52 protein-coding genes (1 of these 52 running past the window's edge) are annotated in these 55,957 nt (G+C 60.1%); 31 read left to right on the top strand and 21 right to left on the bottom strand.

The features are described from left to right. Together ACYQ47_RS11310 and ACYQ47_RS11305 are read left to right on the top strand one after the other, a co-directional pair. On the top strand, positions 1 to 657 hold the 3' portion of the coding sequence (locus tag ACYQ47_RS11310) for a DUF4118 domain-containing protein (protein ID WP_459905427.1). It extends 84 nt beyond the left edge of the window; 657 of the gene's 741 nt are visible here — the last part of the coding sequence; its start codon lies beyond the left edge, outside the window; its stop codon occupies positions 655 to 657. Further along, entirely contained in the window at positions 654 to 1,580 is a 927-nt protein-coding gene (locus ACYQ47_RS11305) for an alpha/beta hydrolase (RefSeq protein WP_459905426.1), read from the top strand. The genes ACYQ47_RS11310 and ACYQ47_RS11305 overlap by 4 nt, the downstream gene beginning before the upstream one ends. 30 nt (positions 1,581 to 1,610) lie before the next feature. Here ACYQ47_RS11305 and ACYQ47_RS11300 read toward each other — a convergent pair whose 3' ends face one another. Further along, entirely contained in the window at positions 1,611 to 2,735 is a 1,125-nt protein-coding gene (locus ACYQ47_RS11300; RefSeq protein WP_250494692.1) for a VIT1/CCC1 transporter family protein, read from the bottom strand. Positions 2,736 to 3,140: 405 nt separating this feature from the next. Between ACYQ47_RS11300 and ACYQ47_RS11295 the strand changes: the two genes are divergently transcribed. From ACYQ47_RS11295 to ACYQ47_RS11270, 6 genes are all read left to right on the top strand, one after another. Then, a complete protein-coding gene (locus ACYQ47_RS11295) occupies positions 3,141 to 4,625 on the top strand; it encodes a sensor histidine kinase (RefSeq protein ID WP_459905492.1) in 1,485 nt (494 codons plus the stop codon). After that, on the top strand, positions 4,610 to 5,989 hold the full coding sequence (locus ACYQ47_RS11290) for a sigma-54-dependent transcriptional regulator (RefSeq protein WP_459905425.1): 1,380 nt from the start codon (positions 4,610 to 4,612) through the stop codon (positions 5,987 to 5,989). The genes ACYQ47_RS11295 and ACYQ47_RS11290 overlap by 16 nt, the downstream gene beginning before the upstream one ends. 150 nt (positions 5,990 to 6,139) lie before the next feature. Continuing rightward, positions 6,140 to 6,943, top strand: a complete 804-nt coding sequence (locus ACYQ47_RS11285) for a hypothetical protein (RefSeq protein ID WP_459905424.1) — start codon at positions 6,140 to 6,142, stop codon at positions 6,941 to 6,943. 52 nt (positions 6,944 to 6,995) lie between these two features. Beyond that, on the top strand, positions 6,996 to 7,544 hold the full coding sequence (locus ACYQ47_RS11280) for a hypothetical protein (protein WP_250494695.1): 549 nt from the start codon (positions 6,996 to 6,998) through the stop codon (positions 7,542 to 7,544). Between the two features lie 112 nt (positions 7,545 to 7,656). Next, positions 7,657 to 8,895, top strand: coding sequence for an MFS transporter (locus ACYQ47_RS11275; protein ID WP_459905423.1), 1,239 nt, complete (start codon positions 7,657 to 7,659; stop codon positions 8,893 to 8,895). Then, a complete protein-coding gene (locus ACYQ47_RS11270; RefSeq protein WP_459905422.1) occupies positions 8,892 to 10,145 on the top strand; it encodes an arsenic transporter in 1,254 nt (417 codons plus the stop codon). The genes ACYQ47_RS11275 and ACYQ47_RS11270 overlap by 4 nt, the downstream gene beginning before the upstream one ends. Positions 10,146 to 10,254: 109 nt before the next feature. Here the strand turns inward: ACYQ47_RS11270 and ACYQ47_RS11265 are convergent, their stop codons facing one another. Beyond that, positions 10,255 to 11,148, bottom strand: a complete 894-nt coding sequence (locus tag ACYQ47_RS11265) for a LysR family transcriptional regulator (RefSeq protein WP_309845405.1) — start codon at positions 11,146 to 11,148, stop codon at positions 10,255 to 10,257. A 106-nt stretch (positions 11,149 to 11,254) separates the two neighbouring features. On the opposite strand from ACYQ47_RS11265, the gene ACYQ47_RS11260 reads away from it, so the two are divergent. Both ACYQ47_RS11260 and ACYQ47_RS11255 read left to right on the top strand, forming a co-directional pair. Beyond that, positions 11,255 to 11,680: a (R)-mandelonitrile lyase gene (locus tag ACYQ47_RS11260; RefSeq protein ID WP_244830502.1), complete on the top strand. Its 426-nt coding sequence runs from the start codon at positions 11,255 to 11,257 to the stop codon at positions 11,678 to 11,680. After that, positions 11,680 to 12,663, top strand: a complete 984-nt coding sequence (locus ACYQ47_RS11255) for an aldo/keto reductase (RefSeq protein ID WP_459905491.1) — start codon at positions 11,680 to 11,682, stop codon at positions 12,661 to 12,663. The genes ACYQ47_RS11260 and ACYQ47_RS11255 overlap by 1 nt, the downstream gene beginning before the upstream one ends. Positions 12,664 to 12,675: 12 nt before the next feature. On the opposite strand, the gene ACYQ47_RS11250 is transcribed toward ACYQ47_RS11255, so the two are convergent. After that, positions 12,676 to 13,380, bottom strand: a complete 705-nt coding sequence (locus tag ACYQ47_RS11250) for a hypothetical protein (RefSeq protein WP_459905421.1) — start codon at positions 13,378 to 13,380, stop codon at positions 12,676 to 12,678. Next, on the bottom strand, positions 13,374 to 14,252 hold the full coding sequence (locus ACYQ47_RS11245) for a LysR family transcriptional regulator (RefSeq protein WP_459905420.1): 879 nt from the start codon (positions 14,250 to 14,252) through the stop codon (positions 13,374 to 13,376). Before ACYQ47_RS11245 ends, ACYQ47_RS11250 begins: the two co-directional genes overlap by 7 nt. Positions 14,253 to 14,352: 100 nt before the next feature. On the opposite strand from ACYQ47_RS11245, the gene ACYQ47_RS11240 reads away from it, so the two are divergent. Beyond that, positions 14,353 to 14,946 (top strand): LysE family translocator, encoded by a 594-nt coding sequence (locus tag ACYQ47_RS11240; RefSeq protein ID WP_310392361.1) that lies wholly within the window; start codon positions 14,353 to 14,355, stop codon positions 14,944 to 14,946. A gap of 36 nt (positions 14,947 to 14,982) precedes the next feature. On the opposite strand, the gene ACYQ47_RS11235 is transcribed toward ACYQ47_RS11240, so the two are convergent. After that, positions 14,983 to 16,338 (bottom strand): MFS transporter, encoded by a 1,356-nt coding sequence (locus tag ACYQ47_RS11235; protein ID WP_459905419.1) that lies wholly within the window; start codon positions 16,336 to 16,338, stop codon positions 14,983 to 14,985. 375 nt (positions 16,339 to 16,713) lie between these two features. On the opposite strand from ACYQ47_RS11235, the gene ACYQ47_RS11230 reads away from it, so the two are divergent. Together ACYQ47_RS11230 and ACYQ47_RS11225 are read left to right on the top strand one after the other, a co-directional pair. Next, positions 16,714 to 17,547, top strand: a complete 834-nt coding sequence (locus tag ACYQ47_RS11230; protein ID WP_459905418.1) for a sugar phosphate isomerase/epimerase family protein — start codon at positions 16,714 to 16,716, stop codon at positions 17,545 to 17,547. Continuing rightward, positions 17,537 to 18,406 (top strand): alpha/beta fold hydrolase, encoded by an 870-nt coding sequence (locus ACYQ47_RS11225; RefSeq protein ID WP_459905417.1) that lies wholly within the window; start codon positions 17,537 to 17,539, stop codon positions 18,404 to 18,406. The genes ACYQ47_RS11230 and ACYQ47_RS11225 overlap by 11 nt, the downstream gene beginning before the upstream one ends. A 97-nt stretch (positions 18,407 to 18,503) precedes the next feature. Here ACYQ47_RS11225 and ACYQ47_RS11220 read toward each other — a convergent pair whose 3' ends face one another. Further along, positions 18,504 to 19,412 (bottom strand): LysR family transcriptional regulator, encoded by a 909-nt coding sequence (locus tag ACYQ47_RS11220; RefSeq protein ID WP_250468233.1) that lies wholly within the window; start codon positions 19,410 to 19,412, stop codon positions 18,504 to 18,506. 94 nt (positions 19,413 to 19,506) lie between these two features. Between ACYQ47_RS11220 and ACYQ47_RS11215 the strand changes: the two genes are divergently transcribed. The 3 genes from ACYQ47_RS11215 (at position 19,507) to ACYQ47_RS11205 (ending at position 22,027) form a co-directional block, all read left to right on the top strand. Then, the gene (locus ACYQ47_RS11215) at positions 19,507 to 20,280 is read left to right on the top strand and encodes a 3-ketoacyl-ACP reductase (RefSeq protein ID WP_250468234.1); all 774 of its coding nucleotides are present in this window, start codon (positions 19,507 to 19,509) and stop codon (positions 20,278 to 20,280) included. Between the two features lie 53 nt (positions 20,281 to 20,333). Beyond that, the gene (locus ACYQ47_RS11210; protein ID WP_459905416.1) at positions 20,334 to 21,089 is read left to right on the top strand and encodes an alpha/beta fold hydrolase; all 756 of its coding nucleotides are present in this window, start codon (positions 20,334 to 20,336) and stop codon (positions 21,087 to 21,089) included. A 179-nt stretch (positions 21,090 to 21,268) separates the two neighbouring features. Beyond that, positions 21,269 to 22,027 carry an alpha/beta fold hydrolase gene (locus ACYQ47_RS11205; RefSeq protein WP_459905415.1) on the top strand — a complete coding sequence of 253 codons (759 nt, stop codon included), beginning with the start codon at positions 21,269 to 21,271 and terminating at the stop codon, positions 22,025 to 22,027. Positions 22,028 to 22,077: 50 nt separating this feature from the next. Here ACYQ47_RS11205 and ACYQ47_RS11200 read toward each other — a convergent pair whose 3' ends face one another. The 3 genes from ACYQ47_RS11200 to ACYQ47_RS11190 all read right to left on the bottom strand — a co-directional run bounded on the left by ACYQ47_RS11200 (position 22,078) and on the right by ACYQ47_RS11190 (position 26,525). Next, entirely contained in the window at positions 22,078 to 23,310 is a 1,233-nt protein-coding gene (locus tag ACYQ47_RS11200; protein ID WP_459905414.1) for a GNAT family N-acetyltransferase, read from the bottom strand. A gap of 107 nt (positions 23,311 to 23,417) precedes the next feature. Further along, the gene (locus tag ACYQ47_RS11195; RefSeq protein ID WP_459905413.1) at positions 23,418 to 24,200 is read right to left on the bottom strand and encodes a GNAT family N-acetyltransferase; all 783 of its coding nucleotides are present in this window, start codon (positions 24,198 to 24,200) and stop codon (positions 23,418 to 23,420) included. 771 nt (positions 24,201 to 24,971) lie between these two features. Continuing rightward, positions 24,972 to 26,525, bottom strand: a complete 1,554-nt coding sequence (locus ACYQ47_RS11190; RefSeq protein WP_459905412.1) for a sensor histidine kinase — start codon at positions 26,523 to 26,525, stop codon at positions 24,972 to 24,974. 525 nt (positions 26,526 to 27,050) lie between these two features. Here ACYQ47_RS11190 and ACYQ47_RS11185 point away from each other — a divergent pair. Next, positions 27,051 to 27,725, top strand: coding sequence for an HAD family hydrolase (locus tag ACYQ47_RS11185; RefSeq protein WP_250494711.1), 675 nt, complete (start codon positions 27,051 to 27,053; stop codon positions 27,723 to 27,725). Positions 27,726 to 27,802: 77 nt separating this feature from the next. Here the strand turns inward: ACYQ47_RS11185 and ACYQ47_RS11180 are convergent, their stop codons facing one another. After that, complete coding sequence (locus ACYQ47_RS11180; protein WP_244830484.1) at positions 27,803 to 28,321, bottom strand: Dps family protein; 519 nt, start codon at positions 28,319 to 28,321, stop codon at positions 27,803 to 27,805. 368 nt (positions 28,322 to 28,689) lie between these two features. On the opposite strand from ACYQ47_RS11180, the gene ACYQ47_RS11175 reads away from it, so the two are divergent. The 5 genes from ACYQ47_RS11175 (at position 28,690) to ACYQ47_RS11155 (ending at position 33,578) form a co-directional block, all read left to right on the top strand. Beyond that, positions 28,690 to 29,586 carry a LysR substrate-binding domain-containing protein gene (locus ACYQ47_RS11175; protein WP_250527779.1) on the top strand — a complete coding sequence of 299 codons (897 nt, stop codon included), beginning with the start codon at positions 28,690 to 28,692 and terminating at the stop codon, positions 29,584 to 29,586. 109 nt (positions 29,587 to 29,695) lie between these two features. Next, positions 29,696 to 30,913: a CaiB/BaiF CoA transferase family protein gene (locus tag ACYQ47_RS11170; protein ID WP_250468242.1), complete on the top strand. Its 1,218-nt coding sequence runs from the start codon at positions 29,696 to 29,698 to the stop codon at positions 30,911 to 30,913. 45 nt (positions 30,914 to 30,958) lie between these two features. Further along, positions 30,959 to 31,795 (top strand): enoyl-CoA hydratase-related protein, encoded by an 837-nt coding sequence (locus ACYQ47_RS11165; RefSeq protein WP_459905411.1) that lies wholly within the window; start codon positions 30,959 to 30,961, stop codon positions 31,793 to 31,795. A 24-nt stretch (positions 31,796 to 31,819) separates the two neighbouring features. After that, on the top strand, positions 31,820 to 33,190 hold the full coding sequence (locus tag ACYQ47_RS11160; RefSeq protein ID WP_459905410.1) for an MFS transporter: 1,371 nt from the start codon (positions 31,820 to 31,822) through the stop codon (positions 33,188 to 33,190). 214 nt (positions 33,191 to 33,404) lie between these two features. Then, positions 33,405 to 33,578: a hypothetical protein gene (locus ACYQ47_RS11155; protein ID WP_250494715.1), complete on the top strand. Its 174-nt coding sequence runs from the start codon at positions 33,405 to 33,407 to the stop codon at positions 33,576 to 33,578. Positions 33,579 to 33,618: 40 nt separating this feature from the next. On the opposite strand, the gene ACYQ47_RS11150 is transcribed toward ACYQ47_RS11155, so the two are convergent. Both ACYQ47_RS11150 and ACYQ47_RS11145 read right to left on the bottom strand, forming a co-directional pair. Next, positions 33,619 to 33,954, bottom strand: coding sequence for a type II toxin-antitoxin system RelE/ParE family toxin (locus tag ACYQ47_RS11150; RefSeq protein WP_250468245.1), 336 nt, complete (start codon positions 33,952 to 33,954; stop codon positions 33,619 to 33,621). Beyond that, the gene (locus ACYQ47_RS11145; protein WP_244830477.1) at positions 33,954 to 34,238 is read right to left on the bottom strand and encodes a type II toxin-antitoxin system Phd/YefM family antitoxin; all 285 of its coding nucleotides are present in this window, start codon (positions 34,236 to 34,238) and stop codon (positions 33,954 to 33,956) included. The genes ACYQ47_RS11150 and ACYQ47_RS11145 overlap by 1 nt, the downstream gene beginning before the upstream one ends. Positions 34,239 to 34,536: 298 nt before the next feature. On the opposite strand from ACYQ47_RS11145, the gene ACYQ47_RS11140 reads away from it, so the two are divergent. Beyond that, entirely contained in the window at positions 34,537 to 35,889 is a 1,353-nt protein-coding gene (locus ACYQ47_RS11140) for an MFS transporter (protein ID WP_250468246.1), read from the top strand. Positions 35,890 to 35,997: 108 nt separating this feature from the next. Here ACYQ47_RS11140 and ACYQ47_RS11135 read toward each other — a convergent pair whose 3' ends face one another. From ACYQ47_RS11135 to ACYQ47_RS11115, 5 genes are all read right to left on the bottom strand, one after another. After that, the gene (locus tag ACYQ47_RS11135) at positions 35,998 to 36,480 is read right to left on the bottom strand and encodes a 2OG-Fe(II) oxygenase (protein ID WP_459905409.1); all 483 of its coding nucleotides are present in this window, start codon (positions 36,478 to 36,480) and stop codon (positions 35,998 to 36,000) included. Positions 36,481 to 37,029: 549 nt separating this feature from the next. Further along, positions 37,030 to 37,914, bottom strand: a complete 885-nt coding sequence (locus ACYQ47_RS11130) for an alpha/beta fold hydrolase (protein WP_459905408.1) — start codon at positions 37,912 to 37,914, stop codon at positions 37,030 to 37,032. 282 nt (positions 37,915 to 38,196) lie between these two features. Then, positions 38,197 to 38,694, bottom strand: coding sequence for a hypothetical protein (locus ACYQ47_RS11125; protein WP_250494719.1), 498 nt, complete (start codon positions 38,692 to 38,694; stop codon positions 38,197 to 38,199). Between the two features lie 254 nt (positions 38,695 to 38,948). Further along, positions 38,949 to 40,154: a sugar transporter gene (locus ACYQ47_RS11120; RefSeq protein WP_284509434.1), complete on the bottom strand. Its 1,206-nt coding sequence runs from the start codon at positions 40,152 to 40,154 to the stop codon at positions 38,949 to 38,951. A gap of 163 nt (positions 40,155 to 40,317) precedes the next feature. After that, positions 40,318 to 41,550 (bottom strand): NAD(P)/FAD-dependent oxidoreductase, encoded by a 1,233-nt coding sequence (locus ACYQ47_RS11115; RefSeq protein ID WP_459905407.1) that lies wholly within the window; start codon positions 41,548 to 41,550, stop codon positions 40,318 to 40,320. A 353-nt stretch (positions 41,551 to 41,903) separates the two neighbouring features. On the opposite strand from ACYQ47_RS11115, the gene ACYQ47_RS11110 reads away from it, so the two are divergent. Next, positions 41,904 to 43,706, top strand: coding sequence for an ABC transporter ATP-binding protein (locus ACYQ47_RS11110; protein ID WP_459905406.1), 1,803 nt, complete (start codon positions 41,904 to 41,906; stop codon positions 43,704 to 43,706). 68 nt (positions 43,707 to 43,774) lie between these two features. On the opposite strand, the gene ACYQ47_RS11105 is transcribed toward ACYQ47_RS11110, so the two are convergent. Beyond that, complete coding sequence (locus ACYQ47_RS11105) at positions 43,775 to 44,362, bottom strand: DUF308 domain-containing protein (protein WP_309958492.1); 588 nt, start codon at positions 44,360 to 44,362, stop codon at positions 43,775 to 43,777. Between the two features lie 154 nt (positions 44,363 to 44,516). On the opposite strand from ACYQ47_RS11105, the gene ACYQ47_RS11100 reads away from it, so the two are divergent. Beyond that, complete coding sequence (locus tag ACYQ47_RS11100) at positions 44,517 to 45,998, top strand: HD domain-containing phosphohydrolase (RefSeq protein WP_459905405.1); 1,482 nt, start codon at positions 44,517 to 44,519, stop codon at positions 45,996 to 45,998. 40 nt (positions 45,999 to 46,038) lie between these two features. On the opposite strand, the gene ACYQ47_RS11095 is transcribed toward ACYQ47_RS11100, so the two are convergent. Together ACYQ47_RS11095 and ACYQ47_RS11090 are read right to left on the bottom strand one after the other, a co-directional pair. Next, positions 46,039 to 46,836: an SDR family NAD(P)-dependent oxidoreductase gene (locus ACYQ47_RS11095; RefSeq protein WP_459905404.1), complete on the bottom strand. Its 798-nt coding sequence runs from the start codon at positions 46,834 to 46,836 to the stop codon at positions 46,039 to 46,041. A gap of 47 nt (positions 46,837 to 46,883) precedes the next feature. Next, complete coding sequence (locus tag ACYQ47_RS11090) at positions 46,884 to 47,585, bottom strand: alpha/beta fold hydrolase (protein ID WP_459905490.1); 702 nt, start codon at positions 47,583 to 47,585, stop codon at positions 46,884 to 46,886. Between the two features lie 324 nt (positions 47,586 to 47,909). On the opposite strand from ACYQ47_RS11090, the gene ACYQ47_RS11085 reads away from it, so the two are divergent. Next, positions 47,910 to 48,194: a hypothetical protein gene (locus ACYQ47_RS11085; protein WP_244830459.1), complete on the top strand. Its 285-nt coding sequence runs from the start codon at positions 47,910 to 47,912 to the stop codon at positions 48,192 to 48,194. 134 nt (positions 48,195 to 48,328) lie between these two features. Here ACYQ47_RS11085 and ACYQ47_RS11080 read toward each other — a convergent pair whose 3' ends face one another. Then, positions 48,329 to 50,287 (bottom strand): PhoX family protein, encoded by a 1,959-nt coding sequence (locus ACYQ47_RS11080; protein WP_459905403.1) that lies wholly within the window; start codon positions 50,285 to 50,287, stop codon positions 48,329 to 48,331. Between the two features lie 622 nt (positions 50,288 to 50,909). Between ACYQ47_RS11080 and ACYQ47_RS11075 the strand changes: the two genes are divergently transcribed. The 5 genes from ACYQ47_RS11075 (at position 50,910) to ACYQ47_RS11055 (ending at position 55,927) form a co-directional block, all read left to right on the top strand. Next, positions 50,910 to 51,638 (top strand): Crp/Fnr family transcriptional regulator, encoded by a 729-nt coding sequence (locus ACYQ47_RS11075; protein WP_244830457.1) that lies wholly within the window; start codon positions 50,910 to 50,912, stop codon positions 51,636 to 51,638. Between the two features lie 276 nt (positions 51,639 to 51,914). Next, positions 51,915 to 52,676, top strand: a complete 762-nt coding sequence (locus tag ACYQ47_RS11070) for a 3-oxoacyl-ACP reductase (RefSeq protein WP_459905402.1) — start codon at positions 51,915 to 51,917, stop codon at positions 52,674 to 52,676. Positions 52,677 to 52,743: 67 nt separating this feature from the next. After that, positions 52,744 to 53,490 (top strand): dienelactone hydrolase family protein, encoded by a 747-nt coding sequence (locus tag ACYQ47_RS11065; RefSeq protein WP_459905401.1) that lies wholly within the window; start codon positions 52,744 to 52,746, stop codon positions 53,488 to 53,490. 276 nt (positions 53,491 to 53,766) lie between these two features. Further along, positions 53,767 to 55,413, top strand: coding sequence for a carboxylesterase family protein (locus tag ACYQ47_RS11060; protein WP_459905400.1), 1,647 nt, complete (start codon positions 53,767 to 53,769; stop codon positions 55,411 to 55,413). A gap of 121 nt (positions 55,414 to 55,534) precedes the next feature. Further along, positions 55,535 to 55,927 (top strand): EAL domain-containing protein, encoded by a 393-nt coding sequence (locus ACYQ47_RS11055; RefSeq protein ID WP_459905399.1) that lies wholly within the window; start codon positions 55,535 to 55,537, stop codon positions 55,925 to 55,927. Positions 55,928 to 55,957: the final 30 nt, after the last annotated feature.

The following is a 55,957-nucleotide window of genomic DNA, read 5'->3' as shown; positions in this document are numbered from 1 at the left end:
TTCACGGTCGCGGCGGTCCTCGTGGGGTTCTTTCTCGGTATTGGTCCTGCCATACTCGTGGTGGCCATTGGCGTGCCTATCGCGGACTATTTTTTCGTACCACCGTATGCCAACTTTGGATACTTCGACAAAGAGGACGTGATTCTTTTCGTTGCTTTCCCAACGGCTACGCTTCTTTTCCTCTGCATGATCGAGTGGCTTAGACGCACTCAACACGAAGCCAGACTTTTTGCCGAAGTCGCGCGGTCCCGACATCAAATGCTTTTACGGTCCGACAAGCGTAGAAGAAGCGCGGAGGCGTCGCATTTGATTTCAGACCGATTGCTTCGTCAGTTCACGGACGAAAGCGCCGATATCCTATACATAGGGAAGGTTGGATCGTCCTATGAGTACGTCAACGAATCGTTCGAAAAAGAACTTGCGCCGTTGGAAGGAGAATCGGCTTCATCGCGCCTAATGGCGACATTTTCCGAAAGCGACGCGTCTACGTTTGCCTCGGCCTTCGAACAATCGAGCGACGAGGTCACGAGAAGCTGGGTTGTCAGATTGCCTCGCCGTGATGTCATTGGTTCCGTTTTGACATGTCGCTTGGAGCGCTTTCCTACTTCGCACGGCGCGTATCTGATTTTGAAAGTTCCGCCCGAGTCTATTGAATGAGCGCTCAAAACCTATTGATGCAGGATATCGTCCACGCCGCAAGCAGCCGAAATCATGCTGTCTTATTGCTTCATGGCTTGAGAAGCACGCCGCAGGAAATGGGTTATGTGGCCCGGGCGCTCGTCAAACAAGGCTTTGCCGTGCATGTCCCATACCTGCCTGGGTATGGACTTGGAACCGAATGCGGCACGTCCGTCGAGTGGCGCGAGCAGGTCAGGGCGCATTATCGAAAACTCGCGGGCGCGTATGGCAGCGTGTCGGTAGGCGGTCTTTGCATTGGCGCCACATTGGCGCTTGCGCTCGCCATAGAGGAGCCTGAAATTCTTGCGCTGTCGTTACTCTCCGTCACGCTCGACTACGACGGCTGGACCATTCCCTGGTATCACTGGATGCTAGGCCTCGCCTATAAAACACCGATCCGGAACTTCTACAGCTTGCGTGAGCGCTCGCCCTTCGGTTTGAAGAACGAGGCGCTAAGGGCAAAAGTGGCAAAGAGCATGCTGCGTCGAGGGGATTCCGAAATCGGCGCCGCCACTTTATCGATGCACCATATCTTCGAAGCCAAAGCCCTGGCGAAATACGTAACCAAAAACATCGCAAAGATTAAAGCAGATTGCCTGCTGATTCACGCAATAGACGACGACATCTCCACCACCGCGAACGCCGATCTCGTGTATCGCGGTATCGGTTCGACACGTCGACGCAAGATTTTCCTCGACGACTGCTATCACATCATCACGATGGACAATGAACGCGATCTGGTTGCTCGCGAAACGCATTATTTTTTTGAAGAGGCGGCCAAGCTGAAGAACGATGGCTTGAATGCAGTCTCTGTCGCGCGAGCGCAAGGAACGCGGCGTCAGGCTACCCACTCGCTCGCGGAATCTGGCGTCTTCGCAAAGTGGTTTCGCCGCGACCTTTGACGTGACGGTAATGTCGAGCTCTTGCTTCCATCATGACACCGCCACTCCCAGTGCGTGCCCGATGCCGAACGTGAACGCGGCAGTAGCCAGTCCCACGACAACCTGGCGCATCGCCGAGAAGCTTGCGCTGCGGCCATTGAAGAGCGACGTGAACATGCCGATAGCCACCAGCGCCAGCACACTGAAGCCGATGCACTGAACAATGGCGGTTGTGCCGGACGTCCACAGAAACGGCATCGTGGGAAAAATAGCGCCGGCGGCGAACAGACAAAACGACACGGCCGCCGCGGACCAAGGGTTGCCACCGAGTTCAGCCGGGTCCAGACCCAGTTCCTCGCGCACGAGCACATCCAGCGCCTTGTCCTTGTCTTGCATGATCTGCGCGGCTACGCGCCTCGCTTCTTCCGCGCTCAGTCCTTTCGCCTTGTAGATGAGCGTCAACTCGTGTTCTTCCGATTCCGGGCTGTGCTCGAGTTCGTTCTCTTCCTTCGATACCTGCGCCTGCGCAAGCTCGCGTGCATTGGTCACCGAAAGCCATTCGCCCAGTGCCATCGAACAGGCGCCGGCAATCAATCCGGCAAGCGCGGTCAGCAGGATGGCCTTGTTGCCCGTGCCAGCGCCCGCCACACCCATGATCAGGCAGAAGTTCGAGACGAGGCCGTCGTTGGCGCCGAGCACGGCGGCGCGCAAGTCGTTGCCGGATGAAACGCCGCGATGCCACGACTCTCCTTGCGCGATGTCCGCGCCTTGCGACGCCGCGGGCATGCCCGAGTTCGCCATTGCCTGCACGACGCTCGCATGTCGTTGCTCGTCTTCCGACATGCGTGCGGTGTCCGGATTGCCCGCGTACTTGTTGCGGTCGGCAAACTCCGCAGCCGCAATCGACGGAAGCACGAAGCGCGGTCCGAGCAAATGGACGAGCGCTTGCATGAGATAAGTCTTGGCATTGAAACCGGAAGGCGCCTTTTTTCCGTTTGCCCTGAGTTTATCGGCCCACACGCGTGCATGCATTCGTTCGGATGCGGCGAGTTCGCTGAAGACTTCGCTCCGAGAGCGGTCTTGTTCCACGCGTGACAGCGTCTCGTAGATCGCGGCGCTGTGAAGTTCATCGGCGAGGTTTGCCCGAAATTTTCTGAGTTCTTGTGCGGAAGCCATGTCGTTTCCCATCGCGCGCACTTCTTGCCTTTCGCATCGCAGGCGCGCGAAAAATATTCAAGCGACTCTCATCTCAGATGAGAATAAAAACACTTCTAACTCTGCTCACGGTTTTGCGAGCCCAAATGCACAAACGGGCGACCAGCCTTTGAAGGATGGTCGCCCGAATGGGAAATCGAACTGCATGATCGATGGAACAAAGATGCGGTAAGCCTGTTACGTACAACGCTGCGTCATGCTTCGACGAAACACGTGCTGCGCTACCGTATCACGAAGTTGGGCGGGGTGCCGCGATAACGAAGGCATTCGACATCGTCATCCAATGCTTGAACAATCGCTTCCCGATCCAAGCTAGGCGAGATACTTGCTTACAAGAGCGCCAACCCATTCAGTCTCCCTATCTTGATGCCGCGACCGTCGTTCTCCGCTCAGCTCTTTGCGCTCTGGATACTCGTGGCGGTCCTCTGCGGGCTGCTCACGGCCGCCGTGTGGCTCATGCTTTCCTCGGCGCTCGGCGAGCGCGTCACCGCCGCGAAAAGCCAGGCAACCGCAGCCTGCACGGCGGTCGCATCGCGCTATGACTTGTCGATGCAACGTCCCGGCGAAACCAACCTCGATCTCATGCACGCGGTCCTCGACCTCGTGCTGATCCGCACCGATGGCATCGAAGGCGGCTTCTGGACCGCGGCTCCTGCAAAGGGCGCACCGAACGGCTTTCTTGCGTACGCCTTTCCCACGTACGAAGGCAGCGGCGTGAAGCGCGATGTCCCCGAGGCCGAAACGCCGCTCATTCTGCGAACGCTAAAAAACGCGGCGAGCGCGAGCCAGATGCAAGAGGATGTCGTGTCGAGCGGCGGCGATGCCGTGGTCGCCGTCGCGTGTCCCGTGCCGCGCCATACAGGCCTCTTTGCGTGGATGCTGACGCGCGCGCATCCACCGCTCGGGCCGTATGGAGAGCGTGCCGCGAGCATTCTCGCGGGCGTGCTTACCATCATCGTCGTGCTTGCGCTCTTTCTTGCGCTGGCCCTCAGGCGCTGGAAACGCAACCTCACGCGGCTCGAACAGGCGCTTGCGCCAGCGGGCGCGTTCGAGCAAGGCAAGCGGCTGGAACGGCTCGGCGAGCAGGACCTGGATCAGATCGTCGCGGCGCTCAATCGATACGTCGAACGCGCCGAGCGCCTGCAGCGCGAAGCGAACGCACTGAGCACACAACTCGCGCAGGCGGAGCGGTTCAGCACGCTGGGCAAGATGGCCGCGCAGATCGCGCACGAAATACGCAACCCCGCAGGCGCCATGCGTCTGAAAGCGGAAAACGCGCTTGCTGGCGACGCCACGCGCCGCGAAGCCGCGTTGAAGACGATCATCGAGCAGGTGGGCCGCATCGAATCACAGGTGACGAGCCTGCTTGCCCTGACGCAGCCCGTGACCATCGACGCGCGCGCGGTCGACCCGCACGTCTGGCTCGCGGAGATCGTGCAGTCGCATGAGTCGCGCGCGCAATGCCGGGACGTCTCCCTGCACGCGGAGGTCGAGACAGGCTCGACCCAGCCCGTCTTCGATCCCGCGCAACTGGCGCGCGCGCTCGACAACCTGGTGGTCAACGCGTTGCGGCATGCGCCGCGGGGCGGACACGTAACGGTGCGCGTGCATGGCGCACAATGTGCGCAGGGCAAACGTCTGCGAATCGAAGTCATCGACGATGGTTCCGGCGTGAACGTGGCCGAACGAGAGCGCATTTTCGAGCCGTTCGTGACGGGGCGCCCCGACGGCTCGGGGCTCGGTCTTGCCGTGGTTCGTGAGATTGCATCGGCGCATGGCGGGCGCGCCTATCTTGCGGAAGATTCCGACGTGACGCGCTTTGTGATCGATTTGCCATGGCGACCATACTGATCATCGACGATGACGACGCCTTCCGCGAAGGCCTCGCCGAAACCGTTCAGGACTTGGGTCATACGCCGCTCGAAGCGCGCTCCGGCGAGGCGGCGTTCGAGCGGCTGCGCGAGCACGACATCCCCGACTGCATCTTTCTCGACTTCCGGCTGCCCGGTGCGGACGGTCTCTCGGTTCTGGAATCGCTGCGCGAGAACGCAGACCTTCGACGCGTGCCTGTGGCAATGCTCACCGCGCACGCGACGAGCGACAACACCATCGGCGCAATGCGGCTCGGCGCGTTCGAGCATTTAACCAAGCCCGTCGGCCGCGACGAGATCGCCGCGTTGCTCGAACGCATGCTCGCCGCGCACGCCGATGCGCCCGCCGCCGCGCCGCCAGCCTTCGCCGACGAAGCGCGGTCGCGCGAGCCGCAATTGCTCGGCATCAGCGAAGCCATGCGCGACGTGCAAAAGCGTCTTGGCCGCGCGGCGGGCACGAGTTCGACCGTGCTCATCACCGGCGAAACGGGCACGGGCAAGGAAGTGGCGGCGCACGTGCTGCATCGCGCGTCGGCGCGCGCCGGGGGACCGTTCGTCGCCGTGAACTGTGCGGCGATTCCAGCGGATTTGCTCGAGAGCGAGCTCTTCGGGCATGGCAAGGGCGCGTTCACTGGCGCGCATGCACAACGGCGCGGGCGCTTCGAAGAGGCGCACGGCGGCACGCTGTTCCTCGATGAAGTGGGCGACATGCCACTTGCCATGCAGGCGAAGCTCTTGCGCGTGCTTCAGGAGCGCCAGGTCACGCCGCTCGGCGCGAATCAAACCATAGCCGTCGATGTGCGCATCGTGGCCGCGACGCATCGTGACCTTCCGGCCATGGTCGCGGCAGGAACGTTCCGTCAGGATTTGCTGTACCGGCTCGACGTGATTCCGCTGCATATGCCGCCTTTGCGTGAACGCGTCGCGGACATCTTGCCGCTCGCGGAGCACTTCCTCTCGACGCTCGCGGCATCGCCGGAAACGCGCAAGCATCTGTCATCCGATGCACAACGTCTGCTCGTCACCTTCGGCTGGCGCGGCAACGTCCGTGAACTCGCCAACGCCATGGAAAGGGCGAGCGCGCTTGCGCCCGGCGCGCTGCTCACGCGCGATGACTTCGCCTTTCTCTTCGATACCGCCGCCAGCGTCAACGACGCCATTCCCGCCAGTCTCGCCGAACTGCCGCTCAACGACGCGCTCGCGCAACTCGAACGGGCGCTGATCGTCCGCGCACTCGCACTCGCCGATGGTAATCGCGCAGAAGCCGCGCGCAGGCTCGGCATCAGCCGCCAGTCGCTCTATACGCGTCTGGCGAACGTCGACTCTTCCAATTCCGGCGACTGAGCAAACGGCGAGTGTCAAGCAACCGGACTGCGTGTGTCCGATTCCTTGACACCGTGGTCGCGTGACATGGCGTCGCCCATAGGCTGCAAGGGGTCGAGGCTCATGGCATAGGGCTTGCAAAAGACTGCGCACCTAGTGGAGGAGTGAGTCATGCAATCGACCTCGAAGTATCCCATTCAACTCAACGCTGTTCGCGTGTTCGGCGCGGCGGCTTGTGCCGCTTTGCTCGTGACCAGCACGGGCTGCGTTGCTCAGACGCAAGCCGCGGCAACACCCGTTGCGCCACCGGCAGCGGCGCCCGTCGTACCGCCGCCGATTGCCGCCGCGCCCGCACCGACTGCCATGCCCGCGCCGCCGCCTGGTCAGGCTCCGCTCGAATCAGCCGACGCCAGCACGGCAGTGGAAACACGGGCCACGGTGGCCCGCTTCCTCACCAATCCGGATGGCGACGTCGACGGCTTTCTCACCGACGACGGCGCGCTCGTGCGCTTTCCGCCGCACATGAGCGCGCAGCTCGTCTCCGCGATGCGTCCCGGCGACAGCGTGCAAATCAGCGGCTTGCGCGATGCGGGCGGCAATCTCAAGGCACAACGCATCGCGGATTCGAGAAGCGGCCAGCAACTCTTCGATACGCCGCCGCTTCCGGGCGCGCAACCCAGGCCGCGTGAATTGCGTGGCGCGGGGCTCGCGCATCTGAGCGCACAGGGGCAAGTGGCCCATGTCACGACCGCTCCGCGCGGCGAACCGGACGGCGTGATTCTCGCGGATGGCACCGTCATCAAGCTCACGCCTCCGGTCGCGCAGCAGTTTCCGAGTCTTGTCCACACGGGCGCGAAGGTATCCGCGCAAGGCTACGGCACGCGCAATCAGTACGGCACCGCGCTTCAGGCAACGGCATTCGGCGCACCGGGAAAACTCACGCGGCTTTATGACCCCGCTCCGGCCAACCCTTGAAGCTGCCGGTTACAAGCGAACTTTCATCGACATCTGAACGAGGAATCAAAACATGCATTGGATCGACCCTGACAGCCTTCCCGAAACGCGTGGCACCGTGACGCGCTTCCTTCTGAATCCGCACGGCGAACTGGATGGCTTCGTGCTCGGCGCCCGTCATGCGCGGCAGGTTCATTTTCCGCCTCATCTGTCGCGCCAGATCGCGCGGCAAATCGCCGTGGGCGATGAAGTCGGCGTGCGTGGCGTGAAGCCGCGCGGCGCGGACATGATTGCGGCGGTCGCGCTCGTGACGAAGACGGGCAAGGTCATTCTCGACGAAGGCCCGCATCACGATGGCAAGCCGCATGAGAAGCCGCACGTCGAGCGCGAGCCGATCGACGCGAGCGGTGAAGTCGTGCTCTCGCTCTTCGGTCCGAAGGGCGAGTTGCGCGGCGCATTGCTCGACGATGGCACGTCGCTGCGCATGCCGCCGCATGCCGCCGCCGAACTGGTCGCGTATCTGACTCCGGGCGCGCATGTCCAGGCGTGGGGGCATGGCGTCAAGAATCGTCATGGCTGCACGATCGAAGTGGACGAGATCGCCGAACTGATCGACGCGTAAAGCAAGCACGACGAGGAGAGCGACATGCTGAGTTGGGTGCATTTCGGGGATCTGCACGCTTCATTCGACGATGATTACCAAAGCCTGAACCACCTGAAGAGGTGATCGCCCAATGAATCCTCTCTACGCGCTGGAAGGCCTGAACTTCTTCATGGCCGATGTGCAAGCCGGCATCGGACCATTTCTCGGGGTCTTTTTGCAGGCTCAGGGCTGGCATACGGATGCTATCGGAACCGTGATGACGCTCGGCGGCATTGCGGGGATGCTCGCGACCTCGCCAGCGGGCGCACTCGTCGATGCCACGCGTTACAAGCGCGGCCTGATCGTCGTGGCAGGCGTGATGACGACGCTCGCCTCGCTCGTGCTATGGGTATCGCACGATTACTGGATGGTCGCCGCCTCGCAGATCCTCACGGCGGTGACAGGCGCGGCGCTCGGTCCGGCGGTGGCTGGCGTCACGCTCGGCATGGTGCGCGAACGCGGTTTCGACCGGCAGTTCGGGCGCAACCAGGTGGCCAATCACGCAGGCAATGTCGTGGCTGCGGCGCTTTCTGGGTGGCTCGGCTGGCGTTTCGGCTTCGGCGCGGTGTTCGTGCTCGCGGGCTTGTTCGGCGCGATGACCGTGATCTCCACGCTTCTGATCCGGCGAGATTCGATCGATCACGATAGTGCGCGCGGGCTCGGCGCTTCGTCCTCGAAGGAGCGCGAACACGAGCACGCAAGCGGCTTTCGCATGCTGCTCACGTGCAAGCCGTTGCTGCTGCTTGCCGCTTCACTCGCGATGTTCCACCTCGGCAATGCGGCGATGTTGCCGCTCTATGGCCTTGCCGTCGTCGCGGCACACAAGGGCGATCCAAGCGCCTTTACCGCGCAAACCATCGTCATCGCGCAACTCGTGATGGTGGCCGCCGCGTTTTTCGCAAGCCGGATCATCCAACGTATCGGTTACTGGGGCGTGATTTTCATCACCTTTCTTGCACTGCCGCTGCGCGGTCTGGTCGCGGCGATGTTCATCAACGCCTGGGGCGTGTGGCCCGTGCAGGCGCTGGACGGCATTGGCGCGGGGCTGCAAAGCGTGGCCGTTCCCGCGCTCGTCGTGCGCTTGCTGCAAGGCACGGGGCGCGTGAATGTCGGGCAGGGCGTGGTGATGACCGTGCAGGGAATCGGCGCGGCGCTCAGTCCGGCGCTCGGCGGCATGCTGGCGCAGCACTTCGGCTATAAGGTTGCGTTTCTCGTACTCGGAGCCGTGTCTATCGGCTCGCTCTTGTTGTGGCTATTCTTCGGCAGCGCGCTCAAGAAGGCATGCGGCATCCATCGCGATTCTGCCAACGAACCCTCTCTCGCTACATGAATCCGATTTTTCTCTCCTGGGGCATCGGGCTTGCCGCGACTGCCGGCGTCATCCTGCGTCCCTTCAAATGGCCCGAGGCGATCTGGGCGGTCACGGGCGCCGTGTTGCTCGTCGCGCTCGGGTTGCTACCGCTGAATCTCGCGTGGCAGGCGATAGGCAAGGGAAGCGACGTCTACCTGTTTCTCATCGGCATGATGCTGCTGTCGGAACTCGGCAGGCGCGAAGGCCTGTTCGACTGGATCGCGGTGCTTGCCGTAAACCATGCCAAGGGCTCGCCCCGAAAGCTCTTTTTGCTCGTGTATCTCGTCGGTGTCGTGGTGACGACGTTCCTTTCGAACGATGCCGCCGCCGTCGTGCTCACGCCCGCTGTTTTCGCGGCGGCGAGGAAGGCGCATACGAAGCCGTTGCCGCTCTTGTACGTGTGCGCGTTCATCGCCAACGCGGCGAGCTTCGTGTTGCCGATTTCGAACCCGGCGAATCTCGTGCTTTACGCGAATCACACGCCCGCGCTGGGCTCGTGGATTGCGCGATTTGCCTTGCCTTCGGTGTTGTCGATCGTTGCGACGTATTTCATGCTGCGCTGGACGCAGCGCGACGAACTCGCTGACTCGTGTGCTCGCGATCTGAACGTCGAACCGCTCAGCGCGAACGGCAAAGTGACGCTCGCGGGCATCGGCGTCACGGCGGTGGCTCTGCTCACCGTCTCCGCGTTCGACATGCAACTTGGCCTGCCCACCGCGATCCTCGGCGTCGGCACCGCTTTGGTGGTGCTCGTGAAAGAACGTCAATCTCCGGTCGAGCTGATGAGCGAGATATCGTGGAGCGTGCTGCCGCTCGTGGCTGGCCTCTTCGTGCTCGTGGAGATGCTGGCGCATACGGGCGTCGTCGCGGCGCTTTCGCAATTGCTGGCGCTCGCGTCGCAGCAGAATCAGACCGTGACGGCGGCGGTGTCGGGCGTGGTCATCGCGCTCGGCAGCAACGCCATCAACAACTTGCCAGCGGGTCTCATTGCAAGCGCGACCGTGCTGCAAGCACATAGCCCCGAACGCGTGATCGATGCGTTGCTGATCGGCGTGGACCTCGGTCCCAATCTCTCGATCACCGGTTCGCTGGCGACTATTCTCTGGCTCTCGTCCATCCGGCGCGAAGGCGAGGAAGTGAGCTTCATGCAGTTCCTGAAGGTCGGTGCGATCGTCATGCTGCCTGCGCTCTTGTTAAGCCTCGGCGCGCGGCTTTTAGCCGGAAATTGAGCTCAGGCATTCGGAGACAAACAATGAGCAGCGCGTGGCTAGTCACGCTCCGCACGAGCAGCCGCTCAACCTCGACTGACCGAGTTCGGGCACACGGGTCGCCGCGAACCTATACGCCGCGACGCAGCGCATCGGCAACGACGACGAACGCAGGAGTCGGCTGACGTCGGCTGGGATAGTAAAGATGAAAACCTGAAAACGACGGGCACCAGTCAGGCAGCACCCGCAAGAGCGCACCGCTTTCGATCTGCGATAAGACCCGCTGTTCGGGCACGAAGGCGAGGCCCACTCCCGCAAGCGCGGCTTTCACGGCCATCGTCGCGCTATTGAAGACGAGTTGTCCCTCCACGCGCACGTTCAACTCGCGTCCGCCTTTCTTGAACTCCCACGCATAAATGCCGCCGGCCGTCGGCAGCCGGATGTTGATGCAGTTATGCGCCGTCAGGTCTCGCGGCGTCTTCGGCTTCGGATGCGCGGCGAAATAGTCGCGCGTGCCGACCACGGCCATGCGCACGTCGGGACCGATGCGCACCGCAACCATGTCCTTGGCCACTTGCTCGCCGAGCCGCACGCCCGCATCGAGCCTCTGTTCGACGACATCCGTGAGTCCGTTGTCGATGAAGAGCTCGATCGTGATGTCCGGATAGTCGGGCAAAAGCCGTTCTATCACCGGCCATAGCAGCATTTCCGCCGCGTGTTCTCCAGCAGCGATGCGCACGGTGCCCGCCGGCGTATCCCGCAATGCGGTGAGCGCGCTTAGTTCGGCCTCGATCTCATCGAGCCTAGGGCCGACCGACTGGATCAGCCGTTCGCCAGCTTGAGTCGGCGATATATTGCGTGTCGTTCTGGTCAGGAGGCGAAGGCCCAGCCGTGCTTCGAGATTGCGCACCGTCTGACTCAGCGCAGACTGCGAAACGCCAAGCTTCGCGGCCGCCTTCGTGAAGCTGCCCTCGCGGGCGACAGCGAGAAACGCGGTGATATCGGACAGATCGGAACGTGCCATGATGATTTATAAGCCTGGCTTCTAACTTCATGCCGATTTTAGCTCTTTATCGCAGGAAGTCGCGTTGCTACATTGAACGTCGAGACAACTATTGCAAGGAACGCACATGCGGATCATCGAATGCGGCTCGCAGTCCTCGGCGACGGGCCCAGCTGAATATTTCACCGGAACGGTGAGGATCGACGCGCCGTTTGCGGGCGACGAACCCGCGCGCATCGGCGGCGCAACGGTGACGTTCGAACCAGGCGCGCGCACCGCGTGGCACACGCATCCGCTGGGTCAGACGCTGATCGTGATCGCGGGCCGCGGTTGGGTGCAGCGCGATGGCGGACCATTGGAGGACATCAGAGCGGGCGACATCGTCTGGATTGCGCCCGGAGAGAAGCACTGGCACGGCGCGACCGCCACCACGGCAATGACGCATATCGCCATTGCCGAGAAGCTCGACGGCAGTCCCGTCGACTGGATGGAAAAGGTCACGGACGAGCAGTATCGCGGCGGCGTGCCGGCAAACGACGAAGGAGTCGCATGATGAACCGACGTATTCTCGGGAAGAGTGGTCTCGAAGTATCGGCAATCGGCCTTGGCTGCATGGGACTGAGCTTTGCCTACGGCCCTGCAACGGAGAAGGCCGATGCGATCGAACTCATCCGCTCTGCCTTCGAGCAAGGCGTGACTTTCTTCGATACAGCCGAAGCCTATGCGCAAGGCGCGAACGAAACACTGCTAGGCGAGGCACTTGCGCCGTTCCGCGATCAAGTCGTGATTGCAACGAAGTTCGGTTTCGAGGGCGGCGACGTGCAGAAGGGCGTCAACAGCAAGCCGGACAACATTCGCGCGGTGACGGACGCGGCGCTCAAGCGGTTGCGCACGGATCGCATCGACTTGCTTTATCAGCATCGCGTCGACCCCGAGGTGCCAATGGAAGACGTCGCGGGCGCCGTGAAGGAGCTGATTCAGGAAGGCAAGGTCAGACATTTCGGCATGTCGGAAGCGGGCGTCGAGTCCATTCGCCGTGCGCACGCCGTGCAACCGGTTGCGGCTTTGCAAAGCGAATATTCGCTATGGTGGCGTGAGCCCGAGAAAGAAATCCTGCCGCTGCTCGAAGAACTCGGAATTGGCTTTGTGCCGTTCAGTCCGCTCGGCAAGGGTTTTTTGACGGGCGCAATCGACGCGAGCACTGGTTTCGATCAAACCGATTTTCGCAATGTCGTCCCGCGTTTCTCGGAAGAAAATCGCAAGGCAAATCAGGCGCTGGTCGACGTGGTCAAGCAGATCGCCACGAGTCTGAACGCGACGCCCGCGCAAGTCGCGCTCGCGTGGCTGCTCGCGCAAAAGCCGTGGATCGTGCCGATTCCCGGCACGACGAAGCTGCATCGACTGAAGGAAAACATCGGTGGCGCTTCCATTGAGTTGACGGCGGACAATCTGCGCGATATCGATACGCGGCTCGCGAATATCATCGTACAGGGTGAACGCTATCCCGCACATTTGCAGGCGCGTGTCGGCAAATGAATCGCCTGCCGATCAGCCAAGCCGATGCCATCGACCCGTCTCCGGGCACACATCGGCTGGCGCGCCTTCAAACCACACTTGCTCGTCATCCAATTGCGACGAGCTCGCGCCATCCACATCGAACTCCACTTGCAGTGCTTGTGCCACGCAGGCGTTTTCGATCGGAAGTTCCCAGCTCAGGAACACTTGAACGTAGTCCTCGTTGGGCGCGAAGTCGGACACGTTGAAGCTTTCGCTATCGCGTTGAATGACGCCATGAGGCTGGCCCGTATCGAAGATCATGGCGGTTCCACGTGTCAACGGAATGCGATGACTCGCAGCGGGGAAATGCACGTCCAGACCCTTGTCTTCGCTCAGAAAGAGATTGCAAAAGGCCGCGCCGCCATATTGCGCTCCGTCATGATGGTATCTCGCGCCACGACAGGCCATGAGCGCTATGTCGCTGGCGGCGAGCACGCCGGGTAGTCCGAGCGCGTTCGTCCAGTCGACGATAGCTCGCACGCAGTGCTTGTAGTCCGTCCAGCGCGCGCGAGTTCGCGCCAATGGCATGACCTCGACATCGCCGGGTTCGAGAACGAGCCGCGACATCGCTTCTCTCTGCCAATCGGCGATGAGACTTGCAGGCGGCTCGGGCAAGTCGAGTGTGGTCGACAAAACGATGTCGCTCACGCGTCGGCTGCGGATGGCATCGCCGCTATGAAAAAAGGAAGTCAGCATGTCTCGAACGGGAAGGCGACATCCTCGCGCATCGACTCGCGCACGCACGTTGCAAACGCCAGCGCGGCAGGCTGGATCGATTGCGGCAATTGCAGACAGATGGCGAATGGCGGAAGGGCAGGCAAGCTGGACTCATGAAGCGCAAGCCTTTCGAGGTCGCTGGGTACGGTAAAGGCGAGCCATGCGGTGATCGCAAGGCCCGCCCGCACGGTGGCTGCGGTCGCCTCGATGTTGCCGCTCTCGAACACCGTGCGCCAGGCGATGCCTTCGTCCGCCAGCGCGCGCAGCACCATCGGACGGAAGGCGCAGCGTTCGTCGACCATCGACAGCGGCAATGGGCGCTTGCGCCACGTGTCACTGCCGCGGCCCGTCACCCACACGAGCGGCTCGATGCGGATCACTTCGCCTTCGGCCTCGCTCGCAACGTATTCGACGAGCGACACATCCACCAGACCGCTGTTCAACGCGTTGCGCAGTTCGCGTGATGAGCCGCATACCAGCGAAATTTCCACGTGCGGATGAGCATCGGCGAACGATTTCATCGCGGGCGCGAGCGCGGTGACGAGGTCGTAGGGCACGCCAACGCGAAGGCTGCCGCTTAACGACTGCCCGGTCATGTCGGACCAAATATCGTCGTTGAGCCGCATCAACTGGCGCGCCTTCACGAGGAACTGTTCACCCTTGCGTGAGAGTTCGAGCTTGCGCGTCTTGCGCACGAACAATAGGCAGTCGAGCAGTTCTTCAAGCCGTTTGACTTGCTGGCTGATGGCGCCTTGCGTCATGTGCAGCCGATTCGCGGCAACCGTCATGCTGCCGCTGTCGGCCACGGTAACGAAGGTGCGGATGAGATCGAGATCGAAGTTTCGAGGCATCGACGCATTATGCATCGTAATGCGTGCCATCAAGATTTTTGGTTTTGCTGATGCGTGGACGATCAGTAGAGTGCAAGTCTCGATATCCGCACGCATGTTCATGGCCTCCCTCAACCTCCCGCTTTTTCTCTTCGCAGTCGTCGCGACCATCACGCCCGGCGGCGCCACTACACTTGCCACCGCGTCTGGCGCGCGCTTCGGCTTTATGCGCTCGATCCCGTTGATGCTCGGCATCGCCATCGGTCTTGCCGTGCTCGGCGCGTTCGCCGCACTCGGGCTTGCCGGTATCTTGCTGGCGATGCCCGCGCTGCAAACCGCCGTGAAAGCGCTTGGTTCCGCGTACTTGTTGTGGCTGGCATGGCGCGTCGCCCGAAGCGGACCGCCGAATGAGAACAGCGGTCCCGCGCGGCCGGTCACGTTGATCAACGGCATGCTGCTCTTGTGGCTCAACCCGAAAAGCTGGGCGATGACCGTCGGCGCCGCGGCGTCCTTCGCGCTAGCAGCGGACAGTCCCAACCGGCTTGCGATTCTCCTCGGCGCGGCCTTCGGCGTTGCGGCATGCGGGTCGCTCGTATTGTGGTGCGCGCTCGGTGCATTGCTTGCACGGTTGCTTAGAACGCCGCGTCATTGGCGCGTGGTCAATCTTGCGATGGGTTTGCTGCTGGCCGCATCCGTCTTGTCGATCTGGAGATGACGATGCAGCGCCTTCGGCCAGCAGCAGAGCCCATCATCAATGCATGGTGGCGTCGCGCAACACCGGCGCTGCGTTCCCCCGGCCGCGGCCTTGGACATACGCAGCGACGATGGCGATTGCAATCGGCACCGTCAAGAAGAGGAACAACTGCCCGAAGTTCCACTTGAAGCTTAGAAGCACCGCACCGACCGACGCACCGGAGATGGCACCGAAGCGGCCGATGCCCGTCATCCAGCTCGTGCCTGTCGCTCGAATCTCCGTTGGGTAGTAGCTCGCGGCCATCGCCGTCCAGCCGGTGTTCGTGGAGTTCGTGCAATAACCGAGCAGGAACACGAGCGTGATGAGACCGGCTAGCCCGACGTTCATCTGCGACACCGCCACCGTGAAGACGAGCGCCCCGAATAGTGTCGCGATCATGACCTTGCGCGAATCGAAGCGATCCATCTCCCAGCCGATGACGATGTTCCCGAGCGTGCCGCCCACTTGCATCATCGCGCCGACGAGCGCCGCGTCAGCCAGCGAGAAGTTGTTGTCCTTGACGATAATCGGCAGCCAGCTGTTCAGGAAGTAGACCGTCATCAAGTTCATGAAGAGCCCGACCCAGAGCGCGAGCGTGACCGTGGTATGCGGTTTCGACACGATGAGGCGAATCACGCCCTTGCCGGCGTGTTCGCGTTCGGGCGTCACGAAGCCGGTCGAACCGTTTACCGTGCCGGGCTGAATTTCGTTGATGATCTTCGCAAGCGCCGTGCGTCCCTCGTGCTTCAGAGCTAAAAACTTCGCGGATTCCGGCAAAACGAAGAACAGCAGAACCGCGAAGAGAAGCGGCACGATGCCGCCGACGACCAGTATGGAATGCCAGCCGTGAGTCGGCACGAGATAGCTTGAGAGGAAGCCGCCGCCCGCCGCGCCAAGCGTGAAGCCGCAATAGATGACCGTCACCATGACCGAACGATGCTTCTCCGGCGCATATTCGGAAGCAAGCGTCGCGGCGTTCGGCTGCGATGCGCCGAGGCCGAGTCCAGTCAGAAAACGCATCACCGAAAGCACTTCGATGTTCGGCGACCAGGCCGAGGCGAGACTCATCACGCCGAAGAAGATGACCGCGGCGATGATGACCTTGCGACGGCCGAAGCGGTCGGCCAGCGGACCTCCCGTCAGCGCGCCGATCGCGAGACCGAATAGTCCCATGCTCAACACTGGCCCGAGCGCGGCCCGGCTGATCTTCCAGTCGGCGATGAGCGCGGGTGCGATGAATCCCATCGCGACCACATCGAAGCCATCGAGAATCAGGACGACGAGGCCCAGCAAAAGGATCTTCCAATGAAAGCCGCTGAATGGCCTCGTATCCAGGAACTGCTGGACGTTCAATTGCTTTACCGCACTGCTCATCGCTGTCTCCTAGTGTCGTGATTGTTGCGACGCTGCCTCAAGCAGACGACGCATGTATTCGATGCAGTCGACGATGACCTTCTCATCGTCCTCATGAAACGCGAATGAGCGCATGTCGAGGCTGCGTCTTTATCGAAGCGATCTTCTCTGTTTAAAGTTTCAGCAATTGGAAGTCAACGATTTTTATCCATCAGTTCTTGTATGGAAACAAACGAGGGTTTTTCCCGAAGTGCCTGCTGTCCAATTGGTTCGCGCTTCAGGTGATTTTTTCCGGAGAAATGACGCCAAATCTCATGAGCAGAAAGCTAGACTGCTTGTTCCTTTAAGGAAACACGTTCACAACTGAGTTCATTCCAACTTCGGCTTGAGGAAGGCATGCAAAAACTCGCGCGATCCTTTGGAGGCAGCACCTTCTCATTCATGTGTGAAGAGACGGCGCTTGGCGCCATGCGAAAGATGCAGGAGATCGGCCTGAACGACTTCGATGCGTTGGTCGTACCCGGTCATCTTTGGCCGGATGAACTCTCCGCTGCCGATAGATCGAGTCTTGCCAGTACGCTGCGAAGCGAAGGCCTTCGGATCGAATCTTTGAACCTGCCTGCGCTCGATCTGAACCTGGTAAGCCGGGTCGAGCCGTTCAGGCAATACTCCGTCGATCTCTACATCGACACGATGCAACTCGCTTCGGACTTGGGCTGCGGGGCAATCGTCGTCGTGCCGGGCAGGGTGTCTTCGCTCTTTCCTCCGCCGAAAAAGGACACCGAGCTTCTGCTGCGCGATAGCCTGGAGCAGCTTCTGCGCGTGGCGGAACGTCTCGATCAGAAGCTTTACGTCGAGCTTCATCCGCAAACGCCTGTTCCCACGACCGCCGCGATGCTCGCCTTTTTCGATGCTCTGCCGCACGAGAGGCTCCTGATCGCCTATGACGTGTCCAACGCCGAGTTCGTTGGAGAAGATCAGGCCGATGCAGCCAGGCAATGCGCGGCACGCCTTGGCCAGTTGCACCTGTCCGACGGCACACGCAGTCAATGGCGCCACGACCGCGTGGGTTTGGGCTCGGTGCGCTTCGACGAGATCCTCAAGGCTCTCAACGACGTGGACTTCTCCGGTGTCCCGGTTCTGGAGATCATCTCTTCGACGCCACTGGACGATCTGCGCGCGTCCGCGCAGTGCCTGAGCGGTACGCAGGAGCCTCACCATGACCGATGACAACACGTCGCTGCGCTCCCATCGCCTGCATGATGCTCGGCTGGCTTACCGGCGTAGCGGAACGCCCGACGGCAGGCCGACGCTGCTCTTGCTGCACGGATGGCCGCAAACCTCATGGGCATGGCGGCGCGTTATGCCGCTGTTGAGCCGTGACTTCGATGTCATCGCGCCGGATCTTCCGGGCTTCGGCGATTCCTCGAAGCCCGAGTCCGGTTTCGACAAGAAGACCATCGCTCGCAGATTGCATGATCTGGTCGAAGCGCTCGGCGTGAGGCAAGTGGCTATCGTCGGGCACGATCTCGGCGGGCACGTGGCCTATGCATATGCCGCTCAGTGGCCAGATGCGGTCAGTCACTTCGTCTTCGTCGAGAGCAGTCTTCCGGCATTCGGGCAAGAAGAGGCTATGGACGTTTCGCGCGGCGGTAGCTGGCATTTTGGCTTCAACATGGCCGTGGATATTTCAGAGTCGCTCGTGAGCGGCCGCGAGTTTCTGTTCGTCGATCACTTCGTGCATCGGGAGACGGTCGGCGTGTTCGATGCCGACTCGATCAGCCGCGACGACATTGAAGTCTATGCGCGCGCATTGGCGCGACCCGGCGCTTTGCGCTGTTCCTTCAGCTATTACCGCACGCTACCGCTCGATGAAAAGGACAACGCGGTCTGGGGACGCTCGCCGCTTCAGACGCCGTGCCTCGCCATCGGCGCGCAATGGGGATACGGACCGGCATCGGCCCACACGTTGCGTCGCGTGGCATCGAACGTGACGGAGAGGCTTATCGACGATTGCGGTCATTACGTGCCGGAAGAAAGACCAGCGGAATTCGCCGATGCCGTGCGGCAGTTCGTTCTTCAAAGATAGCGCACTGTCCGTTGCGCGCCTATCGATGGATTGGATAAGGCTTATCAAGCTGGCTTTATGGACACCACTTCACTATCTGCCGATACTCGACTCAAGGTTACGATGACGTCGAGTCTTCTAAAAAGAGATCTGCCACGACGGAACGCAGCCATCGATGCCCCGCGTCGTGATGGTTACGCGAATGCCAATGTTGTTTCACCACATAAGCCGAAAGATCGAACGGCAATGCGAACGATCGAATCGATTTTTCCTTGAGCATGAGTACGGCAAGTCGTGATGGGATCATTGCGACGAGATCGGTGCGAGCCGCAATTTCAGCAACGCCGAGGTAACTGGGTACTTCGAGCATGACCCTTCGCGTGAGACGCATCTCGCGCAGGACACGGTTGAGAATAGAGTGACCCGTGCCCGATGGCGTAACCGCGATGTGTCCTTCCGCCAGGAACTCGGCGACACTCGGCCGGCTGCTGAGTCTTGGATGATCCGCGGCGATGATGCCGATATACGTTTCTTCCATCAGCCTCTGTTGATAGAAGCCTTCGTTGAGTTGAGGCATGTAGCCGATAGCAAGTTCGACTTCGCCAGTCTGCATCAAGCCAGCCGTTTCGTCGGCGATATGACTTATCGTCAGTTTGACCTCGGGCGCAATCGAACGTAGCCGGTTGAGCCAGCGAGGCAGCAACACGTTCTGTGCAACGTCGGTCAATGCCACATGAAAGTCGCGATTGGCCAGTGCGGGGTCGAATTGGGTCTGGTACTTCGAGACGACCTCGAACGACGCAAGCAGGTCGAGCACTCGTCCGTAGAGGTCGGTGGCAAATGGCGTGGGTTCCATCCCATGAGGGAAACGCACGAAGAGTGGATCGCGATAGTGCTCGCGCAGCTTTGAAAGATTGAACGAGATGGTCGGTTGCGAGAGACCGAGGTTGACTGCCGTCTGCGAGACGCTGCCCGTCTTGTAGGTCTCCGCGAAGACGGTGAGCAGCTTGACGTCGATGTCTGACATTGTCTTTATCCGATCGATAGGTTCGAAGCACCGGACGAGATTAGCATTCGAAACCGATGGTCGACGAACAACATGAACCAGCCAGGGAGATTGCATGAAGCGTAACGCGCCAGTCGCGATGGTCACAGGCGGTCGAAGAGGCATTGGCCGAGGCATTGTCTGGCATCTCGCGGATGCCGGATTCGACATCGTCATCAACGATCTGTGCGATGACGACGCCATGCGGGAAACCATCGCGGGAGTCGAAGCAAGAGGCCGCAAATGGGCGATGGCGCTCGGCGATATCGCCGAGCTGAACGAGCAGGACGACCTCGCTGAGCGCGCGTGGTCCGCGTTCGGACGCATCGACACGCTCGTCAATAATGCTGGCGTGTCCGTGCTTTCGCGCGGTGACCTGCTCGATGTCTCGGTCGAAAGCTACGATCGCAATCTCGACATCAACCTGCGCGGTCCCTTCTTTCTGACGCAGCGGATTGCGCGTCGAATGCTGAATGAGCCTGATTCGAGTTTGTATCGATCCATCGTGTGCATTTCATCGACGAGCGCGGAAACCGTCAGCATCAACCGTGGCGAATATTGCATCTCCAAAGCGGGCGTCTCGATGATGGTCAAGCTCTTCGCCACGCGTCTTGCCGAGCATGGCATCGCGGTTCACGAGATTCGTCCCGGCATCATTCGCACCGACATGACGTCGGTTTCGGCGGCCAGTTTCGACGAACGCATACGTGATGGACTTACGCCGATTCGCCGATGGGGCACGCCCGACGACATCGGACGCGCGGTCGCGACGCTCGCCATCGGAACGTTCGCCTTCTCGACGGGAAGTGCCTTCGAGCTCGACGCCGGGATGCATATGAATCGCTTGTAGACCAGCGTGCATCGACATCTCTCGCGATTAAACCCATTTCAAGGAGCGCGCAGATGAAGCAAACCATCGTGTTGATACACGGCGCATGGCATTGGGGCGGTTGTTTTCAGAAGGTGGCCACGTTGCTTGCAGCGCGCGGACACTCCGTCATCCACCCGGACTTGAAATCGCACGGATTCGATCCCGCAACCTACGATCAAGTCGAAGACATGGCCGACTACACGGCGTCCGTTGCCGCGTTGCTCGAAAGCGCGCACGAGCCTTTCGTGTTGCTAGGACATAGCATGGGGGGCGTGTCGCTCACTTACCTTGCCGAGGAATATCCGGAGAAGATCAGCAAGCTCATCTACCTTGCCGCGTTCATGACGCCGCCGGGTAAATCGGCCAACGATTACCTTTTATCTGAAGGCTATACGAACGATCCTTCGGTAAAAGCGCTCTTCGAGATTGTGAATGCAACGCCGGATGGCAAGGGCGTAGCGTTGAACGTCGATGACGTCCGCAAAGTGCGGTCGTCGTTCTATGGTGATTGCAGCGATCGGGACGTGGCCGTGGCCGCGGCCAACGTTGCCCGCATCAATGCCACGGCGCCTTACGCTGCGCGGATCGACACGACGAAGGAGCGTTATGGATCGATTCCGCGAGTCTTCATCGAATGCACGAAGGACCTCGCTCTTCCAATCGCGCAACAACGGCTGATGCAAGCCGACGTGCCGGGCGCCGAGGTCGTGACCATCGAGACGAGCCACTCACCATTCTTCTCGCAACCCGCGCAGCTTGCGGAAATCATCGGCGCGGCGATCAGCTAAGCCTCAAGCGTTCGCTTCTCAATTGATGCAATCACTCGATCCGGAGTATGCAGATGTTTTCAGAAGGACAATTCTCCCCAGACGTTCTCCCAGACGGGTTCCGGCATGACGCAGACATTGTCGGAGACGTGAAACTGCACTACGTGACCGGCGGAAGGCCCGTTGGTACAGCGCCAATCATGCTTCTGATCCATGGCTTCCCGCAGAACTGGTGGGAATGGAGCCGCGTGCTCCTGCCGCTCGGCGAAGACTTTACTTTGATCGTCCCTGATCTTCGAGGCGTGGGCTTCTCGGACAAGACGGAAGCGGGCTACACGAAAAAGCAACTCGCGGCAGACCTCTTCGGTCTGGTGAGGAAATTCGGCGACGAGCCGCCCCATGTCGTCGGTCACGATATCGGCGCGATGGTCGCTTACGCCTTCGCATGGCAGTTTCCCGTGCGTTCGCTCACCGTGCTCGACGCGTCCATTCCGGGCATCGGCGATTGGGATGAGATCGCATCGAGTCCCTTGCTCTTTCACTTCTCGTTTCATCAGAAGCCATTCCTTCCGGAAGCCCTGATTTGCGGTGGCCGTGAGCGTATTTATATCAGCGCATTCATCAACGATCGAACCGATAACCCCGCTGCCATATCGGCACGCGACATGGACGAATATGTGCGTGCCTATATGCAACCCGGCGCGTTCCGGGCGGCGATGGAGATGTATCGGCAATTCCCTCAGGATGTCATAGATAACCGCGCGGCGGCGCGGTTGCCGGCAAGCGTCCCGGTTCTCGCGTTGGGCGGCGAGAAGCGTTGGGGCCCGCACATGGTCAGCCGAATGAGCGCCATCGCCGACAATGTGCGCGGCGGTTCGCTGCCCAAGTGCGGACATTTTCTCGCCGAGGAACAACCCGAATTGCTCGTCGCGGCGCTGAGAGAATTTTGCGAGCACTGACGAGCGCTGCGCGCTCGCAGCCGCTGAGCGAGTAGCGCCATCGCGCTAGCTCATTGCGCACTCATTCCCGAGCGCGTGAGACCTGCAACGCTTTTCCCCGGCAGCGAGGACGGAAACTTTGCCATGTCGGCATCGGCTGGCTGAACCGATCCTTGCGCCTCGCTGCCATTCGCTCGCGACGCCTTCCACTCGGCCAGCTTCTTCAAGCAATCTTTCGCAAGGAAAGCGACTCGTCCCCACGGGGAGAGCGCGAGTTCGAAACTCGTGTTGTGAAGAACGTTGCCGCGACTCCAGTAAGCCTTGAAGGGTTCCGATCCGACGCCGAAATCGAGATCCATCTGGTTCTCCCATGCCCACTTGACGCAGCGCTCCATCATGATGGCGCCGGGCGAGAACTTGGCGAAGCTCGGATCGAAGCCCGCGATCAGACCACTTGCGCAAGTCAGCGCCAGTCCGACCATGTTGGCGCACACCGGTGCATTGTCGAGGGTCATCACGAACATCAATGCCGACGACTTCCCACGGCTTCCATCGAGCAGATCGACCAGATAGTCGCGGTATCCCTCCGATTGCAGCCACGGGCCATCCTTGCCGTTTCGTTCGGCCCATTGCCGCTTTTGCGCGAGCATCCAATCGACCCATTTGCGATGCTCGCTCACATCCCGAGCGTCGAGCACCTTGATTTCAAGCGCACCCTCTTTCATGAAGCGGCGCTCCAGCGCGCCGGGCTTTTTCTTCGATAGCGTGGAGAGCGTTTTGCAATACGCCGTCCAGTCGGGTTCCTGGCGCAGGAGCGCCAGAGCCGAGATGTCCTGTCTGGCTACGACGAGACCGCCGTGCCCCGACGCAAGACGGTCGAGCCGCGTGCCTTTGCTCACGTAGGGAATCGAGAACAGATCGATGCGGCTTCCCTTGCTGGCGGCCTGCCACGCAGCTTCGATAGCCGCTTCCGATCCGGTCGATGCGAGGATGCTCGTATGGTCGGCCGTTCCCGATGCCAGCGGCTCGAGGATCGTCCAGAGCGAGCGTCGGCGGCGCACCAGAGGCCAGACGAGCACGAGTTCTCCGCGCTCCCGATATACGATGCAATGCAAGCTACCGCCACGCGGCTTGGCTACTCGCGTCCAGCAGAGCCAGCAAACGTCGAATGACTGGTAATGATGTCCGCCTATACGGGACCATAGCGAGTTCCATTCGTCGCGGAGTGCAAGAAAGTTTTCCGGATCGCTGATGATGCTGATGCCAGTCTGCTGGCGTGTTGCATTGCCGTTCAGTCGCTGCATAACGTTGGCCGATTTGTTATTTTGGATTTACCGCTGCCATGTGCTTCCTTGCGGAAGACACAGACCCCGTTCTCTATGAAATGCTCGAGCGCACCCCTGGCGTTCAATCAAACCGTCGAGACGAACCAGTCCGATTTTCTCGGGCGAATCAGACGGCGGCCTGCCTTGGCCATCGACCAGACGGGACTATGCCGCTCAATCACGATGCGCGGCTTGAGCACGGGCTTGAACCCGCTAAGAAAGCGGAACGTGCTTGCGTTGGGAATGCCGTCGAAGTCGAAGGTCAACTGTCGTTTCATGGCGTCTTCGATAGCCTGCCAGACGAGCACGCTGATCGCACCGCCATGAGCATCCCGCGTGCGCGAAGACAGCATGTAATACGCGGCATGATTGTCGAAGGTGACGCCTATCGCGGCGACGAGCGCGCCGGTCGCGTCGAAGGCGCCAAGCAGATATCCTGCGCCGCGCTCGACGAAAGCATCGACGAGCCGTTGCATCACGCTCGATCCATAGACATTCGAACGACTGCGTGCTTCGAGGTTGCTTTCGTAGAACCGGTTGAATTGCGCAGGTTCGAGTGGCTTCACGGTCACGAACTTCTGACCGGTACGAATCATATTGCGAGTCTTGTAATGCAGACCTTTCCAGAGTTCCTCGATGGAGCGATCGGCGGAGAACTGCAGCGTGTATCGCGTCGACACGGTAAAGCCATTCAGGCCGAACGCAAGGGCATCTTCCACGCGCGGGTCGAAGATCTGATAGAAGCTGTGGACGTCGGGAATCTGCCCGATCAGTTCTTCCGTGATGCTGATGCGATCCAGCATCGCGCGCGTCTTATCGGCTTCGTCGATCTTGAAAGCCGGTCCGAGCGTCCGTGTGAGCGGTGGCATTTGCGAGGTGCGCCAGAGTCCTTTGCGGCTTAGCGAGTACGGCATCTCGCCGACAATTTCGTCGCCGCGCCGAACTTTGGCTGACCGCCAATTGCCATCGGTTGCAATATCGAGCCACCACGGTTCATGAAAGACTGATCGAGGAGCGAGGGCGGCGCTTTCTGATTTCGCTTTTCTTTCTGGCAAAGCGGACGGCTTGGAGCTTTGTCGATCTTTACCTGCCAATCCACGGAGTGTCGATTCGTTAATGGACTTATCTGGCGCAGAAAGTCTTGTCTCGTCCGCGTTGGGAGGCTTGGCAAGAATTGACGATTGCATTTGGTCAGAATGAGTTCTTTTAGTTTAGTGACGTGTCATGAAACAGCGACACCCCCGGTGAAATCTTTATACGCGCACGTACACTCACAGTCGGTGGACTGCGGGCATGCTCGCTTTGTTTTATTGAATCTCGACGCGCGTAGTGGACCGAATCTGCAATACGGCATTCGTCCAATCGGCTCCGCGCTAAATAGATGCTTACGGAATATTACGCGTGCGGGTTCAGGACTCTGTGCGCGACCAAACAATGCACGTCAGGAAAGCTCGGACAATTGCGTTGTCATGGCATGCAAGCTAGTAGGTCAGGGACCACGGCGCTGCCTGCGAGCGTCGCCGGCGCCGCGCTGGTTTGGCATACCGCGTTCGCTATAACAATCGACGCCGATGAGGAAATTCGCACCATCGCGTTACGAGCGGCGTTGCGCTCTCGATCTGTCGCTGGCCTGTCGCCCATCACCTCTTGGTGAACGTTACAACCAGTCGACTAAACGAAACCGACCTGTCGACCCGGACGCTGCCTCCAGACGCGCCACTGAACCGCTGAATCAAGCGCATTCCGAGACCGGTCCCGCTAGGCGTAGGAAAATTCTCCGGAAAGCCGTTGCCTTCATCCTCGACTACTAACGTCAGATTACTCGTCTCGTCCGTCAGACCCACATGAATATGCCCACGACCGTACTTCAACGCGTTCATCGTCATTTCAGCCACGACGAGTCCCAATGTGGTCATCTGCGTCTCGCTCAACGAGACGCCTCTCGCATCGACCGAGATCGATCTGCCTGGGTCTAATTCGGCTATGTGATCGACCACGCCGCTTAGGTAATCCTGCGCATCGGTTTTCAAGGCGTTATTAGTCGAGTACAAACGCTCATGTACCGATCCAATGCAATCCACTCGCGTGGCCGCTGCCTGGAGCTGATGCTTGACGGTTGCGTCTGCTGCCAAACTTGCCTGCAGCGAGAGAAGAGTCTGCACCAACTGGAGACTATTGCGGACGCGATGATGCACTTCCTTGATTGCCAGAGCCGAGTCTTCCAGCCTGGCTTCCTGCGATGAGACCATCTTGACGAGCGCGTCTTCATGCGAGCGCCATTCCGTGATGTTCCGCAGCACCATCAACGCGCCGGTAATGGCGCCGTGCTCATCGAGCACGGGGGAAATGGATACATCCCACGACTGCTCGTCGCCGATGATGGCAGACGCGCTGCGCCCATCGACGCGCGTGGACTTCCCTGCAATGGCTGCGCGAACGGCCTGTGCAATGCGTGCTTGGTCATCGTCGTGCCATAACGCGGTGTGAGCAGCCCCGACGAGGTTGTAGCCATCCTCGAATGCAAATGCGGATTGGCAGGCTTCGTTGGCAAATTCGATTTTTCCGTCCGTCGTCACCAGCAACACGCAGTCGGAACTCGCACCCACGAGTTGAGGCGAAAAGCGTTGTGCCGCGCCGAGTCCGTCCTCGGCCAGGCTCTGTTCCCGGCAGAAGGAAATGATGTTGGCGATAGCCGAAATGAACACCGCGTCGACGTCGGCAAAAGCATGGCTATGCGTGCTATCCACCTCGAGAATGCCGAACGGCTCTCCCATACCTTGAATCGGGACATTGATCGCGCTTTTGAGTCCATGCCGGGCCATGATTGGAGGAACGTTAAATCGCTTGTCCACGTCGATGTCGCCGCTTACGACGATGCGGCGCGTGAGGAACGCCGCGCCAGCAGGATTACTCGCTTCTGCTTCCACTGGAATGAGCCAATCCTCGTCGTCCCATCCAATACCCGCCGTCATGATGAGCGTGTGATTTGAGGCGACGTAGCGCAGCACTTTTGTATGCTGCGCATTCATTCCCTCGGACAGGACCCGGCATGCCTCGTCGAGCACCTTAGGGAAGTGAAGCAACCCGAAAGCCGTGGCGCCAAACGCAACTGACAGCTCCTGTTGCTTGCGCAGACGTTGTGCAACCAGCTTCGACGATACCGACGCCGGCGTTCGCTGCGAATTCGGGGCCATGTCATTCCTCGACGAGATCAGTCTGCTCGAACAGTCTTTTTGAAGGCGGTATGCCGGACGCTATCGCGGCAGTGTGTATTCTGGGGTCAAACCTCGATCTCCTGAATAACTTTTCGATCGACGGCCCGGCCGCGGCTCGACGAGTGGCTTGGTGATTGTCAGTGAAAGCGACCGTCATGCGCAACCTCAAGGCGAATGAATGCCGCATTTTTAGCAGCGCGCCGAGCAAATCGGAGTGGATGGCAGTTGTGACGCATGCTCAGGCATCCATCGTGCGCAGCGTTAGGGAAGACCCCTGGCAAGCGTGAGCCTTTGGGGTTGGACCTAAGGATGCCGAACATCTAGCATCCGGGAAAACGGCTTAACTCACACTCCGACGCTAGTCAACATCGGCAAACTGCAAGCGCCCGCCCGCGTGCGCGGGTCATGTCGGATCTCGACAGGAAGGAAGGAGAGGCGCAGCCCGTCACGCGTTCGCATCTCCAAGTAGCTTTTCAGTCAACCGGCATGCTTCAGGAATACACGATGAAAACGGCCTTTATCTTCGATCTCGATGGAACGCTCGTCGACAGCGTCTACCAACACGTCTCCGCCTGGACCGAAGCGCTTGCGAGCGAGGGCCTTGCGCTGCCTGGATCGAGAATCCATCGAAAAATCGGGATGAGTAGCGAACTGTTCGCAGCGCAGATTTTTCGGGAGATCGCTGGCGAAACGTCGGCGGACTGCATTGATCGCGTAAAGCGTCGGCAGGGCGAACTGTTGAAGGAACTGTCGCCGCAGATATTGCCTCTGCCGGGCGCGCAGGCGTTGCTTGCTGCCTTGACCAAGGCCGATATACCGTGGGCCATCGCAACCAGCGGAAGCCCGGAAGCAACTGCGGCAAACCTCGAAAAGCTGGGCATCGATGCCAAAACGGCCGTAGTTGCAACCAGCAGCGAAGTCGAGCATGGCAAGCCGGAGCCGGATGTGTTCATGGCCGCAGCCAAGCAGCTAGGTGTTGCAATCGAATACAGCTATGTCGTCGGAGACAGCACTTGGGACTTGCTTGGCGCGCGCCGTTGCCATGCCTACGGAATAGGGCTGCAGTCGGGCGGTGTGGGCGAGGCCGAGCTGCAGCGGGCAGGGGCCTTGCACGTATTTGTCGACCCCGCCGATATGCTGGCTCACATGAGCGAGCTTGCAACCCATCCAGATAAGTGAACGAAGCCAGGCGGAAACAGGCTAACGGTCGCGTCCATGCCCTGTCGCACCGTGCGACCGTGCTTTTACCGGAGAACTCAGCGCGTATGACGAGTCGTTTCGAAGAGAAACCACACCCGTTCTTCGGTCTGATCGATCCAGTTCTCGAGCAGGCTCGCCGTTGCCACGTCATCCTTGTCGTCGCAAAGTTCGTGGAGTTCACGCATGAATTTGATCAGCAGTTCGTTATCTTGGCGCAATTCATCCAGCATCGCTTCGGGCGCGACGAACGCCTCATCGTTGTCACCTAGTCGTTTGAGCGAGGCGATTTGCCCAATCGAGCGCAAGGTCGTTCCGCCCAGCTTACGAGCGCGTTCTCCGACCGGATCGATCATTGCGAAGACCAAGGCGGCTTGATCGTCGAGCAAAAGGTGGTAATCGCGAAAGTGCGGGCCGCTTACATGCCAATGGAAGTTCTTCGTTTTGACGAACAAGGAGAAGACGTCCGCGAGAAGTTGGGTCAATCCTGCGGACACCTCCGTGCGGGCGTCGTTGCCAAGGTCGGTCGGGGTGGTCAGGTTCTTTTCGCCAGCGCGATTCGAGTCCGTCGTTGCCATCTTTAACTCCAGGAAAGTGTTTAGTGTCGTCTTGCAGGAGCCATGGCGCAAACGACGTACCCAACCGGCTGCCAATCTCCCGAACATAAGAAGCGTGGCGACTCGCTTTCTAAGAGTCGGCATGGAACGCGTATGCCGCGAGACGGTTATCACCAAATAAAAGCTAGCTATAGATCGCCGCTGCTTGAGGCGTTTAATCCAAAGAAGAAGACGAGTTATTCATACCGTGTTCATCCGGCGCGACGAATATCCCGATTGCATCATCAAGAAGTTAAAACGAGGTTGCATTAGCCACTCCGCCGCAGACGGAGTGCATTAGCCGCGCTTTTGCGTCAGTATTAGAACCTCCGTAAATCACGCAGAAGTTCATGGACCGTCCCGCGCTGCTGCCTTCTCTGAATTCGATACGCGCTTTCGAAGCTACCGGACGTCTTCTGAGCGTATCGAAAGCGGCGAACGAACTCGCCGTGACACCGGCGGCCGTCAGCCGGCAAGTAAAAGCGCTGGAAGGCTTTCTTGGCGTGGAAATGTTCGAGCGCGTCAGGGGCAGGCTCGAACTGACTTCGGCGGGCGCGCGCTATCTCGCCGAACTCATGCCGTTCTTCGAGGGACTGCGCCAGGCAACCGACAGTATCCGCGGGGCAGGGCGGCGCTCGCAGGTGCTCAAGATTCGATGCCCCGCGACGTTCGCGGTGCGCTGGCTCATACCGCGGCTTGCCAGTTTTCATCGCCAGCATGAGGACGTCGATGTCCAACTCACCACGTCGTCGGCACCGCTCAATTTCGAGCGTGAGGATATAGACGGCGGCATCCAGCTCGGCGACGGCAAGTGGCCCGGTCTTTCCGCCCAAAGGCTCATTCCGAATGAACTCGTACCCGTCGCCGCGCCATCGCGCAAGACCCGTGCGCGCGGCAGGTTGCAGGGCGAGACGCTCCTGCATTCGCTCGCGCGCGCCGACGACTGGGCGCTGTGGATGAAGGCGGCGGGCTTCCCGCTCGATGGGCGCCGTCGCGAAATGCGCTATGAAACCTCACTGCTGGCGTATCAGGCCGCAATCGAAGGTCATGGCGTGGCAATCGCGCAAAAAGCGCTGGTCCGGGCCGAACTCGACAGCGGCCAGTTGGTCGCGCCGTTTCGCTTCGAGCTCGACCGTGGCGCGTATACCTATTACTTCGCGTGGGCCGCCACCCGCCGTCCTTCCGCAGCCTTGACCACTTTTCGCGACTGGTTGATCTCGCTCGTACAGACTAGCGGCACCTCTTAACAAAAACTCAAAGCCTCGTTTCGAAAAAGTCGATTGTTCCGGTGATGGCGCGGCTCTAATCTGCGCCATGGTTCGACGCAACGTCGGACCCGGAGACAGGACCACGACAATGATTCGAGATAGCTTGAAAGGGGTGCGCGTCCTCGACTTTTCGCATGTGCTGGCGGGACCGGTCTGTTCGATGACGCTCGCCGACCTCGGCGCGCACGTCGTCAAGATCGAGCCGCCTGGCGGCGAAATCGGCAGGCAGATAGGGCCGCCATGGCAGAACGGCGTGAGCCCGACGTTCATGAGCGTCAATCGCGGCAAGTTCAGCCTTGCCATCGATCTCAAGACCGACGCCGGGCGGCGGACCGTCGCGACCATGGCGCGCCGCGCGGACGTGCTCGTCGAGAATTTTCGGCCGGGCGTCATGGCGTCGCTGGGCCTCGACTACGAGGCGCTGCGCGCCGCCAATCCGAAACTCGTCTATTGCTCGATCTCGGCATTCGGTCAACGCGGCGAGAACACGAAGCGGCCCGGCGTCGATGGCGTGATACAGGCCGTGAGCGGACTCATGAGCACGCTCGGGACGGCGCACGGCGATCCGCTGAAAGTGCCGGTGCCGGTAGCCGACATGATGGGCGGCTATCTCGCCACGATCGCCGTGCTGGGCGCGTTGCACACGGCGCGCTTGAACGGAACGGGGCAACACCTGGACGTGAGCCTCTACAACGCAACGCTGATGCTGCAGCAGATCAGCTTCGCGGCGTTCTTTGCGTCAGGAGCGGACCCGGAGAAAGTCGGCAGCGCGGCGCCGTATGCGTGCCCAAACGAAGCCTTCCGCACCCGCGACGGATGGATGATGGTCGTGGCCTACCATCCCGGCCGCTGGAGTGCGTTGTGCGAGTTGCTCGATGCGCCCGGCCTCGAAGCGGATACGCGTTTCGCCACCAACGACGCCCGCGTGCGTCACCGTGCCGAACTTCACACGATTCTGGACGCGCATTTCGCCCGGCGGAGCACGGGCGAGTGGATCGACCTGCTCTCGGCTAGAGATATTCTCTGCGCGCCCGTCACCACGTATCGCGAGGTCATCGAGACGACGGAGTATCGCGAGAGCTGCATTGCCCGCACGGTCGAGCATCCGGTCGCGGGCCGTATGCAGAGCCACGGCTTCGCGCTCGGGCCATCCGATTCAGCCCCGCCCGACGAGACGCCCGCTCCGACGACGGGTCAGCATACGCTCGACATGCTGGGGTTTTACGGCATCGAGGAAGAGGAAATCGCCGCGTTGCTGAACGCCGGCGTGATACGCGCGAGCGCGGCGCATGCCGGTACGACGTAGGCGCGCGGCGTCGGACAAGAACGCATTTAGCTTAGGAGACAGACCATGCAGGACATGGAACGCGGCGATGCGCCGCTCGTGCGCTACACAGTCGACGAAGGCGTGATGAACGTCACGCTCGATGGCGCCGCGAATGGCAACGCCCTCACGGTGGCAATGACCGAAGCGTTATCGGACGTGCTCGAAACCGTCGATCGCAGGGCCGATGTGCACTGCCTGCTGCTGCGATCGTCGTCGAAGCATTTCTGCACGGGCGGAAACGTCAAGGACATGCACAGCGGCAAGGATCTAATGGACGGCGGCGTCGAGCAAGTGCGTGAACGCCTGCGTACGAGTCTGCACCGGATCACGCGCGCGCTCGGCGAAATGGAGGTGCCGTCGATCTGCGCGGTGAACGGCGCGGCGGTCGGCGCAGGCTGCGACCTGGCGCTGATGTGCGATATCCGGGTCGCCGGGGCGCGCGCGGTCTTCGCCGAGAGCTTCCTTCGACTGGGCTTGGTTTCCGGTATCGGCGGCGCGTGGTATCTGTCACGCATCGTGGGACCTGCGAAGGCGCTCGAACTGACGCTGACCAGCGAATTCATCGATGCCGACGAGGCCAGGCGGCTCGGTATCGTCACGAACGTCTATCCCGACGACATGCTGGATAGCGAAGCGCTCGCGCTTGCGCGGCGCATTGCCGGCAGTCCGCCGCTCGCGCTGCGTATGTCGAAGAAGCTGGTGCGCGAGTCGTCGCACTGTACGTTGCCCGCCGCGCTCGAATTGGCGGCGAACATGCAGGCCATCTTGCTGTGCGGAAACGAGCACAAGCAGGCGGTGTCGGCATTCATCGAGCAGCAGGCCCGACGAAAGGCGCCGCGCGGCGAAGGCGGCGCCGCCTGACATGACCAACTGGAGGAGACACACATGAACAAAGAATCAGGCAAGGTGCATGGTCGGCCCGGCATGTTGCGCATAATCGTGACGTCCAGTCTCGGAACGATGCTCGAGTATTACGACTTCTTCGTCTACGTCGCGCTGACGGCGACGCTCACGCATCTGTTCCTCCCTTCCACGGACAAGTCCGTCGCGGCGCTGGCCGGCGTTGCCACGTTCGGCATCGCGTATGTGGCCCGCCCGCTGGGCACCGTGATCTTCAGTCCGATGGCCGACCGCATTGGCCGCAAGAAGACCTTCGTCATCACGCTCGCGATCATGGGAATTGCCACCGTCGGCATCGGTTGTTTGCCTACCTATGCATCTGCTGGCATTGCCGCGCCCATCGCGCTGCTCACATTGCGCATCGTGCAGGGCGTCGCGCTCGGCGGCGAGTATGGTTCGGCTGTCGTGTACGTCATGGAGCATGCGCCGGAAGGCCGCAAGGGCATGGCGACCAGCGTCTTGCAGAGCACGGCGAGCATCGGTTTGCTACTTGCGCTCGTCGTCGTGTCGGCCCTGAAGCTTTCGCTCGATACGGCCAGCTTCGAATCGTGGGGATGGCGGGCGCCGTTTTTGATCTCCGCGCCGATCGTGGCCGTCGCCACGTGGATACGGCTCGGCATGACGGAGACGCCGATATTCACGGAGATGCGCGACGCAGGCCGGCTGTCGAAGCGGCCCTTGCAGGAGACACTGTCGAGCAGAACGTCCTGGAAAGCCATTCTGGTGGCGATGTTCGGCGCGCAAGGCGGCACCTCGGTGTCGCTGTACACCTCGATCGTCTACATGCTTTATTTCTTGCAGAACGTCCTCAAAGTCGAACCGACACCGGCCAACGTGTGTCTCGGCGCCGGCATCTTGATCGCCGCGCCGCTCTATCCGGTGTTCGGCCGATTGTCGGATCTCGTCGGGCGCGCGCGCGTGATGCTGATCGGCATCGTCATGTGGATCGCGGCTGTCTATCCGGCGTTTGCGGGCATCAGGGCCAGCGCGGCGTCGTCGCAGTGGATCTCCGTCTCGCTGCTGATCGCCGTACTCGCCGTGCTGACCGCGATGATCATGGCGCCACTGCCTGCGTTCGTCGCCGAGTGTTTTCCTCCGCAGAGCCGCACGACCGGGTTCGGCCTTGCACAACAACTCGGCAACGTGGTGTTCGGCGGGTTTCTGCCTTTGATCAGCCTCGCGCTCGTCAATCTGACCGGCAACCCGCTTGCGGGCGTCGGCTATTCGATCGCTTCGCTCCTGCCCTGTCTCGCTGTGACATGGATCTGGGGCCTGAGGCAGGATGCGCGGATGAGAGCCGTGCGCGGCAACGACATGCCGGCGCATGCCAATGCGGAGACGCTGACCACGCGCTGAGCCGGACACGGGCGTGGCTCACATCGGCGCGGATTCGAAGTCCTTCGGCGCCTGTGCGCTCGATTCGCCAACCGCGGGCAAATTTCTCGATGCGAACTGGCAGCTCAACGGAACGCGTCGCCAGCTTCGCGCCGGTAGCTGGCCCGGAATCTGCGCTGCCTTTTCGGTGTCGCGAACTTGAGCGGCCAAGTCGAACCAACCGTTGAGACAATCCATGACCGATCCCCGTAACGTCGCGCACGACAAAAAAGTGCAGCAGGAAAAGAAACATCACGGCGAAGACATCGCGCCGGACGCGGAACACGCGCCGCAGCCCGGAAAGAAGCCGCATATGAAGCACGAGGAAACGAAGGACGAGGCTTCATCCACGGACGATGCCGGCAATTAAGTGGCGCGCGCACGTCCTTGGACGTGCGGTACCACTAGGTTCAGATCAGCCGCAGCACGATTCGCTGAAGGAGCGCTTGCAGATCGCGTCGCGTGTCGCAGACGAGATGGATGTACAGAACGCCTTCGCGCACCTGATAGACAATTCGGTTCTTGCCGGAAATGACTTGCCGGAAAGTGTCGTCGACGAAACCTTCGAGTTCAACCGGAATATGGCCGCTCTCGGGGAACTGGCGGATTTGCGTGATCGTCTCCTGCAAGTGCGCAGAGGTCTGACGCCACGTTTCCCAGCCGAAAGTACGGACGATATAACTTCTCAGTTCCTCGATGCCGATTCGGGCTGTCGGCAACACCCGGTACTTCAACAGCGCCGGCATCAACGAAGCCTTTCCTCGCGGTCCAATCCGTCGAGTTCCGAAAAGAATGCATCGCCTTCGACATAATCCTCGCGTTCGATCTGCTTTTGACCGATTGCCAGAATCTTCAACATGGCGAGTGTCTGCTGGGCGGCTTCGTAAGTTCGCACATCCTGCACAACGAGCTTTGCTTCGCCGTTCTGCGTGATGATTAGCGGCTCGCCCGACTCGGCGAGGTCCTTGACGATTTGTGCCGCTTCGCTCTTTAAATAGCTGATCGGCTTCACATGATCGGCAATGTGCATCGAATACTCCGTTCTACAGGTTGAACGAGACTAAATATAGACCAATTTCAGTCTGGTGACAACGGCCGTTGCTGCTACAACTACGGCGAGTGCGCGCGGTAACCTTGTGGCGGCTGCCGTTTCATGCACGCCTCGATCCAAGGCAGAACGCGGGTTTTCCCCGGGCCACATCACGCGCAAATTGATTGGATTTCTAATTAAGGCGGAGCTATCGTGCGTCAGTCCAATGCAGTATTGCTCGCGTTCGAATCTAAAAAACGGCTTCGCTGATAAAACCAAACATCCAGGAGACAAATACATGGAGCAATCCACCACGGCGCCGCATGTCCCGGAATCCGACCTTGGCGATGCTGAGAGCATGGCATCGAATGACCAGGCTTCACCGAGAGTGCGGCGAATTCAGCGTACCGCCCTTGCTTTGCTGCTCCTGAGCGGAGTCATCAATTACATCGACCGCGCGACGCTGTCCATTGCGAATCCGCTCATCCGGCAGGATCTCGGCCTTTCGGTCGGGGAAATGGGTTTGTTGCTGTCGGCGTTTCTATGGGCTTATGCCTTTGCGCAACTCCCGGCGGGTGCGCTGGTCGATCGCTTCGGTGCGCGTGTCATGCTTTCTGTAAGCCTTGCGATGTGGTCGATAGCGCAAGCGTTCGGCGGCGTCGTGACCAGTTTCGCTCAGTTCTTCACGGCGCGCATGGTGCTCGGCATAGGCGAGGCGCCGCAGTTTCCGACGAGCGCCAAAGTCGTTCGTGACTGGTTCGGCAAGAAAGAGCGCGGTGCCGCCACCGGCATCTGGAACAGCTCGTCGACGCTCGGCACCGCCATATCGGCGCCCTTGCTCACGGTCGTCATGTTGACTGTCGGATGGCGATGGATGTTCGGCATCATGGGTATCGCGGGCCTCGTCGTGGCGCTGTGCTTCTACCTCGTGCATCGCGACCCGCGTCAGGTCGACCTGACGCATCGGGAGCGCGCCTATCTGACCGACGTCGATGGCGAAGTGCAGACCCGTCCGACATGGCGCGAGTGGCGCCGTCTGTTGGAGTTCGGAACGACGTGGGGCATGCTGCTGGGTTTCTTCGGCACGATCTACGTCTTGTGGCTTTACAACGCATGGCTGCCGACGTACCTGCAAATGGAATTTCATCTCACCATCTCGAAGTCGGGATGGGTGGCGGCCGTTCCGTATCTCTTCGGCGTGGTGGGTAGTTTGTCCGGCGGAAAGATCTGCGACGTGCTCGCGCGGCGCGGCGTATCGGCGGTCAACAGCAGGAAATACCCGATGGCCGCATCGCTTTTCGGTGTCTGCGTCTTCACGATTCTAACGGGCCTCACGCACAGCGCGACGCTGGCCGTCGTGTTCATCTCCATCTCGATGTTGCTTCTGTATGTATCGAGCAGTGCAGCCTGGGCGACGGCGTCCGTTGCCGCGCCCGCCAACTGCACCGCGTCGATCGGCGCGATGCAGAACTTCGGCGGCTACTTCGGCGGGGCGCTGGCGCCGGTGGTCACGGGCTTCATCGTGCAAAAGACGCATTCGTTCCAGCCCGCGCTGTTCGTGGGAGCGGGCGTTGCCGCTGTTGCGGTGATCGGCTATTGGTTGCTCGTACGCGGCCCGATTCCGCCTGCCGCGCTCAGTCACGAAGCGTAAAAGCGTAGAAGCAGGACAACGATAGCGAGGGCCCGGGCCGCTCGCTATCGTTCGTTCAGTCATGCGGCCGCCAGCGAACGTATGAACGTGGCTTGCGTGCCGCCAGCGTCACACTCGTTGCCTCATCCAGCACGCGATGCTCAAGCGATCGCGCGTCGCGGGCAGTACCTCGTGTTCGAATTGTGCCGAGAGAAACAACAGCAGCGTCCCGGCGCGTGGAAAGACGTCGTGATGTGTCTGATCGGCAAGGTAGAGCCGCAGTGCGCCGCCTTCGACGTCCTGCCACGCTTCGTTGAGATAGAACACGGCGGAAATCACGCGGCTGTCGTTATTGCGCAGGCAATCGAGATGACGTGTGTATCCGGTACCTGGCCGATACACCGCGTAGTGTGATTCGCTATCGACCAGGCCTAGAAACAGTTCACGGTTGAGCGCCAATTGCAGCGCTTCGATGCGATCGGCGAACGTCTGCTGCCGCGGACTCAACGCATCGGGCTGGAACCAGCGCGTACTGTCGCCGCGCAAGAGCGTGGCCGCGCGTTTGGCACCCACACGGGCGGGCGTCAGCAACTGAGCTGCATACATCGCCATGCATTCGGTCGCCAATGCCTGTGTCTGAGGCTGTGTCAGAAAATCTGGCACGACACACCAGCCATTGACGGCGAGGGCGCTTGTTGCAGTATCGAATTCGCCGGATCGGGAATTCGTCGAGACGTCGATTACGTCGTCACATGCGGCTTCGCATATCCAATCATTATCCGAAGATTGGACTTGCGCTTCAGTCAGGGGGTGTTCCAGAGATGCCCTTTTTTATTTGTTCTTGCGCTGGCGGCTCGAAAGAGTAATCGCTCCGGCCTGCTACCGGTTGTTCGAGACCATTTAGCGTCGATGGTCGCGTCGAACGCGGATATCGACACACGCCGGACCCGGCGGGATAAGCCGCGTCGAGGCAGCCGATCTGTCGAGATCACGGCGCAGTCTACACGAGTGAGACCGATTCGACCGTTGCTGCGCGAGCGAAGTTCTTGCGGACGTCCTATACGCAGCGTCGACATTTTGAATGGGACACTTTCGGTACCAGGCGCGCGACGGACGATGGTTGCGGCGGTCACGTCGCGCTTTGCGGTATCTGCCCGCTTACTACGTCTTCGATCGCACGAGCGAGCGATCGAGAAAATCGATCAAGAGTGGCGCCATCTCGTCGAGCTTGTCTTCCAGCGCGAAGTGTCCCGTGTCGAGAATGTGTATTTGCGCATCCGGGAGATCCCGCAGATAAGGATGCGCGCCTTCTTCCGGGAAGATCTTGTCGTTCTTGCCCCACATGATGATGGTCGGCGGCCGATGCTCACGGAAGAACGCCTGAAACTCAGGATAGAGCGGCACGTTCGTCCCATAGTCCAGAAAGAGGTCCATCTGGATTTCGCGGTTGCCGGGCCGGTCGAGCAGCGCCTGATCGTGAATCCAGTTATCCGGGCTGATTCTCGATACATCCGAAACGCCGTCCGTGTATTGAAAAATCGTCGTGTCCAGCGTCACGAGACTGTGCAGCGCTTCGCGATTCTTGACCGAATTGTCTGCCCAATACGCTTTGATCGGGTTCCAGAATTCACGCAGCCCTTCGACATACGCGTTGCCGTTCTGAACGATGAGCCCCGTCACCCGCGCCGGGTCCATGAGCGCGAGGCGGTATCCCACCGGCGCGCCGTAGTCCATCACGTACATTGCAAAGCGGTCGATGCCAAGACGCTTGAGCAACGCATCGACGATTTCAGCGTAATGCTGAAAGCCGTACTTGAAGACGGTGTGATCGGGCGCATCGCTCTGACCGAAGCCCGGGTAATCGGGCGCGACTACGTGATACTTTTCGGCCAGGATGGGAATGAGATTGCGGAACATATGCGAGGACGTGGGAAAGCCGTGCAACAGCAGCACCACGGGGGCTTCAGAAGGCCCCGCTTCTCTGTAGAACACGTTGAGCCCATCGATATTCTCGGACTGGTATCGAATGACAGGAATCGCGGTCATGGTGTATCCCGAACAAGGAGTGGTTATGGCGCCGCGTCCCGGCGAGCACTTGTTTGGCTCGGAACCGGTCTGCAGCGGCTTGAAGCCATACTGCAGCGTTTGCGCTTCTTGCGGAATCACCCCGGCGCAGAATGCACTGTTCGGGTTAGGAGAAGAATAGACGGGGCGGCTGAAGGCGGACGCCGGCGGCCGCCGCGCCACGACCACCATCACGGATGTGCCGTGTGCTTTGTCGCACGGCGTATTCGGTTACACCAAGCGTAACGGCTGGCTTCCGACTGTTCAGCGCGGCGCGAAGGGATTGATAGGCCGAACGCTATCGACGTTCTTCACACGTTCGAGCATCTGTACTCTTTCCCAACCGGAAACCAGTGCCTCCAGTCCTCGCACGACATCGGCTTCCATGGCCTGCAGTCCCACGTCGCCTCTAAAACTGGCGCTGAAGGCGGCATGCCACCGGTATTGGAAGTACCCCGAGACTTCTTCGATGCGCTCGGGCGTCCCTGACTCCGTAAAAATCACGGATTCAGGCGAAAACACGTCGTAGAAGACCATGTGCGGTTGGTCGGACTGCACCGCGACGCTGGGTTCATCGCAAACGAGCAGTGACGCGAGCAACTGAATAGAGCCCTTCAAACCTCTTGGCGTCTTGAAGACCCAGATCCGCTTGGGCAGCCGCTGGGAGAGCGTGACCAGTTTGGCGCTGCTGGAGCCAATCGAACCAACCAGCCCGTTCTTGACGTTCTGCTCGAAACTTGGCGCGTGATAAAAGATATCCATGTGCTGCTAATAGCCTCTTTGTTTGCGACTTCCAATGCTGTTTCGTCCCGACGATTCGTGCGACGCAGGCGCGCAAGAACGACGATCGAAGCCAGTTACTCAGATGCACGCGCGGGAGCGCGCCTATTCGATTTCTTTGTCGCAAGGAACACTCACCGGCCTCGAGTATTCGATGCTCTTGCAAGACGTGCGGTTCACGAAAGTCGACACGGGTCGGGTGACATCCGACCAACCACGCCCGACCACGCGGCTCGCTAGTGAGTCAACAAGGGCGCAGCGCGCCGCGTGCCACGACGTGCCGCCATGAACGCGAGCCAACACACTACCGCGCCAAGCACGGCGACCGCTGCGCCGAACATTCCGACCCAGGCTAGCCCGACATCGCGAGCGACGAACTTTCCGACCAGCGCGCCGGCTCCGATGCCTATATTGTACAGAGCGGAAAACATCGAGATGGCTATGTCCGCCGCATCCGGAGCCAGTCGCAGCACGTGTGCCTGCATGGCAAGCCCAAAGCAGATGATCGCCACGCCCCAGAACAGCAAGAGCATCGACAGCGTGCCGACGTACTGTCCGCAAGGCCAAAGCAACAGCAAGCAAGCGGCAAGGGCACACAAGGTCCACAACAGGAACCGGCGGGGGCGGTTGGCGTAAAAGCGACTGAAGCAGACCGCGGCCGGAACGCCCGCGGCACCGAACAGCACCAGCAGAAATGTCACTTCGATATTGCTCGCGCCTGTCACGGCGCGAGCAAACGGTTCGAGATAAGTGTAGGAAGTGAAGTGCGCGCAGACCGTAAGAACCGTCACCGCGAAGAGCGCGACCAGCACGGGTGTCTTGAGGAGCTTTGGCAGACTGTTCAACGAACCTGAACCCTGGCTATCGAGTTTTGGCAACGTCAACCATAACGCGCCCATGCCGAGCACCGCTGCGCCTGCGATGATCTGGAAGGTCGCGCGCCATCCGAAGGTATCGCCTATCGCTCGTCCGATGGGGACACCGGCCACCATGGCGACCGATGTTCCGATCGATATCATCGCGAGTGCACGGCGCTCTCCGTCCGGTGGAACCAGGCGCACGACGAGCGGGATGGAGATCGACCAAAAGACGGCATGCGCAAACGCAATGCCGATTCTACCCAGTACGAATATCTCGAAGTTCGGCGCGACTCCAGTCACGATATGACTGAGTATGAACACGATAAAGACGCGCATTAGCAGGGTGCGGCGTTCTACTTCGCGGACGAACAAGGTCAACGGTAATGACGCGACGGACACCGTCCATGCGTAAATGGTCATCACCACGCCGACGTCGGTCGGACGCATGTCGAGGCTGTTACCAATTGCGGTAAGCAAACCGACGGGCACGAATTCGGTGGTGTTGAAGATGAACGCCGCGAAAGTCAGCGCCATGACACCCCACCAAGGGCGCTTGAAAAACGATAGATGGTGCGTGAGCATCAGGGAACTCGAGGACGAGGGGCGTCGTCGCGTAACGTTGCCTCGCGACGACGCAATCATAACAACACCGTTGCTCGCGGTATGACACGACGTGCCGTGCCATGCGGGAATGTTCCCTCGATGTGCTCGCGTTGCTGCACTTGCCTTGCAAACGCTAAGCGGCCTAAAACCGCTCCGCCCGGAACGGATGCGGGTCCACGAACGGATCTTCGCCCGTCATCAACTCGGCGATGAGCCGTCCGGTAACGGGGCCGAGTGTCAACCCGTGATGAGCGTGCCCGAAGGCGAACCAAAGCTTCTCATGATTCGGTGCGCGGCCGATGACAGGCATCATGTCGGGCGTGCAAGGCCGGCGTCCGAGCCAGGGCACCTCGTCGAGACGTTCGCCGATTGGAAACGTCTGACGGGCGAAGGGCTCCACGGCCTCCAGTTGCACAGGCGTTTTCGGTGAGTCACGAAGGCCTAGCTCGACGCCGGTCGTCAATCTGATGCCACGAACCATCGGCGTGATGACGTAACCGATTTCCGCATCGAGAACGGGCTGATTCAACGTTGCTCCAGGCTTCGCCGCATAGTGCATGTGGTAGCCGCGCTTTACTTCGAGCGGCAACGCGTAACCCAGCTTCGTCGTGACGTCATTGGCCCACGGTCCCAAGGCAACGACGACCTGGTCCGCGGTGACCACACCCGACTCGGTGGTGACCCGCCACCCGGACTCGAGTGTCGACGCGTCGCCAATGAAGAACGTGCCGCCGAGCTTTTCGAATAAGTTTGCGTAAGCGCCGACGAGCCCCGATGGATCGCTCACGGACTCCGCCGACGAGTACCGGATTGCATATCTGAGCGCGGGACCAAGAGAGGGTTCCGCTGCCTGTAAAGCGCCATCGGCGAGAACGTCGAACGGGATGCCATAGGCGTCCTGCCAATGCGACGCCTCCGCCATGGCCGCTTCGAACGCTTTTGAAGTTCGGAAAGCGTTTATCCAGCCTTGCGTTCGCACTAAAGATTGCGCTCCGGCCGCTTCGATCAACTCGCGATGCTCCGAGACGCTGTGTTCGATGAGGGTCGAGTAAGCCTTCGCAATCTTTGCGTGACGGTCGGCACGCGAATGATGCCAATAACGATAAAGAAACGGCACTAGCTTAGGCATTGCCGCCGCATGAAATCGAACGTCCGTGGCGCGATTGCTCGCATACCTGGCAATCTTGGCGAGGTCGCGAGGAAAAGCATAGGGATAAACGCCCTCGCGCTGAATTATCCCTGCATTGCCGAGTGAGGTTTCATTGCCTGGAGGCTTGCGATCGATCAGTGCAACGGCGAGTCTACGGCGCTGCAAATGAATCGCTATCGACGTTCCGACAATACCCCCGCCCAATACGACTGCATCGAAGTCCATGCGTCTTCCTTGTGGTCAATCCATCTTGCCGTCCGGACGCCGGCCATAACCGCGTGCTGAACTGCCGGACTGTATTCTATTTCCAAGGCTCCCAGCCATTGCAGCTCCAGATTTCCGCACGTCCGGAAGCGAAGCAGCGGATGCCGTTGGTGGGAGTTCCCGGAAAAGCGTGTTTTCTTACCGACCGCTCATACGGTCTGCGCACGTCTGTTCATGCGGTCTTGCCATTCGTTGTGAGGTAAGCTCGTCTCGCGGACAACGGGACCGTCTACGTTGGCGGGCTCGCCACGTGCGACCAGGCATCCACTGCATATTCCGGATCATCTCTCATTCTAATGTCGCCTAGCAGAACCATGAAAATGCTGCGTCAGGTCGGCGAGTTTCTCAAGCGAGCTACGCAAGCGTTCATGCTCGTCTGGAGCACGTCACCGCTATTTCTCAGTGGGCTTCTCGTCGCGACCATCGTTGCCGGCGTGCTTCCCGCGGCGGCCGCGGTCATTGGGCAGCGTATCGTCGACGCGGTCGTCACGGCCTCTCATGAACCAGCGCATCGCTTACATTGGCCGGTCGTTCGCTATCTCCTCCTCGAAGCATTGGTGCTCATCGCGCTTGCGGCGAGCCAGCGGTCGTTGTCCTTGCTGCAGGCGCTACTCCGCGCGCAACTCGGGCAAAAGGTCAACCTGCTTATATTGGAGAAGGCTCAAAAATTGAGTCTCGTTCAATTCGAGGATTCAGAGTTCTACGACCGCCTTGTAAGAGTACGGCGAGACGCGTCTTCACGGCCGTTGTCGCTCGTGATGAAGTCGCTCGGTCTGGTACAAAACCTTATCTCCGTCACGACTTTCGCGGTGTTGCTCGTGAGGTTTTCGCCATGGGCGCTTGTCATTCTGGTCGTCGGTGCCATTCCGAGCTTTATTTCCGAAGCGCGATTCTCGGGTAGCGCCTTCCGGCTCTTTGGGCGAAGGACGCCCGAAAGCAGACAGCAGAATTACATCGAGTCTCTGCTCTCGAGTGAAGCGAACATCAAGGAAGTCAAGCTGTTTGGCTTTGCCCCGCTTCTTCTGCAGCGCTATCGCGACACCTTCGAGAAGCTCTATGCCGAAGACCGCGCACTCACGTTGCGACGAGACGGTTGGGGCTTTCTGCTCGGCGTGGTCGGCACCATCGCCTTCTACGCGGCTTATGCATGGATTGTCCTTGAGACGGTGAGCGGAGCCATCTCGCTGGGTCAGATGACGATGTACCTCGTGCTGTTCAGGCAAGGTCAGAGTGCGGTGAGCAGCAGCCTGTCCTCGATTGGCGGGCTCTACGAGGATGGTCTATACCTGAGCGACTTGTTCGAGTTCCTCGCGCAGCCCGAAAACGTGAGCTCCGGTCATCTGACTCAAGGAACGTATCCGGGACACGGTCTGCAGTTCGAGCGTGTGTCGTTCGCTTATCCGGGTGCCGAGCGCCCGGCACTGACCGACATCAGCTTCGATTTGAAGCCCGGGCAGACACTCGCTTTGGTAGGCGAGAACGGCTCGGGCAAGACCACGCTCATCAAGCTTCTCACGCGCCTTTACACGCCGTCCGCCGGTCGTATCCTTCTCGATGGTTCGGACCTCCAGGAGTGGGACGAATACACACTGCGCCGCCGGATCGGTGTCATTTTCCAGGACTTCATTCGTTACCAGTTTAAGGCTGGCGAGAACTTGGGCGTCGGCGATATCGAAGCCTTCTCGGACAGGACCCGATGGAGCGAAGCGGCACAGAAGGGCATGGCTGCCGCGTTCATCGAGCAGATGGAGAACGGATACGAGACTCAACTTGGACGCTGGTTTGCGGGTGGTCGAGAACTGTCTGGCGGGCAGTGGCAGAAGATTGCGCTGTCAAGGGCCTATATGCGAGAAAGCGCGGATATCCTGATTCTCGACGAGCCGACCGCCGCCCTCGACCCCGAAGCCGAGGCTGGGGTGTTCGAGCAGTTTCAGGCGCAGTCAGGGCAGCGGATGTCCATTCTGATTTCACATCGTTTTTCGAGCGTGCGAGGAGCCGACCAAATCATCGTGCTGGACCAGGGGCGGATACTGGAAAGCGGAAGCCATCGACAACTACTCGCGCTGAATGGACGTTATGCGCACCTGTTCGGCCTACAGGCGCAGGGGTACAAATAAAGGTGCTGTACATCGCGGTCGTTGTAAGGGCGTTCTTCGCTGCAACCCATCTCGGCGCGCTCGATTGCTCAGACCGTGCTCGCGCGATGGCGCCGAAATTGCGCAGCCGATAACCACAAGGCCGAGATAAGGAAGTAGGCCGCACCGACGCCCGCGTAACCGGCTATCTTCGAAATCGCAAGCGTAAGAGGTGCGGGTGTAAGCGCCAGAAAGAAGCATCCTGCAAGTGCCGATTGAGCGCCGCTAAGAACCATGGCCCATTGCGCGCCGAAGCGCTTCCATCGACGTAACGCGGTGGCGAGTTGAAGCAGCCCGGACAAGATGGCCCAGACGCCGACGACGCCGAGGACCCATGCCGTATTCGTTTTGAGCGCAATGATCACGGCGGCGGTCGTAGCCGCGCTGATCGCAACGTTGATCGCCTGCGTGCGATTGCCGGTCTTCCCGCCGCTTCGCGACATGTCGATATAGTTCGCGAGCGCATCCCATGCCGGGTAGATGACCAGCAAAACCGCCGCGCCGGCCACGGAGTGCAATCCGACCAAGAAGGCCAGCGCCACCCATACGATCGAAACCGCCGCGCGGGTGAAATAGTAGTTCTTGAGCCAGCGCTCTGCGTTGGCGAGCGTTTTTTCTGGCAGTGAGTAGTCGGACATGGTGACTCCTTGCAATGACTGGTTGGCGCTTCACGATGACCGAGATCTTTGCACCTCGCGCGTGCACTGTGCATCGGTCAAATGACCGAGGCTATGGGAAATTGATGTCGCGTATAGTGGGCGCATTTCCGTGCAAAACTCCCGTGGTCATCCCATGACTGATCAGGAAGCCGGCCAGTCTCCCTTGCTCGTGTTCGATTGTGTGAAGGCGCTCGCCTTCATCGGTGACTTGAGCATGGGGCAGCCAACCGACCACTCGCCTCGTACGGCGTGGCTCGCCTCGCGTCTGGCGAGTGCGGCCGGTCTCGCGATCGCGAATGCCGACGTAGTGCGCGAGGCGGCGTTGCTGCGCTGGTCCGGTTGCACGGCAAATGCGTCGGGCTTCGCGCAGGTTTTCGGTGACGATGTAGCGTTTCGCCAGGCCATGCTCGAGGATCATCCGGATTGGGCGGAACCGCTCGAAGCGCTCGGCGACGCTGGCGCGGCGCTCACGCCGCTTGCCGTGACCCATTGCGAGGTCGCGGGAGAAGTGGCGCGCATGCTCGGACTCGCGCGCGCGACCGAAACGGCGTTGCGGCACATCTTCGAGACGTGGGACGGTCGCGGCTTGCCTTCGCATCTCACGCACGAAGCGGTTCCCGTGCCTGTGTCCATCGTCTCGCTAGCGGGCGATCTGGAAATCTACAGCCGCGTGTATGGCGTGGACGGGGCGCTCGCTAAAATCGCGAAGCGCGCTGACATGCGCTATCCGGCAGTGCTTGTAGGATATGCGAAGCGCCATGCGGTGCACTGGCTGAAGGAGTTAAATTGCTTGACGCCCGCCGAAGTCGATGCGGTTCTTTCAACCGCGCACATGCGGCAGACCACTTCGCCGGAGTTGATCGCAGACGTCATCGACCTCAAACTTCCGTGGATGACGGGCTTCTCGCGCGCGGTTGCATCGACGGCACTGGCGGCGTGCGCCCGGCTCACCTCGAGCGATGAAGCGCGCGCCCGGGTCTATCACGCCGGGTTGATCCACGGCATTGGCCGCGCGTCGGTGCCTAACGCGGTGTGGAATCAACCGGAGCGTTTGAGCGAAAGCGCGTGGGAAAAGGTGCGTCTGGTGCCGTACTGGACGTCGCGTGCGGGACGTCTGGCGGGCGCGATAGGTGAAGCGGCGGAGGTCGCATCGTATGCCTATGAACGCCTCGACGGCTCGGGCTATTTTCGCGGCGTGCGCGATCAGGCGCTTGGGTTGGAAGCGCGCGTGCTGGCCGCGTCTGTTGCGTGGGTGGCGCTTCGTTCCCTGCGTCCGTGGCGAGCGGCGCTTTCACCCAACGAGGCCGCACAGAGAATGCTCGACGAAGTCGCTAAAGGCCGCTTCGATGCCAATGCGGTCGATGCGCTGCTCACCGACGCCGACGCTCCCGTAAGACATCAGGTAAGCGATGCTCCGTCGCGTGCGCTGCTCTCCGTGCGAGAGATCGACGTCTTGAAAGCGATCTCACGCGGCGCGAGTAACAAGGAAGCCGCACGCGAACTCGTCTTGAGTCCAAGCACGGTGCGCACACACGTAGAGAATATTTTTCGCAAACTCGAATGCTCGACACGCGCGGCGGCAACGCTCAAGGCATCGGCAATGGGCTGGCTTTGAAGCGCGCATGTCTGGCGAGCGTGCGCGCTTCGAATCGAAATCAGTTCTGGATTGCCTGAACCGAGCCGCCATCCACCCGAACGTTGCTGCCGTTGATGAAGGACGCACGATCCGAAACGAGCAAAGCGATGGCCGCTGCGACTTCCTCGGGCTGACCCCGTCTCTTTTGAACGATTCCCGGCCGTTCCTCGTCGAGAAAACTCTTGACCGCCTCGTCGAAGGACACGCCCATTTGCTTGGCGCGTTTTTCCATCATGCCGTTCGTCATGCCGGTTTCGATGAATGCAGGCGAGACGGTATTGCACAGCACGCCTTGTGCAGCCTCTTTGTAGGACAGATTTTTGATGAATGCAGCAAGCGCGGCCTTGGCAACGTTGTACACCGCCTCTTCCCAGTAAGGCTGCACCGCGTTCTCGGACGTGATGCAAACGAAGCGCCCCCAGCCTTTCGCACGCATGGGCGGAATGGCCGCACGAGCCACACGTACAGCCGAAAAAAAGTCGGTCGCCCAAGCTTCCTCGTAGTCTGCATCCGCCAGTGCGAGCGGATCGCCTTTTGCGCCGGTAACGCCAGCCGTATGAACCACGATGTCGATCTGCCCGAATCGTTCCGTGCCTCGCTTGATGAGATCGTCTACCTCTTGTTGCCTGGTCATATCGGCCGCAATCAACAAGCTGGATTGCGCGAGCGCGCCGCTTTCCTTTTCGAGCTTTTGTTGATCCACGTCCGACAGCACCAGATGCACGCCTTCCTCACTCAATTGTTTTGCAACCGCGAGACCAATGCCGCCGCTCGCGCCGGTGATGAGCGCAACGCGCCCCCTGATTCCCAAGTCCATGAATTCCCCTTAGTCGATTGATTCCGCAACCACGCAAGTCGTCGTGGCTAAAGCGCCTTTGCGAATTTCAGCATCTCCTGTGCCAAGATCCGCGGCGTCTGCAAGGGCATGAGGTGGCCTGCGCCATCGATCACGCTCACGTTGCCATTCGGAAAATGCTTCAATGTTGTCATGCGTTGCTCGTCCGGACCGGGCACTTGCTTATCGTCCGCGCCGCAAACGAGCAACGCCGGATAATCGAGCGTACCGATGCGATCGCTCCAATCCTCCTTGCTGCCGCCATCCACCCATGCGCGCCAGGCAACGAGATCGACGCGTTGGGCATCGTGGATTGCGACTTCGCGAACATCATCCGGCAAGCGGTGTGCGCTCGATTCATCCACGAACGCTTCCGCTTCCGGCCGAGTCTTGCCATACGCTCGTTGCTGTTCCCGGTCCTGCTCGCTCATGGGTTGCGGTCCGGGAGGCGAGGGCGCGACGAGGATCAAGCCTGCCAAATAGTCCGGCTTGCGGGCCGCGAGCACAACCGCGATTTTGCCCGTCATCGAATGACCGACGAGCACGCAACGTTCGAGTTGCAATGCACGGATGGTAGCGTCGATGTGATCGGCCATCTCGCTCACGCTGTAGCCTTCGATATGCGCGGCATCGCCGAAGCCGGGGGTATCGAGCGCGACGCAAAGGTGTTCATGGTCGAGAAAAGGCAAGGTAGGAAACCAAGTACGGTGTGAGCCGCCTAAAAAATGCATGAGCACGAAGGTGACGTCGCCTTGGCCCTGTCTGCTGTAAGGGAGCATGAGTTTCTCTGGATGGTCGGGACCGAGCGCTGAATTCGTTCCTCGATCGGCGCTCCAAGTGAGCGCTTTAGCCAGATTTGTACCCGTCGATCGTCTTTGCTCGTTGGCGGAAAGCAACTGCATACTCTGATGAATAAAAGAAATGCTGCATCCAACACCCAGGCTTCTACGTATTTGATTTTGCTGCGGCATGTTTGACCCGTCGCGGCTCTATCAAAATCAGACCGACGAATCGAACACGGGTGTCGAGGCTCGTGGTCCTTAAGGAGTTCCGAAATGGCAAAGACTGCGTCGCATGTCCAGGTTTCGTGCGTGTTGGCTTCACTCGTGTCCGCGCTGGTGTCCATGCCCGCGCTGGCGGGCGGAAACGGTAACGGCGGGAGCGGCAGCGGTGGTGCTCATGGCGCTGCTACGTCCGAAAGGACCTACCACAGCGAGCCAGTGTCGAGTCCGTGGAACAGAGATCCGGGCGATGTGAACCGAACCTATGAGCCGGGCAACAAAGCTTCGTCGCAAGCCATGCCGCAGAGTTCGGACATGTCGTCGGGTGCCGTCAAGTAGTTTGCTTGAGGCGAACGCGTCGTAGCGGTTTTAATCGTCAGGCCCGACGGTCGTGAGCGACACTGCGGGCCTGGCTGCAGATTCAAGTTCGGTTCATCTATTGCAGATGCGGCGAAGTGCCGGCATGCCGCTTCTCAAGCTTTAGCCAGCCTGATGCTGCTCGCGTCGCCAGTGAGATAACCGACAGTCGCGCCGAATCGATCTTTATAATTCGCGCGCAGTAAAAGATCGACGGTCGCCTTGACCTTGTCATGCAGCGGACTCTCCCAGTCGCCCGCATGCTGGAAGTTGCTCATGATGTAGGTCCAGCCGTTGATCTCGTCGACCGCGTGTAATCCGGTGGATTCCGCCGCCGACGGGCACGAAAGCACGCGTGCAAGCGTTTGGGTATCGACGTTATAGGCCCAAAGGAAGTTGTTCACGTGTGTGCTGGAATCTTCGCCGATGAACAACGTGCGCAGCTTCTCCGAGAACTTCAGGTTGTCCGGATTCGCGATCTTGTCGGGGTTCGCGAGGTTGCCGAGCGCGTCGGGCGCAGCCAGGTCCTCGCCGACGAGCGCGGCGGGCGCGGCCATGTCGACCGGCACCCATTCGCTGTCTATCGCTGCGCCCGTCACGTCTTTCTGACCGGCCTTGAGATTGAGCGCGTACACGGCGCCTGCGACGATGGTCTTGTCGACCGCGACATCGCGCGAGGCCGCGTTGCCCTTGACCATCGATTTCTCGACTCGGGACATCGCCGTGTACACGATCTTGTCCTTCGCGTTGACCGTCGTGCCTTCGAGCTTCGTGAATCCCATGCTGCCGCCGATGAGCGCCGCATAGCGGTGCGTTTCCAGATACGCCGCCGCTTTGTCCATGCCCGGCTTGACGCGGACCCAGTTGAACGTGCCGTTGAAATTGATCTTCGTGTAGCTGGCGTCCGCCGGGTCCGCGGTGGCGATGTCCATGATGTCGGCTGCTTTGAGTGATCCGGCGAGTGCTTCGATTTCAGCGCTCGTGGCATTGCCGATGCGAATCCACGAGAGGTTCGCCGATCCCGCGCCCGCCGACGAGGTCTGCGTCCACTTGGCGACGTACAGCGTGCCTGACGAGAGGTCCGCCGCTTTGTCCGCGATGAACATGAACAAGCCGCCGTTGGTCGCGTCGTCGCCCATCATGACGGTGCGTTGGTCCGGCATCACCTGGATCAATTCGTGTGAGATGCGTCCGAGGCAGTAATGCTTTTTGATCGATGCCGTCCCGTCCGGATTCACCGTGACTTCCGGCAAGTGCCCGTAGTGGTAGGGATTGGCGCGCGTCGCGTTGCCGTATAGCGCTAGGCTGAAAGCCTTGAACTGCGCGTTCTTCGCGATGCTCGACGCGTCCGGCTCGTACTCCTCGCTCGACAAGTGCGTATTCCAGGGCGAAAGGCTCGCGCCGCACGTGATCCATAGACCGTTCGCTTTCGAGGTGTCTACGTTGTGATATTTCACCAGCGTGAGGTGGCCCGTCGTCGGGTTCTGATCGAGCGTCAATACCGCGATAGGCGAGGGTAACTGGCCGTACTGCGACGCGAGGCTCTGATCCCGCGTGGTGTATTCGAACTGCACCACGGCGAATACGGTCTTGCCCTTGATGCCCGGCACCGTTGCATTGGCAAGCATGAGCAACGAACTGCCGTCGGGGCAGTCGGAATAGAACTGACGCTCCTTGCCCGGCACCGAGGTATCGATGATCGGCTGGCCGTTGATATCGTAATAACCGCCTGCAAGGATGTTGCCGCCATTGCCGTTCGGCACCATGTCGCCGGTGACGAAGAACGGTTGATAGGCGAGCTTGTACGCTTGCGTGGTGCCGTCCGCGAACGTGACGTTGAGTGACGATTTCACCGTGGTCGTCGCCATCGACGCGGGGTCGTTGAGCGTGGGTGCGGCCATCGACGTGAATGCCGCGCTTGCGAACGTCGCGGTGGCAGCCGGGGCCGCATTGGAATCACTGCCGCCGCAGCCGGCGAGCGTCGTGGCGGCGGCGAATCCGCCGAGCGGTAACATCGGCGCCCCCGCAAGAAGTTTAAGCGTGCGGCGGCGGGAAAGATTCGTCCGGTCGGACATGGGGAGTTCCTGTTTTTATCGATGATCGGGGGATCAGGCTGCTTAGGCACTCGGCCCGCGTGCAGCGTCGAAAGAGGAATGTAAGGCCGGATGATGAAATGTATATGACAGGAAAATAGAATTATTTAGAAAGAATTGGGTTGTGCTCATGCACGTGTTGGCGAGCATTTGTGGAAAATGCGAGAGTCACTATCGGCAGCAAGATAGCAAGGATGCAGTCGGCGCGTGGCAGAGGTCGGGTGGCTGACTTTGCCTAAAACAACAGATAGTCGTGCCCGGATTTTTGACTCACGACGATGGCTGGCAACAGAGCGATTCGTTCGATTCTAAGAAGAAGAATCAGCGGTGGCGATCTTCAAAGACGCTTGAGCGAAATTCAGCCATTAATGCCTTAACGTCTAAAGAAGCAGGTTCTTAGCTGGCTGTCCCACTTCGACAAAAGCCGTTCAAGGCTTAAGATCAGACCCCTGATGGCGCCTTAACAAAACGACCGCGAAGACGCTAAGCGCTTATAGCTTTCGCTTGACAGGACAGCTGCCAGACCAACAACCGCTTAAGGCTAAAAGCAACCTGCAAACGAAAAAATGCTAAGGTTATGCGATAGCTTAAACGAGCGAAGAGCATGCTGAATTTGACATCGGATCTGCATGGTAATGCCTTGCTATGTTCGCTTCCCGCGCCGGAGTGGAAAGAGATCGCGCGCCATCTGGAGTTGATCGAACTGCGTAGCGAACAACGCCTGTATGATCCCGGCCAACAAATGCAGTATGTCTATTTTCCGACTACGTCGATCATCTCGCTTCTTCACATGGTGGAGGACGGTGCATCTACCGAGATTGCGGCGGTCGGCCGTGAGGGCATGACAGGTTTACCGGTGCTAACGGGCGGCAAGTTCATGCCAACGCGTGTTCAGGTCCAGTTTCCCGGATCTGCGTACCGCATCAAGGCTCATGCGTTGCGTGAACTTATCGGCCGTTCGGCGTTCTTGCGCCGTTTAATGCTTCTATACACGCAGGCGTTGCTGACACAGGTTGCACAAACAGCCGCATGCAACCGACATCATTCGCTGCGCCAGCAATTGTGCCGATGGTTATTGACGCAAGCGGACCGGGCGCCGTCAATGGTTTTGCGCGTCACCCAACAAGGCGTCGCGGACAGCCTTGGCGTGCGAAGAGAAGGCGTCACCGAGGCGACGGGCAAACTTCACGATGCAGGCTTGATTCGGCACGGCCGAGGCAGCATTGAAATTCTCGATCGCGTTGGTCTGGAGAAGCAGGCGTGCGCTTGCTATTGCATCTTAAGAAAAGAATTCGAAAAGATTCTGCGACCGCGACAAGTCGATCTCGCCTGAGCGAATTGGGTTTAGTGGCTGCATTGACGGTTGCTGGCAAGAAGCGCGTGGCTTGCAATTTTTTCGAGCGCTCTGGCAAAGGCTGATAGCCGCGCAGGCGCTGTCCGAAGCCACGCTATGGTCTAGCTAAATCAGACGCAACGATTGCTCGTGACGCAACTGCGTACGCCTTAAACGAAGGCTGCGGCGCGCCTGAAGCGCGTGTGTACTTACGCGCCGCTTAACCCCATGCTGCATAATGCATCGGCTATTCCAGAACAAACCTTGGAGATGTCGATGCTGCTGTCTGAACAAAACGTACTCGTCACCGGCGGCGCGCGCGGACTGGGCGCGGCGATCACTGAAGCCCTCGCGCGTGAAGGCGCCAGTGTCGTCATCAACTATCGTCGTAGCGAAGCGCAAGCGAACGTGCTGGTCGAGCGGCTTGGACCGCGCGTCGTGGCGGTTCAGGCCGACATCACGGATCAGGCATCCGTCGCGCGTCTCTTCGACGAAGCGCTCGCTAAAAGCGGCCGGCCGATACATGCCGTCGTGAACAACGCGCTTGCCGAATTTAGCTTCGATGGCGACGCGCGACCGAAGATCGGCGATATCGAATGGACGCGCTTTGAGCAGCAGATCGAAGGCGCCCTCAAGGGCGCGCTCAATACGATTCAAGCCGCGTTGCCCGCAATGCGTGCCGCTGGCTTTGGCCGTATCGTGAATGTCGGCACCAACCTATTTCAGAACCCCGTGGTGCCGTATCACGACTACACGGCGGCCAAGGCGGCATTGCTCGCGTTGACGAGAACTGCATCGAACGATCTCGGACCGGACGGCATCACGGTGAACATGGTGTCCGGCGGACTCTTGCGCATTACCGATGCAAGCAGCGCGACGCCCGAAGCCGTGTTCGATATGGTCGCCGGATTCACGCCGTTGCGCCGTGTCACGACGCCGGACGAATTCGCCGACGCAGTGCTGTTCTTTCTCTCACCGTGGGCGCGAGCGGTGACGGGACAGAACCTCGTCGTCGATGGCGGTTTGGTCAAGGATTGAAGCGTCTTGCTCACACATGATCTCTCGACAATTCCCAAGCACGGCTCTCGACTCAAGGCACGACATCATGGCTTATGAAAAGGTGAGCGTTTCCACTCGCGACGGGACGTGTCCCGTTCACGTTTTCACCGCCGATACGGCAACGCCCTCGCCGGCCATCGTCTTCTACATGGATGCGGGCGGCATACGTCCAGCTGTATCGGATATGGCGCAACGGCTGGCGAACGCGGGCTATGTCGTTCTGCTGCCAGACCTTTTCTATCGCTACGGTTCGTATGGGCCTTTCGATCCCGTGGAAGTATTCAAGGGCGATGTGCGAGCGATCCTCGGGCCACTGATGGTCACCACGGGTAACGCGAAGGCGGCCGAAGATACAGAAGCATTGCTTGCCTACATCGACACGCGCACGGACGTTGAACCCGAACGTATCGGCGCGGTCGGTTTTTGCATGGGCGGCGGCATGGCTATCACCGCCGCTGGCCAATATCCCGATCGCTTCGCGGCGGTGGCAAGCTTTCACGGCGGCAATCTCGCAACGGATGCCCCTGACAGCCCGCATCTTTCAGCGCCACGACTAAAGGCCGAACTCTATATCGCAGCGGCCGACGCCGATGGAAGTTATCCGTCATCCATGGCGCAGCGCTTCGAAGACGCGTTGAAGCAGGCCGGCGTTCGGTATGTCGCTGAGACCTATACCGGCGCCGCGCACGGCTGGATGAAGCCGGATTTTCCGGTCTACGACCAAGAGGCCGCCGAGCGCGGTTGGTCCACGATGATCGAATTCTTCGATCGGACGCTCAAAGGTCCGGTCTGAAATCTTCGCGCGATGATCATGTCGTCGCGCGATCGTCGCGAAGCTCCGCTTACGAAGTCCCTATCCGCCGTTACGTTGGTGCGGCGCGTCACAGCACTAATTACCTTCGTCGCATCCCACTAGACCATAAAGAGAAAAAACGATCGTAAGGTGTTCTCCTACTGATCCGCATGCGAACTAGTCAGTACATTTACAAAAACAAAACGGCTGACGCGATCGACCGAAGGCACGTTAGCTCATGCGTTCGATCCATGCATTCAAACGAGGAGAGAGACGATGTTCAGGAAACCGGACGATGACGCGAGCCAGAAGCACGGCGTAAAAGCGAGCGATGCGCGTCGCGAAGGCATGAGTCGGCGAGACTTTGCCAGATTACTCGGCGCCGCGCCGCTCGCGTTGCTCGTCGGGTGCGGCGGGGGCGGAGACGATTCATCCAATTCTTCAGGGACGTTGGCGCTCGATCCAACGGCCAAAGCCGCGAATCCAGACACTTACACCGACTTCGAATGGTACAAGTGGACGTTTCCCATCGACAAAACGCTGGATGCAGTCGGGACAGCAAACGACGGCGTCGGCCAGATGTACGTGCGGCTTTACACGCCAAAAACGGTGGCATCGACGACATATCCGCTGGTGGCCGTGCTGGGCGGGTTGGGCAACGACGCCAACATGACGGCCAACTTTTATGCCTCCAACGGCGCGGCGGATTTCGCAAACGCGGCCTTGCAGGCGAAGTATCCGTCATACATCGTGACGGTGACCGTGCCTTGGGAAGCATGCGTCAACTACGACGCCGAGATGGTCTATATGAACGCCATCGGCGAGTTGATGAAGGCCATCTCGACGCGCGTAGGCAATGTCGACTCGACGCGCATATACGCAACAGGCATCTCGCAGGGCGCGGGTTGGTCCTACGAAGCGGCATCGTTGCAACCCGATCTGTTCGCGGCACTCTTCATCAATTCAGGAACGGTCGTCCATACGACCTGGGGCAACGAAGCAGACCTGACCAAGTTAAAGGACGTCAACCTCTATATCGCGCACGGGGCGCAGGATCAGTACATTCCAGTGAACGAAGCGTACCGGGTGTACAACGACTTGTCCGCTCTCGGCAAACGCAACATCAAGCTGGACGTGGTGACGGGAACGCACGCGCTGTCGGGCACGCAGTATTTCCCGGCCACGCCCGTTACGAGTGTTTATCCGTGGCAGGACTGGCTCCTCACGCAGAAGAAGGGTGTGGGCTTCGATGGCCCCGTGCTTACCGAGGTCAGCCCCTTCTCCGCGTATCAGTGGGCGGGCCGCTCGGTATTACCGGATGTGCCAACTTGGGCTACCGACGTACCGTACGCCACGTGGACCGAGCCACAGGACAATCCGACCTGGGACACCATCAAGACCCGGCTTGCTGTTCCCACGGTGAACGGAACGAGCAGCGGCGGCTATGTGATCGGACGCTTTCGTATCGGCGACGAAACGCAGACCACCTATGACAGCGCGACGACGGCAACCGCGGGTCTCAAGTCCGGCCAATTGCTATGCATGACCATTCAGGGCTACACCGGTGCGTACGGGGACGACTTCGCCTCCTTCAACGCGAACTGGACCGTGGAATGGGCCGTGATGGCGGGGCAGGTTACGAGCATCGTCTTGACGAATCAGGCGAGCCCGGCGCCCATTGCCCGACCGAGCACGGTGAACTTGACGAACGGCGGCGGCCCGAACGTCAATAACTCGCTTGCGACGCCGAATGTCCTCGATGGCAAGCAGGTCTATCTGAGGATCGCTCTCGCGGACACTTACACGGGCACTGCGCTCAAGGTTTATGTGCGCTTCACCAGAAAGTTATCGAGTGCGCCGCGAGGGCCGGAATATGCGTCGTACTGGCATGTCGTGGACTTGCCCGTGAATCTGACTGCCTGATTTATCGATGTGGGAAAACGGCGCTTCATACTCATGCGCCGTTATTCCGCAATCGCGTCGGTGCCCGCTCGCTGGCTGCTGCTCGGTGCGCGGAATCGATCACCGGATCGAAGTCCAACGCATGGACGACCCGAACCATGCTATCGAAACCCTTGACCGTCTGCATGCGCTCGGCATTCGCCTGTCTGTCGACGACTTCGGCACGGGATACTCTTCTTTGTCGTACCCGAAGCGCATGCCCGTGCACGAGATCAAGATCGATCGATCCTTCGTCATGGGCATCACGGATCATAAAGACGACGAGACCATCGTGCGCTCGACCATCGATCTCGGGCACAACATGGGACTGAAGGTCGTGGCCAAAGGTGTCGAGAGCGAACAAATGATGACGCGCCCGCGGGAGTTGCAATGCGATCTTGCGCAGGGATTTCATTTGAGCCGCCCGCTGCCGCCGGCCAAGCTCGAACTCTGGCTCGCGGGTGGGGTCGAGGAGAGCAATCTGCGTTTCGCGTGAACTCATCCGCAAGTCACGTTCATCCGTTCT

This window comes from Caballeronia sp. HLA56 (assembly GCF_054655155.1).
This window is presented reverse-complemented; position numbering and strand designations above follow the sequence as displayed.

Excerpts from the sequence above, each read along its gene's own strand:
- ACYQ47_RS11160 (WP_459905410.1), top strand. The coding sequence starts at position 31,820 with ATGAACAAAGAATCAGGCAAGGTGCATGGTCGGCCCGGCATGTTGCGC.
- ACYQ47_RS11100 (WP_459905405.1), top strand. The coding sequence starts at position 44,517 with ATGACTGATCAGGAAGCCGGCCAGTCTCCCTTGCTCGTGTTCGATTGT.
- ACYQ47_RS11300 (WP_250494692.1), bottom strand. The coding sequence starts at position 2,735 with ATGGCTTCCGCACAAGAACTCAGAAAATTTCGGGCAAACCTCGCCGAT.
- ACYQ47_RS11210 (WP_459905416.1), top strand. The coding sequence starts at position 20,334 with ATGAAGCAAACCATCGTGTTGATACACGGCGCATGGCATTGGGGCGGT.
- ACYQ47_RS11220 (WP_250468233.1), bottom strand. The coding sequence starts at position 19,412 with ATGTCAGACATCGACGTCAAGCTGCTCACCGTCTTCGCGGAGACCTAC.
- ACYQ47_RS11260 (WP_244830502.1), top strand. The coding sequence starts at position 11,255 with ATGCGGATCATCGAATGCGGCTCGCAGTCCTCGGCGACGGGCCCAGCT.
- ACYQ47_RS11305 (WP_459905426.1), top strand. The coding sequence starts at position 654 with ATGAGCGCTCAAAACCTATTGATGCAGGATATCGTCCACGCCGCAAGC.
- ACYQ47_RS11245 (WP_459905420.1), bottom strand. The coding sequence starts at position 14,252 with ATGCCTCGAAACTTCGATCTCGATCTCATCCGCACCTTCGTTACCGTG.
- ACYQ47_RS11165 (WP_459905411.1), top strand. The coding sequence starts at position 30,959 with ATGCAGGACATGGAACGCGGCGATGCGCCGCTCGTGCGCTACACAGTC.
- ACYQ47_RS11145 (WP_244830477.1), bottom strand. The coding sequence starts at position 34,238 with ATGCACATTGCCGATCATGTGAAGCCGATCAGCTATTTAAAGAGCGAA.
- ACYQ47_RS11190 (WP_459905412.1), bottom strand. The coding sequence starts at position 26,525 with ATGGCCCCGAATTCGCAGCGAACGCCGGCGTCGGTATCGTCGAAGCTG.
- ACYQ47_RS11230 (WP_459905418.1), top strand. The coding sequence starts at position 16,714 with ATGCAAAAACTCGCGCGATCCTTTGGAGGCAGCACCTTCTCATTCATG.
- ACYQ47_RS11240 (WP_310392361.1), top strand. The coding sequence starts at position 14,353 with ATGGCCTCCCTCAACCTCCCGCTTTTTCTCTTCGCAGTCGTCGCGACC.
- ACYQ47_RS11185 (WP_250494711.1), top strand. The coding sequence starts at position 27,051 with ATGAAAACGGCCTTTATCTTCGATCTCGATGGAACGCTCGTCGACAGC.
- ACYQ47_RS11275 (WP_459905423.1), top strand. The coding sequence starts at position 7,657 with ATGAATCCTCTCTACGCGCTGGAAGGCCTGAACTTCTTCATGGCCGAT.
- ACYQ47_RS11295 (WP_459905492.1), top strand. The coding sequence starts at position 3,141 with ATGCCGCGACCGTCGTTCTCCGCTCAGCTCTTTGCGCTCTGGATACTC.
- ACYQ47_RS11065 (WP_459905401.1), top strand. The coding sequence starts at position 52,744 with ATGGCTTATGAAAAGGTGAGCGTTTCCACTCGCGACGGGACGTGTCCC.
- ACYQ47_RS11270 (WP_459905422.1), top strand. The coding sequence starts at position 8,892 with ATGAATCCGATTTTTCTCTCCTGGGGCATCGGGCTTGCCGCGACTGCC.
- ACYQ47_RS11085 (WP_244830459.1), top strand. The coding sequence starts at position 47,910 with ATGGCAAAGACTGCGTCGCATGTCCAGGTTTCGTGCGTGTTGGCTTCA.
- ACYQ47_RS11200 (WP_459905414.1), bottom strand. The coding sequence starts at position 23,310 with ATGCAGCGACTGAACGGCAATGCAACACGCCAGCAGACTGGCATCAGC.
- ACYQ47_RS11095 (WP_459905404.1), bottom strand. The coding sequence starts at position 46,836 with ATGGACTTGGGAATCAGGGGGCGCGTTGCGCTCATCACCGGCGCGAGC.
- ACYQ47_RS11130 (WP_459905408.1), bottom strand. The coding sequence starts at position 37,914 with ATGACCGCGATTCCTGTCATTCGATACCAGTCCGAGAATATCGATGGG.
- ACYQ47_RS11060 (WP_459905400.1), top strand. The coding sequence starts at position 53,767 with ATGTTCAGGAAACCGGACGATGACGCGAGCCAGAAGCACGGCGTAAAA.
- ACYQ47_RS11090 (WP_459905490.1), bottom strand. The coding sequence starts at position 47,585 with ATGCATTTTTTAGGCGGCTCACACCGTACTTGGTTTCCTACCTTGCCT.
- ACYQ47_RS11055 (WP_459905399.1), top strand. The coding sequence starts at position 55,535 with ATGGACGACCCGAACCATGCTATCGAAACCCTTGACCGTCTGCATGCG.
- ACYQ47_RS11225 (WP_459905417.1), top strand. The coding sequence starts at position 17,537 with ATGACCGATGACAACACGTCGCTGCGCTCCCATCGCCTGCATGATGCT.
- ACYQ47_RS11150 (WP_250468245.1), bottom strand. The coding sequence starts at position 33,954 with ATGCCGGCGCTGTTGAAGTACCGGGTGTTGCCGACAGCCCGAATCGGC.
- ACYQ47_RS11070 (WP_459905402.1), top strand. The coding sequence starts at position 51,915 with ATGCTGCTGTCTGAACAAAACGTACTCGTCACCGGCGGCGCGCGCGGA.
- ACYQ47_RS11290 (WP_459905425.1), top strand. The coding sequence starts at position 4,610 with ATGGCGACCATACTGATCATCGACGATGACGACGCCTTCCGCGAAGGC.
- ACYQ47_RS11285 (WP_459905424.1), top strand. The coding sequence starts at position 6,140 with ATGCAATCGACCTCGAAGTATCCCATTCAACTCAACGCTGTTCGCGTG.
- ACYQ47_RS11155 (WP_250494715.1), top strand. The coding sequence starts at position 33,405 with ATGACCGATCCCCGTAACGTCGCGCACGACAAAAAAGTGCAGCAGGAA.
- ACYQ47_RS11195 (WP_459905413.1), bottom strand. The coding sequence starts at position 24,200 with ATGCCACCGCTCACACGGACGCTCGGACCGGCTTTCAAGATCGACGAA.
- ACYQ47_RS11110 (WP_459905406.1), top strand. The coding sequence starts at position 41,904 with ATGAAAATGCTGCGTCAGGTCGGCGAGTTTCTCAAGCGAGCTACGCAA.
- ACYQ47_RS11205 (WP_459905415.1), top strand. The coding sequence starts at position 21,269 with ATGCTTCTGATCCATGGCTTCCCGCAGAACTGGTGGGAATGGAGCCGC.
- ACYQ47_RS11075 (WP_244830457.1), top strand. The coding sequence starts at position 50,910 with ATGCTGAATTTGACATCGGATCTGCATGGTAATGCCTTGCTATGTTCG.
- ACYQ47_RS11120 (WP_284509434.1), bottom strand. The coding sequence starts at position 40,154 with ATGCTCACGCACCATCTATCGTTTTTCAAGCGCCCTTGGTGGGGTGTC.
- ACYQ47_RS11170 (WP_250468242.1), top strand. The coding sequence starts at position 29,696 with ATGATTCGAGATAGCTTGAAAGGGGTGCGCGTCCTCGACTTTTCGCAT.
- ACYQ47_RS11235 (WP_459905419.1), bottom strand. The coding sequence starts at position 16,338 with ATGAGCAGTGCGGTAAAGCAATTGAACGTCCAGCAGTTCCTGGATACG.
- ACYQ47_RS11135 (WP_459905409.1), bottom strand. The coding sequence starts at position 36,480 with ATGGCGATGTATGCAGCTCAGTTGCTGACGCCCGCCCGTGTGGGTGCC.
- ACYQ47_RS11080 (WP_459905403.1), bottom strand. The coding sequence starts at position 50,287 with ATGTCCGACCGGACGAATCTTTCCCGCCGCCGCACGCTTAAACTTCTT.
- ACYQ47_RS11250 (WP_459905421.1), bottom strand. The coding sequence starts at position 13,380 with ATGCTGACTTCCTTTTTTCATAGCGGCGATGCCATCCGCAGCCGACGC.
- ACYQ47_RS11175 (WP_250527779.1), top strand. The coding sequence starts at position 28,690 with ATGGACCGTCCCGCGCTGCTGCCTTCTCTGAATTCGATACGCGCTTTC.
- ACYQ47_RS11215 (WP_250468234.1), top strand. The coding sequence starts at position 19,507 with ATGAAGCGTAACGCGCCAGTCGCGATGGTCACAGGCGGTCGAAGAGGC.
- ACYQ47_RS11180 (WP_244830484.1), bottom strand. The coding sequence starts at position 28,321 with ATGGCAACGACGGACTCGAATCGCGCTGGCGAAAAGAACCTGACCACC.
- ACYQ47_RS11265 (WP_309845405.1), bottom strand. The coding sequence starts at position 11,148 with ATGGCACGTTCCGATCTGTCCGATATCACCGCGTTTCTCGCTGTCGCC.
- ACYQ47_RS11115 (WP_459905407.1), bottom strand. The coding sequence starts at position 41,550 with ATGGACTTCGATGCAGTCGTATTGGGCGGGGGTATTGTCGGAACGTCG.
- ACYQ47_RS11105 (WP_309958492.1), bottom strand. The coding sequence starts at position 44,362 with ATGTCCGACTACTCACTGCCAGAAAAAACGCTCGCCAACGCAGAGCGC.
- ACYQ47_RS11280 (WP_250494695.1), top strand. The coding sequence starts at position 6,996 with ATGCATTGGATCGACCCTGACAGCCTTCCCGAAACGCGTGGCACCGTG.
- ACYQ47_RS11140 (WP_250468246.1), top strand. The coding sequence starts at position 34,537 with ATGGAGCAATCCACCACGGCGCCGCATGTCCCGGAATCCGACCTTGGC.
- ACYQ47_RS11125 (WP_250494719.1), bottom strand. The coding sequence starts at position 38,694 with ATGGATATCTTTTATCACGCGCCAAGTTTCGAGCAGAACGTCAAGAAC.
- ACYQ47_RS11255 (WP_459905491.1), top strand. The coding sequence starts at position 11,680 with ATGAACCGACGTATTCTCGGGAAGAGTGGTCTCGAAGTATCGGCAATC.